Origin of the sequence: Fictibacillus phosphorivorans (assembly GCF_007673525.1) — a bacterium.
Classification (GTDB): Bacteria; Bacillota; Bacilli; order Bacillales; family Fictibacillaceae; genus Fictibacillus; species Fictibacillus phosphorivorans_C.
Genome location: NZ_VDZU01000001.1, coordinates 1,209,538 through 1,267,208 on the forward strand (window position 1 = coordinate 1,209,538; position 57,671 = coordinate 1,267,208).

The window sequence follows — 57,671 nt, forward strand, 5'->3', positions numbered from 1 at the left end:
ATGTTCGTGCAACACACATCAATGAGGAAATGAAGATTGCAGCGGTACATGCGATCGCAAATCTGGTGAACCCAGTAGAATTGACGGCGGATTATGTAATTCCAGCACCATTCGATCCGCGTGTAGCACCTGCTGTTGCTGCAGCTGTAGCTACTGCGGCTATGGAAACGGGAGTAGCAAGACTTCGTATGAATCCTGAAGACATCGCTGAAAAGACTAAGAAACTAGCTATTATCGGAAAAGATGAATGAAACCGGTAGAGGAGAGAGGAATGTCTGTCCAGCCTACCGAAAAAGTATATATAGAAATTCTTAAACAAATTAAAGCGATTATCGTTGAGGACGGTCTTCAAGCGGGTGACAAGCTCCCATCTGAAAGGGAGCTGAGTGACCGCCTGAAGGTTGGAAGGTCATCTGTTCGCGAAGCACTGCGATCTCTAGAACTTTTAGGTCTGATCGAGACAAGAAGAGGCGAAGGGACCTTTATTCGTGAAGCAACCGGACACCGGCTCGTTGAAGTGCTAGCTTCGTTCATCTTGAATGATAATAAAGCTAGACACGATCTTCAGGAAACAAGACATATTGTTATTAAAGACTGTGTGGAGCTTGCTGTACGCAGAGCTGAATCTGCCACTATCTCTAAACTGACAAATCTTATTGAACAGATGGATACGAACGAACAAGAGCAAGTTCATAGAGCTTGCAAACAATTCGAAAAAATTGTGATCCAAGCATGCGGCAATCATCTTCTTTATCGTTTATATGTAGAACTAACGGGTTATGGGTCTTCATTGCAACGAGCAAACTCGTACTGGTCACGAGCATTTTGTGAGGAAGTCCTGACACTTCTTCAATCAAAAGATGCTGTGAAGCTGACGAGTTTGTTATCAAAACAAAACGATGCTCTAAACGCAATCGAATAGGTGGTGTTATTCATTTATGATTAAAGGATTGTTTGTAAAAAAGAAAAAATATGCCACGATACCAACTGGTAAAGTTAAACAAGACGTTCCAGAAGGAATTATGAGTAAATGTCCAGAATGCAAGCACATCATGGTAACAAAAGAGTTAAGAAAAAACTTACTTGTATGTCAAGGCTGTCAATATCATTATCCAATGTCATCACAAGAACGAATAGCGGCTCTGATTGATGAAGGAACCTTTACAGAATATGATGCAGACATGATTTCTGGAAATCCTTTAGAGTTTCCAGATTATGTTGAGAAACTTGAAGGTGACCGAAAGAAAACAAAAATTAATGAAGCCGTTGTTACAGGTGCCGGTCAGATTGATGGCCGTGATGTAACATTAGCGGTTATGGATTCTCGCTTTAGAATGGGTAGCATGGGTTCTGTTGTAGGTGAGAAGATCACACGTGCGATCGAGCACGCGATCGATCAAGAAACACCGTTTATCATCTTTACAGCATCTGGCGGAGCTAGAATGCAAGAAGGCGTATTGAGTTTGATGCAGATGGCTAAAACGAGTGTAGCTCTTAAACGTTTGAGTGACAAAGGGTTGTTGTTTATCTCTATCATGACACACCCGACAACTGGTGGCGTTTCCGCAAGTTTCGCATCTGTAGGTGATTACAATTTTGCTGAACCTAAGGCTTTGATCGGGTTTGCTGGCAGAAGAATCATAGAACAAACGATTCGCCAGGAATTGCCGGATGATTTTCAGACAGCAGAGTTTTTATTAAAACACGGGCAGTTAGATAGAGTCATCCATAGAAGTGAAATGAAGAAAACATTGAGTACGTTAGTAAAGATTCATACAGAAGGGAGGGTGTAAAGCATGGCAGCAGAACTAGAATTTGAAAGACCGATACACGAACTGGAGAAAAAAATCGCAGAGCTTAAGTCATTTATGGATGAGAAAGATATTGATTTAACAGACGAGATCAAGAGGCTAGAAGAAAAATTGTCTAACCTTGAAAACAGTACGTATTCAGAGATGAAGCCATGGGATCGTGTTCAAATTGCCAGACATGCTGAACGCCCAACTACCCTTGATTATATTAACTATCTTTTTACGGATTTCATTGAATTACACGGAGACCGTCTCTTTGGGGACGATGAAGCGATCGTTGGAGGAGTAGCTTTTTATAAGGAACTTCCTATTACGATCATCGGACACCAAAGAGGAAAGGATACGAAAGAAAATCTTCGTCGTAACTTCGGTATGCCTCATCCAGAAGGCTATCGCAAGGCACTGCGTTTAATGAAACAAGCCGAGAAGTTTAATAGACCTATTATCTGTTTTATTGATACAAAGGGAGCATATCCAGGAAAAGCAGCTGAGGAAAGAGGACAGAGTGAAGCGATCGCTCGTAATTTAGTTGAGATGGCTGGGTTAACTGTTCCTGTTATTTGTGTTGTGATCGGAGAAGGCGGAAGCGGTGGAGCATTAGCGTTAGGTGTAGGAAATTACGTACACATGCTCGAGAACTCAACTTATTCTGTTATCTCTCCAGAAGGAGCAGCTGCCATTCTTTGGAAAGACGCTTCAATGGCAAAGAAAGCAGCAGAATCTATGAGAATCACTGCTCCAGACTTAAAAGAGTTAGGAATTATTGATGAGATTATTGAAGAAGTTAAGGGCGGAGCACATAAAGACGCTAAGCATCAAGCAGAATTGATCGACCAGGTTTTGGAAGATTCTTTACATTCTTTGCTGTCAATGTCACAAGAAGAGCTCATAAATCAACGCTATGAAAAATATAAAAAAATCGGACAATTTGGGTTTGTAAACGATTCCATTGTTGTTAAATAGGGAATGTGCCTTTCTGCTTAGGGAAAGGCGCATTTTTTTGCCTATTGTTGTCTATTGTGTTCAACATTTGAACATGATATTTTAATAAGACGAGAGAACTAGAGAGGTGAAATGTTTCATGAAGCGGATAGGAGTTCTAACAAGTGGTGGCGATTCACCAGGCATGAACGCTGCGATTCGGGCGGTTGTTCGAAAAGGAATCTACCATGACTTAGAAGTTTATGGGATATACAATGGTTATGCAGGACTAATTTCGGGGAATATTAAGAAACTAGAATTAGGATCTGTTGGAGATATTATACACCGTGGAGGCACGATGCTTCATTCAGCACGTTGTTTAGAGTTCAAAACACCAGAAGGACAACAAAAAGGTATCGAGCAGTTGAAAAAATTCGGTATTGAAGGATTAGTCGTTATTGGTGGAGACGGATCTTTCCAAGGTGCTAAGAAATTGTCTGAACAAGGTTACCCAACGATTGGTGTACCTGGTACGATCGACAATGACATTCCGGGTACAGATTTTACAATCGGTTTTGATACAGCTTTAAATACGATTATCGATGCGATTGATAAGATTCGTGACACGGCTACTTCACATGAGCGTACTTATATCATTGAGGTAATGGGACGTGACGCTGGTGACTTGGCTCTATGGGCTGGTCTTGCAGATGGTGCTGAGACGATCCTCATTCCAGAAGAAGATCATAAAATGGATCAAGTCGTACAAAAGCTGCAACGAGGACATGAGCGCGGTAAGAAACACAGTATCATAATTGTCGCTGAAGGTTGTGGAAGCGGCGTTGATGTTGCTAAAGAGATCGAAAGGCTTACAGACTTCGAGACAAGGGTTACGGTTCTGGGTCACATCCAACGTGGTGGTTCCCCTACAGCTTTTGACCGTGTACTAGCAAGCCGTCTAGGTGCGCAAGCGGTTGAACTTTTATTAGAAGGTAAAGCTGGGCGTACAGTAGGTATCGAAAATAACAAACTTGTTGATTATGACATTACAGAAGTATTATCTAGAAAACATTCAATAGATAAACAAATGTATAAATTATCACAAGAATTATCCATATAATCTGCTAATGCATCGTACGGCTGCAGTTTGACTGCAGATGCCTTACGATGCCTTTCTGCGAAAAAAGAAAACCAGGAGGCCATTTACATGATGCGCAAAACAAAAATCGTTTGTACGATAGGACCGGCGAGCGAAAGTATTGATAAGTTAAAAGAATTAATGAATGCTGGGATGAACGTTTCCCGCCTAAATTTCTCACACGGTGACTTTGATGAGCACGGTCAACGAATCATCAACATTCGTGAAGCTTCTAAAGAGCTTGGAAAAACAGTTGCGATCCTTTTAGATACGAAGGGACCTGAGATCCGCACTCAAACGCTTGAAGGCGGAGTTGCTGAACTTGTTGCTGGAAACGAATTGATCGTTTCTATGGAAGAAGTAGTTGGTAACGACAAAAAGATCTCTGTAACTTATCCAGGTCTTGTTGAAGACGTACATGTTGGATCAAGAATCCTTCTTGATGATGGACTGATCGAACTTGAGGTAACAGCGATCGGCGAAAAAGAACTGACTACAAAGATCTTAAACTCCGGTACATTAAAGAACAAAAAAGGTGTAAACGTACCTAACGTAAGCGTAAAACTTCCAGGTATTACAGACAAAGATGCAAAAGATATCGAGTTTGGCATTGAACAAGGTGTTGATTTTATTGCTGCGTCATTCGTACGTCGTGCAACAGATGTTCTTGAAATTCGTGAGATCTTAGATCGACACAATGCAAACCATATTCAAATCATACCTAAGATTGAGAACCAAGAAGGTGTAGACAATATCGATGAGATCCTTGCTGTTTCTGACGGTCTGATGGTAGCGCGTGGTGACCTTGGTGTTGAGATCCCGGCTGAAGAAGTACCTCTTGTTCAAAAAATGTTAATCAAGAAGTGTAACGAGCTTGGAAAACCAGTTATTACGGCAACTCAAATGTTAGATTCTATGCAACGTAACCCGCGCCCAACGCGTGCTGAAGCGAGTGACGTAGCAAACGCGATCTTTGACGGAACTGATGCGATCATGCTATCAGGTGAAACAGCTGCTGGTACTTATCCAGTTGAAGCGGTTCTTACCATGCATAAGATTGCAAGCCGTGCAGAAAGCTCGTTGAACTATAAAACATTATTATCTTCAAGAAGCAAAGAGAGCAAAACGACAATTACAGATGCGATCTCTCAATCTGTTTCCTTTACAGCTCTTAACCTAGATGCAGATGCAGTTATTACTGCTACTGAAAAAGGTCAAACAGCTCGCATGATTTCAAAATATCGTCCAAAAGCTCCTATTATCGCAGTAACAAGCAACGAAGATGTTTGCCGTAAGCTTGCACTTGTTTGGGGAGTAACACCAGTTAAAGGTGAAAAAGCTGGAACAACAGATGAAATGTTCCAAATTGCAATTGATTCAGCGCTTAAAGCAGAAGCTGTTCAACACGGAAACCTTGTTGTGATCACGGCAGGTGTACCAGTAGGTGAATCTGGATCTACAAACCTAATGAAGGTCCACATCATTGGTGATGTGCTTGCTAAAGCTCAAGGAATCGGACAATCATCTGCTTCAGGAAAAGTAGTTGTAGCTAAAACAGCTCAAGAAGCGATGGATAAGATGACTGAAGGTGCAATTCTAGTAACGGTAGGAACTGACCGTGACATGATTGGTGCGTTCGAAAAAGCATCTGCTGTTATTACAGAAGAAGGCGGATTAACAAGCCATGCTGCTGTATGTGGAGTATCACTAAGTATTCCGGTTATCGTTGGCTTACAAAATGCAACTGAAATCTTTAAAGATGGACAAGAGATTACGATTGATGCTTCTGTTGGATACATCTATGACGGAAGAAAGAACGTTATCTAATGATACGAAAAGAGAAGGGTGAAACCTTCTCTTTTTTGATTCGTAAAAAAGGAATAGGCTTGATTCCTTATTACATGTTTAATGAAAGCGGTGGTTTATTTGTTTCGTAAGCTTTTACCGATCTTTATTCTTATTCCTGCCATCGAAGTAGGACTCTTTATACTGGCTGGACAATATATAGGAATTCCAGCGACGATTGCTGGGATATTTATAACGGGTATACTAGGCGCTTATTTAGCAAAAAGAGAAGGTGTACAAACCCTTCAACGTGTGAAGGTGCAACTTGAGAGCGGACAGATGCCAGGAGAGGCAGTTCTTGATGGGGCATGTATCCTAGTCGGTGGAGCATTACTCTTAGCACCTGGATTTCTAACCGACATTCTAGGGTTCTTCTTACTTATCCCTCCACTAAGAAAGCCTGTGAAGTTGTGGATGAAAGCAAAACTCTTCCAAAAGATGCAATCAGGACAGTTTTACTTCATAAAAAGAAGGTAGAGTTACTAGTTACTGACAGAGTCAACATTGTAAATCATATGAGGCTGTTTTCTAAACGATTTTTGCTTTCAAGTCTGTTTGTTTACTCTTCTTTGACCGTTGATTGGAGTGAAAGGTGCGAGACTCCTGCGGGACAGGTGGGCAGGTGAGACACTTAAAGGCGCAAAGCGGCAAGTGGCTCACCGCCTGCCCCGCGGAAAGCGAGCAGCCTGTAATGGAAATCGACTACTTTCAAAAGCAACAATGAACATGAAAACAATCAAACAAAAAGAACGATGCTCACTTAGAGCATCCGTTCTTTTATTTGTGTATAGGCTTCATAACAAATTGATAGAGCTCATGAAAGAACTTTGCTTCATACAGCGCACGAATTACAACTAGGATAACAGGCCCGATGATAAGGCCGATAAACCCTAGAAGCTGGAATCCAGCAAATAAAGAAACTAGTGTCGCGAGAGGATCAAGTCCGATCGTTTGTGATAGAAGCTTTGGTTCCATGATCTGTCGCTGAATAACGACAACACCATACAAGATGGATAGTCCGATCGTTAGCGTGTAATTTCCTGTTAAGAAGCAGTAAGCGATCCACGGCAGAAAAACAGCACCTGTCCCAAGGTATGGTAGCAGATCGATCGCTCCGATCAGTACAGATATGGTTACAGCATAGTCAATACGCATCAACAAGAGACCTACTAATACGATACAAGCTGTTATAGAGATTAAGGTTAACTGAGCTTTTAAAAAGCCAAATAAAGCTTTTCGGAGTTCTACATATACGGTTGTGACAGTATGGATTAACTTTTCAGGGAAGAGCGCGTTAAGGAATCCTGTTAGACGATACCAATCCTTACTAATAAAGAAAGCAGCGAGAAGTGAAAAAATAAAAACCGTTAAAAAAGTTGGAAGACTTACGATCATTAGAGAGACACTATTAATCACGGCCTGTGTCATACTGGAAGCATTTGTGGTAATACCTGTTCCGATCTTCTCGATATTATCCATTACCGTTTCTTGCTGATCCGTTCCCAATTTGCTATAGATGGAGAGTAAATCTTGATATAAAGGAAGAACGTTCGTTTTAAAAGACCGTTCAAAATAAAAGACCAGCTCTTGAATATATGCGGGCAATTCATGTGCAATATAGGCAAAACCAGTCATCATCTCTTGAATCAGCAAGGTTAGTAACAAGACAATGACACCTAAAAGGCCTAATATAGAAAGAATGACGGCTAGAGCTCTATTCACTTTGAATCGATCCACGATAAAGTCTACAAAAGGATTGATCATCAGTGCTATGATTGCGCCTGCAATGAATGGATAAAGAATAGCGGAAACATAATAGCCAGAAAAAATAAGGGCAACAGCGAGGAATAGAATAAATCCTATACGCAACAAGCGATGTGTTAGTTCAGCATACAAATTTTTCACCTGCCTTTTCAGTACATATCATCTTTGAGAAAGGAATGAAACTATGGGACCTTTACTTTTTTTATTGGGGTTATTGATTATTGGCTTACTTGCAAAAAATCAATCATTAATCGTCGCAGTGGCATTTTTGTTAGTGTTAAAATTTACCGGTATGGGTGACAAATGGTTTCCTGCTATTCAGCAAAAAGGAATAAATTGGGGTGTGACGATCATAACGATTGCCGTATTAGTACCGATAGCATCCGGTGAGATAGGATTTAAACAGTTGTCTGATTCATTGCGTTCATATTATGCGTGGGTGGCTTTACTATCTGGAATTTTCGTTGCAGTGATCGCAAGTAAAGGACTTCATCTGCTTCAGAATGATCCTCATATTACGGCAGCTTTAGTCTTAGGAACGATCCTTGCTGTTGCTCTATTTCAAGGAGTGGCTGTTGGGCCATTGATCGGAGCAGGAATCGCTTATATGGCCATGAAATTAGTAGGATTGTTTTCAGGTTCATGACGGTTTCGGCACGAATTAAGTGATATCCGTTCACAAATATCAGATTATTGTTTATAATTGATATGTATGTCCCATTTCCTTTAAATAGTCTTTCATTTTTCAAGTCTCAGTTTCGAGATTAAAAAAGTTGGGAATGTAACCTTGAATCCAGCTTTTTTATTACAAGGAAAATGTAAGCTCTTTCTATTTTTTAAAAAGTGAAACAATTAAAGGAGAAGAGAGAATAACAGAAAAAAAGGAGAGATAGCCATGACAGCTACAAGAGGATTAGAAGGAATTGTTGCAACGACATCTTCTGTCAGCTCTATCATTGACGATGTATTAACCTATAGAGGATATAGCATTGATGACTTAGCTGAACATGCAACTTTTGAGGAAGTTGTATACTTGCTTTGGAATGGTAAACTGCCTTCCCAATCTGAACTAGAATCTTTTAAATCAGAACTTGCTGAGGCTAGTGAGCTGCCTGCAGAATTGTTGGAACAAATGAAATCGCTTCCTTTGAAGAATACACATCCTATGACTGTATTGCGTACAATCGTGTCGACATTAGCGATGTACGATCCAGAAGCAGAGGATATGTCTACAGATGGAAACTACAAAAAAGCCATCCGTCTTCAAGCTCAGATGTCATCACTCGTAACGGCATTTGCACGCATTAGGGAAGGAAAAGATCCGATTGCTCCTAAAAAAGAACTTAGCTATGCAGCTAACTTCCTATATATGCTTACAGGTAAAGAGCCTGATGAAATTTCTGAAACAGCTTTTAACAAAGCATTAGTTTTACATGCTGACCATGAGCTGAATGCATCCACGTTCACTGCACGTGTTTGTGTGGCTACTCTTTCTGATATCTATTCAGGAATTACAGCTGCGATCGGTGCTTTAAAAGGACCACTTCATGGTGGAGCAAACGAACAAGTTATGAAGATGCTTTCTGAGATCGGTGAAGAAGCAAACGTAGAATCTTACTTGGACAACGCGATTGAGAACAAACAAAAGATTATGGGCTTCGGTCACCGTGTTTATAAGAACGGAGATCCACGCGCAAAACATTTGCGTGAAATGTCTAAACAGCTAACATCTATCACAGGTGAAGAAAAATGGTATACGATGAGCGTTAAGATTGATGATACGCTGAAGCAGAAGAAAGGTTTGCTGCCAAACGTAGACTTCTATTCTGCAAGTGTTTATCACAGCTTAGGTATCGATCATGACCTATTCACGCCGATCTTTGCGATCAGCCGTGTTTCTGGCTGGATTGCACATATCTTAGAACAATACGAAAACAACCGTCTAATTCGCCCTCGTGCTGAATATATCGGACCTGACATGCAGCAATATGTTGCTTTAGAACAAAGATAATATAAAAAGGATAGGTTATATCACAAAAAGAGAAGGGATTCTTCTTCTCTTTTCCCTATGTTTTTTAGTAGACTAGTATAGTACATGCAATACAAGAATTAGGAGGAATTTAGAAATGTCTAACGGAGAACGTATTACAGTCGACAATGGTGTATTAAACGTACCAAATCAACCGGTGATCCCTTTTATCGAAGGTGACGGAACGGGTCCTGATATTTGGGCTGCTGCTTCACGTGTATTAGAAGCTGCTGTTGAAAAAGCATATAACGGTGAGAAAAAAATCGTTTGGAAAGAAGTATTAGCAGGAGAAAAAGCGTTTAACCAAACAGGTGAATGGCTTCCTGCAGAAACTCTTGATGTGATTCGCGATTACATAATTGCGATTAAAGGACCTTTAACAACGCCAGTAGGCGGAGGAATCCGTTCTTTAAACGTTGCTTTAAGACAAGAGTTGGATCTATTTACTTGTCTTCGTCCAGTTCAATACTTCAAAGGTGTGCCTTCACCAGTAAAACGCCCTGAAGATACAAACATGGTTATTTTCCGTGAGAATACAGAAGATATCTATGCTGGTATCGAGTATGCAAGTGGATCTGATGAAGTTAAAAAGTTGATTCAATTCCTACAAGATGAAATGGGAGCTAACAAAATTCGTTTCCCTGAAACTTCAGGTATCGGTATTAAGCCGGTTTCTTCAGAAGGTACACAGCGTCTAGTTCGTGCAGCGATTCAGTATGCAATCAACGAAGGACGTAAGAGTGTAACGCTTGTTCATAAAGGAAACATCATGAAATATACAGAAGGTGCTTTCAAGAACTGGGGTTATGAGTTAGCTGAAGCTGAGTTTGGTGATAAAGTATTCACGTGGGCTCAGTATGACCGCATTGTTGAAGAAAGCGGAAAAGATGCTGCAAACAAAGCACAAGCAGATGCTGAAGCTGCAGGTAAGATCATTGTTAAAGATTCTATCGCTGATATCTTCTTACAACAGATCTTAACTCGTCCAGCTGAGTTTGATGTAGTTGCTACGATGAACTTAAATGGAGATTACATCTCTGACGCTCTTGCTGCACAAGTTGGTGGTATCGGTATCGCACCAGGTGCTAACATCAACTACGAAACAGGACATGCAATCTTTGAAGCAACTCATGGTACTGCTCCAAAGTATGCTGGTCTTGATAAAGTAAACCCATCATCTGTTATTCTTTCAGGTGTGTTGATGCTTGAACATCTAGGATGGGGAGAAGCTGCTAAATTAGTACTTTCTTCTATGGAAAACACAATCGCGAGTAAGGTTGTTACTTACGACTTTGCACGCTTAATGGACGGCGCTACAGAAGTTAAATGTTCTGAGTTTGCTGACGAACTAATCAAAAACATGTAATCTAACTGACCCCTTTTTATAAGGGGTTTTCTCAACATCATTTATGCTTATTAAAACTGTTCCTGGAGGGAAAGACATGGCTAACAAACGAAAAAAGATTTCGGTTATTGGTGGAGGATTTACAGGAGCAACAACGGCTTTTATCTTAGGACAAAAAGAAGTTGGGGATGTAGTTTTAGTTGATATTCCTCAAATGGAGAACCCTACAAAAGGTAAAGCGCTCGACATGATGGAAGCAAGTCCTGTTCAAGGATTTGACGCGTCTATTACCGGTACTAGCGACTATGCAGATACAGCTGAATCTGATGTAGTGGTTATAACAGCAGGAATTGCTCGTAAGCCTGGAATGAGCCGTGATGACCTCGTGAACACCAACGCTGGAATCATGAAGAGCGTAACGAAAGAGATCGTTAAACATTCTCCTGATTGCACGATTATCGTATTAACTAATCCAGTCGATGCGATGACTTACACGGTATTAAAGGAATCTGGTTTCCCTAAAAGCCGTGTAATTGGACAATCTGGAATCTTAGATACAGCACGCTTCCGTACCTTTGTTGCTATGGAGCTTAACGTATCAGTAAAAGATGTTACTGGTTTTGTTCTTGGTGGCCATGGAGATGATATGGTTCCACTCGTACGCTACTCTTATGCAGGGGGAATTCCGTTAGAAAAATTAATCTCTAAAGAGCGTTTAGATGCAATTGTTGAGCGCACGCGTAAAGGTGGGGGAGAAATCGTTAATCTATTAGGTAACGGATCTGCCTATTATGCACCAGCTGCTTCCTTGGTTGAGATGGTAGAAGCGATCGTTAAAGACCAACGAAGAGTGCTTCCTTCAATCGCCTTCCTAGAAGGTGAGTATGGATATGATGGTATCTGTCTCGGCGTTCCAACGATTCTTGGCGGTGGCGGTCTAGAAGAAATCATTGAACTTGAGCTGACAGCAGAGGAGAAAGCAGCGCTTGATCAATCGGCTGAATCTGTTAAATCAGTTATGAAAGTATTAGCATAAGTGTGTGAAGAGTGTGTGAGAGATTCGGGCAAATTCCCGAATCTTTTCTCCTGTTAATAATGAAAGCGTTATCATCAAGAGGGGGGTCATTAAATGCTGATCGGAAAAAAACGAAAACTTGGAAGAAAAATAGATGAGATTCAAGCTGGTGAAAAATTAGAGATGCAAGAAACGATCGAAGATAAAGATCTTCTTTTGTATTTAGGCTTAACGAATGACAATAACCCATTATTCATTCAACACGATTATGCAACATTGACACCATACAAAAAGCCAGTCGTCCCTCAAGTAATGTTAATGGGAATGGTGACATCTGCTGTATCAAAATATTTACCGGGTCCTGGTAGTTCTATCGTGGAATCCAGTTTTACATTCATTAAACCTGTTTATCATTATTCGAAATTAACCTTTTTATTTGAAATCACTGAAGTAAATCGAGACAAGCATATTGTGCATATGAACGTTAGAGCGGAAAATGAGGAAGGGACCGAAGTGTTAAAGAGCATTTTGCAAGTTTGTCCTCCATATGCTCCAAAATCAATTACTTCTAATACGATGGAAAATTTTTAAACCTTTCATTTGAAAGGTTTATTTTTTTTTGTCCATACAAAACTGATAAGTTTGCTGTGTCCTCTAGAAATATACAACTATGATGAAAATGTACATAGGAGGCATTTTATTCGAGGTACACTATTAGATCCGTAGATAAGAACCTTATATCCGTAAAACTACCGATCAATTATGGATATAAAATTTTCTATCAGATTTTTCATCATAAACTACGATTTATTTCTATCATCACTCCATATTTAAGCGAAAAAACATTAATTAATCTTATCAATGTAAAGGGAATGTAAAGGATATGTAAATCCACTATGAAAATTTTGCGTTTTTTGTACACACTATAAAAAAAATAGTATGATGAATTTGTACAAGTCGTAAAAAGGTGGGAATATGATGAGCCAAAAGTTACTCGTAGTAGAAGATGAAATTTCAATCTCAACATTGTTGCAATTTAACTTAGAACAAGCAGGATTTCAAGTAGTTACGGCAATGGATGGCAAGAGTGGATTAGAAAAAGCGGAAAGCGAAGAACCTAATCTAATCATATTAGACCTTATGCTGCCAGAAATGGATGGAATAGAAGTATGTAAAGAACTCCGTCTAAGAAAATTAAATATTCCTATTCTCATGTTAACGGCTAAGGATGATGAGTTTGATAAGGTGTTAGGCCTCGAGTTAGGTGCGGACGATTATATGACGAAACCTTTCAGTCCAAGAGAAGTAGTTGCAAGGGTGAAGGCAATTCTCCGCAGGTCAACATCAGTCAATACAGAATCAGAAAAGAAAAAAGAAGAAGTAGAACACCTTAAAATTGGTGAAGTTGATATTTATCCGGAAAACTATGAAGCATATTTTAAGGAGAAAGCATTAGAACTTACACCAAAAGAATTTGAACTGCTCGTCTATCTTGCTAGACACAAGAGCCGTGTACTGTCGAGGGAACAGCTGCTTTCGGCAGTTTGGAACTATGATTTTGTAGGTGATACACGAATTGTGGATGTGCATATCAGTCATCTAAGAGAGAAAATCGAGAATAATACACGCAAGCCGATTTATATTAAAACAATAAGGGGATTAGGTTATAAGCTAGAGGAGCCTCAATAATGCATGATTTTAAAAACCGGGTACTTACCTTTTTCCTGCTCGGTATTTTATTGGTTTTTATTCTATTAGCTCTCATAATGGGAAACATTGTTCACCATAGTGTGAAAGATAAAAGGATGGCTTTTTATAAAGGTGAATTAAGTTTGATCGAACAAGTCCTTAAGACTGAAGAATCAAAACTAGTCATCATGAACCTATTGAGAACGGCATCTAAAGATCTAGATGGTGAAATTTATGTCCTCGATTCAGATTGGAACGTAAAATATACATCGGATACAAATAGTCCGAGAAACATGTCTATGTTCAAAAAGGAGAACGTGACGGATAGTGAGAAACTTGCTCAAAAGAATGAAAGCGGCAAATTATACTATACGTTAAAAAAGAAGGACGAGACGGGCTATATTCAGGTCGTCATACCTGAAGATGCAGCAGAATCTGAAGAGAGATCGATTTGGATCATGATGTCGATCGGTTTCCTAATCTGCTTTATCATCATTTTATACGTGTCTCTTAAAGTGATCCATAAGATTGTCAGACCTGTTGAAGAAGCGACTCAGACTGCAAAAGAGCTTGCAAAAGGTAATTTTAAAGCGAGAACCTATGAGTATTTTGGAGAAGATATCGGAGAGCTAAACTACTCATTAAACGTTTTAGCACGAAACTTAGAGAAAATGACAAAATCCCAAGAATCTCAGCATGATCGCTTAATAACATTGATTGAGAATATGGGAAGCGGACTTATTCTTATTGATAAAAATGGCTATATCAACTTAGTAAACAAAACGTTTAAAGAACTATTTAAGGAACATACAGATTATTGGACAGGTCATCTCTTCTATGAAGTATTTCCTTACACATCCATCAAGGATATTGTGAAAGAAACGTATTTAACTGAAAAAAAAGTGAGAAGAAATACGGTGATCCCTATTCACATCGATACGAAACATTTTGATGTCTATAGTGCGCCTGTCATGAACGCAAGAGGTAAGCTTAAAGGAATCGTGCTTGTTTTTCACGATATTACAGAGCTAAAGAAACTCGAGCAAGTAAGAAAAGATTTCGTAGCTAATGTCTCTCATGAACTTAAAACGCCGATCACTTCTTTAAAAGGTTTTGCTGAGACCTTATTAGACGGTGCAGGTGAAAATGAAGAGTATCGAAATAAGTTTTTAACGATCATGTTAAATGAAAGTGATAGGCTACAGGCGCTTATTCAAGACTTGTTAGATCTTTCGAAAAGTGAACAAGGTTTTCACCTAGAAACTCAATCAACTGATCTTGGTGCTTTAGTAAACGATACCTTTGAGATTCTTCAGCCGAAAGCTGAGAAGAAAGGTATTGTTCTATCAGTGGATGTTTCAGGTGAAACTGTTATGGATGGAGATTCACCTCGATTGAAACAAATCATCATCAACCTTGTTTCGAACAGCTTAACGTACACGCCTGCTGGTGGCCGTGTAAATGTAATAGTGGAAGAATTAAAAGACCATGTGAAGTTGCTGATCAAAGATACAGGAATCGGCATCAAAGAAAGTGAGATTCCTCGAATTTTCGAACGTTTTTATCGTGTGGATAAAGCGAGAAGCAGGAATTCAGGAGGTACTGGATTAGGGCTTGCGATCGTTAAGCATCTTGTAGAAGCTCATCATGGAACCATTGAAGTTCAGAGTAAGCCAGGAGAAGGCTCTCAGTTTACGATTCTGTTTCCGAAGAAATTTGAGTTGTAAGATTTACAATTCTTTTACACACTTGTTTTCTTTAGTTAACAGTTCAATCTTATGATTAAAGTATCCTTTTTCAGTACCCCCTTAGCGAGAGTCCTTTACGGATTCTCGCCTTTTTTATGGCCAAGGGCTCTTCTGTTCCTACTTTTTTGTTTCTGGTTGTCATCGTGATACAATAGATGATAGAAGAAATGTCCTCAGGAGGTTACGGACTTGGCAAAAACAAATAAATTAGTACTTATTGATGGAAATAGTATTGCATACAGAGCTTTTTTTGCTCTGCCTCTTTTAAACAACGATAAAGGTGTTTATACAAACGCTGTCTACGGGTTCACACAGATGCTCCTAAAGATTTTAGAAGATGAGAAGCCCACACATATCCTCGTTGCTTTTGATGCCGGGAAAACGACATTCCGACATAAGACATTTGGTGAATATAAAGGTGGCCGTCAGAAAACCCCGCCAGAATTATCAGAGCAGTTTCCGTTTATCAGACAGTTGTTAGATGCATTTAAAATCAAAAGATATGAGCTTGAAAATTATGAAGCAGATGACATTATTGGAACCCTTGCATCTTATGCTGCCGATGGAAACTGGGATGTAAAAGTGTTTACGGGTGATAAAGATTTACTTCAACTGGTTACGCCTGATGTTGAAGTCGTGCTGACCAGAAAAGGAATCACTGAGGTTGAGGCTTATACCGTAGAACAAGTAAACGAGCGCTATGGAATTACACCTCATCAAATCATAGATATGAAGGGCCTTATGGGAGACCCTTCCGACAATATTCCAGGAGTACCTGGAGTTGGTGAAAAGACTGCAATCAAATTGATCAAACAATATGGGACGATTGAAAAAGTTCTTGATTCAATTGATGAGATCTCAGGTGCTAAGCTTAAAGAGCGATTAACAGAGAATAAAGAGCAAGCCATTATGAGTAAAGAGCTTGCTACGATAACGAAAGAAGCTCCTATTGAAGTCGGTCTGGAAGAAACGAATTACGATGGTTATGAAACGTCTTCTGTATTTCCTCTTTTCAAAGAGTTAGGATTTAATTCATTGCTCGAACGATTAGGCGGAGATGAAGAAATTCTTCAGGATGAGGAAAAAGAAGAACTTAACTTTAAAACGGTAACAAAAATTGAAGCTGACATGTTAACAAGTCCTTCATCCCTAATCGTAGAAACGTTAACTGAAGATTATCATAAAGCAAAGATACATGGTTTTGCTGTAAGTAATGATGCAGGAACATTTTATATTCCTTCAAGTGTTGCAGATCAGTCAGAAGAATTTCATGAATGGTTGCAAGATCAGAACCAAAAGAAGAGAATGTTTGATGCTAAGAGAGCACACGTAGCCTTACACGGGCAAGGGATCGTCTTGAATGGTATTGATTTCGATATTCAGCTTGCTTCATATCTGCTGAATCCTTCTGAATCCTTAGATGAAGTAGCTGATGTTGCGAAGCAGTATGGCAAGTCTAATGTTGATGTGAATGAAGCTGTATATGGTAAAGGTGCTAAGAAGAAACTGCCAGAAGATGAAGCTGTCCTCGCTGAGCATCTATGTAGAAAAGCGCATACTGTCTTTCAATTGAGTGATCTTCTGGATGAGAAGTTAAAAGAAAATGAACAGAGTGATCTATTCTATCAGTTAGAGATGCCGTTAGCTCTCGTATTAGCCAAGATGGAAGAGTTCGGCGTAAAGGTGAAATCAGATACTCTTCAAAAGATGGGTGCTGACTTAGATATACAGTTAACAGCATTAGAAAAAGATATACACGAACTTGCTGGAGTATCATTTAATATAAACTCACCTAAACAATTAGGTGAAATATTATTTGAGAAGCTGAACTTGCCGCCTGTTAAGAAAACAAAGACGGGTTACTCGACTTCTGTTGATGTATTAGAAAAGTTAGAAGGCAAACATGAGATCATTAATAAGATCCTTATCTATCGTCAGCTAGGCAAGTTACGGTCTACTTATATTGAAGGTCTGCTAAAAGTAGTAAAAGAAGATACGGGTAAGATTCATACCCGCTTCAATCAGGTTCTAGCGCAAACGGGAAGACTCAGTTCTATCGATCCAAACCTTCAAAACATTCCTATCCGTTTAGAAGCAGGAAGAAAGATCAGACATGCCTTTGTTGCATCACAGCCTGGATGGAAAATTCTTGCGGCGGACTATTCACAGATCGAGCTTCGTGTATTGGCTCATATCTCTCAAGATGAAAACTTGATGGAAGCATTTAAGACAGAGATGGATGTTCATACGAAAACGGCCATGGACGTTTTTCATGTTGAAGAAAGCGAAGTTACGTCAGAGATGAGAAGACACGCTAAAGCCGTTAACTTTGGAATCGTTTACGGAATCAGTGATTATGGCTTATCGCAAAGCCTCGGAATCACGAGGAAAGAAGCTGGAGAATTTATTGCTTCCTATTTGGATAGTTTCCCTGGTGTTCAGCAGTACATGAAGGACAGTGTTTCAGAAGCAAAACATAATGGTTTTGTTTCAACTCTACTTCATAGACGACGTTATCTGCCTGAGATTAATAGCCGAAACTTTAACCTTCGCAGTTTTGCAGAGAGAACAGCAATGAATACACCTATTCAAGGAACTGCTGCAGATATTATTAAAAAAGCGATGGTCGATATGGATCAGCGGTTAACAGATGAGAAACTTGAAGCAAAAATGCTGCTTACTGTACATGATGAACTAATTTTTGAAGTACCAGAAAATGAGCTGCAAAAACTTGAAGAGATCGTTTGCGAAGTGATGGAATCAGCAGTAGAACTTGATGTACCATTAAAAGTAGATGTGAACTGGGGAGATTCCTGGTTTGAAGCAAAATAATAAAGAAACAGCATCCTATAGATCCAGGGTGCTGTTTTTCTAATAAGGTTGGTGATAATATGCCTGAGTTACCTGAAGTCGAAAATGTCAAAAACACTCTGAATAAGTTTCTTCCTGGGAAGAAGATTACAGATGTGAAAATACACTGGGAAAATATTATTAAACATCCTGGGACGGACGAATTTATCTTGAAGTTAAAAGGTCAAAGTTTTCAAAATGTGTATCGAAGAGGGAAATTTTTAATCTTTCATCTTGATGAAGATGTTTTAGTATCTCATCTAAGAATGGAAGGGAAGTATGGATTGAGTCAAAGAGATGAGCCTGCTGATAAGCATACGCACGTTATTTTTCAGTTCTCTGATGGAACTGAACTCAGATATCGAGATGTGAGAAAGTTTGGGACGATGCATCTGTATCCAAAAGGAACAGAGGAAACAAATGCGCCATTAAAAACTTTAGGTATAGAACCATTATCAGATTCCTTAACAGCAGCACTTATGAAGAAGCTGTTTGCTAATCGAAAGCGCAACATAAAATCGGTATTGCTAGATCAGACACTTATTGCTGGTTTAGGAAACATCTACGTAGATGAAGTATTATTTCAAGCAGGCATTCATCCGGAGACACCAGCAAATAAATTAACACAGCACCGATTAAAAAAAATGAAAACCGCGATTACTGAAATTCTTTCGGAATCTGTGAAGCACGGAGGAAGCTCGATTCGATCTTACACGAACGCGGTGGGTGAGACAGGTGGCTTTCAGCTGAAACTGTTTGTATATGGAAGAAAAAGTGAAGAGTGCCGCGTATGTGGTACTGAGATTGAACGATTAGTTGTAGCGGGTAGAGGAACTCATATTTGTAAGACTTGTCAAAAATAAACCATTTCTGTGCTCCTTTCATATACTACGTTTACCGTTAACTGAAAGGAGTACAGGAACAATGGTGGCTTACTCATTTGTTTTGTTGGCACTAGCCGTCAGCCTGGACAGTTTTGGAGCCGGATTAACGTATGGAATGAAATCCATTAAAATTCCTTTTCGCTCCATTATCATTATCGCAATATGTTCAGCTGTTACCTTTTTACTTTCGATGTTGCTTGGATTTACGTTAGAACAATTTATTTCACCTAAGACAGGTGAGATATTGGGAGGCGTGATTCTTCTTGGAATCGGAATCTACTCTCTATGGCAGGTTTTCTTACCAGAGAAAGAGAACGTTGAGTACTTGGAAAAAGAACCTAAGAACATTGTGCTTTTTGAAATCAAATCGTTAGGAATTGTCATACACATTCTAAAGAAACCAGTTATGGCTGATATTGATAAGTCTGGATCTATTACGGGCTTAGAAGCCGTACTGCTTGGAATAGCATTATCGCTGGATGCTTTTGGAGCAGGAATAGGAGCCGCACTCATTGATTTGTCACCTTCGCTAACAACCATTACAATTGCGTTGATGAGTGCTTTATTCTTATGGGGTGGTATGATACTGGGATTATATCTTTTTAACAAAACAAACTGGATGAAGGGATTATCTATTCTACCAGGAGTTCTGTTGATCGTAATGGGATTATTAAAAATGTAACACTGGAGGATAACTAGTGATTATTGGATTAACGGGAGGCATTGCTACAGGGAAATCAACAGTCAGCAACATCATTAAGAGTCAAGGAATTCCTGTAGTTGATGCCGATATTATATCTAGAGAAGTTGTTATGCCAGATAAAGAAGCGTATAGGAAGATCGTTGCCAGCTTTGGTGAAGAGATACTAAATGATGACAAGACAATAAATAGATCAGGATTAGGAGAAATCATCTTTAACGATTCAGAAAAAAGAACGATGTTGAACGAGATTGTTCATCCTGCTGTAAGAAAAGAAATGAGACGGCAAGCAGATGCTTATCAACGTTCGGGTGAGTCATTAGTGGTCATGGATATACCACTCTTATTTGAGAGTAACCTGACACATATGGTTGATCGAACGTGGTTAGTCTATGCTGCACCAGAACTGCAACTTCAAAGATTGATCAACCGTGACCATTTTTCAGAGAAGCAAGCGCTGTCTAGAATACATTCACAGATGCCGATTACAGAGAAAAAGGAACTGGCGGATGTTGTCATCATGAATAATGGCTCTCTTGCAGAATTAGAAAATGATGTTCTATTATTACTTAAGCAAACAAAAAAACAGACCTGATAACTAATTCAGGTCTGTTTTTATCTATATAAGCCCTTTTTCAGCCTAATTTAAATAAAAGTATGTTCTTTTCAACCACGAATATGATATACTAATTACAGATAGATACAAGTTAGAGTATAACACATTGGAAGGAGCAGCTTCATGAAAGCAAAAATTGCAATTAATGGCTTGGGGAGAATCGGAAGAATGGTCTTTCGCAAAATGATGGAGAACGATGAATTTGAGGTTGTAGCTGTTAATGCCAGCTATCCAGCCGAAACTCTTGCTCATATGGTTAAATACGATTCTATACATGGAACGTATCCTGGAGAAGTTGTTGCTGGTGAAGATGCCCTTTTTGTTAATGGAAAAAAAGTTCAATTAGTTAACTCTCGCGATCCTCGTGAGCTACCTTGGGGCACGTTAGACGTTGATATTGTTATAGAAGCAACAGGTAAATTTGTTTCACAAGAATCTGCTGGTCTTCATATTGAAGCAGGTGCAAAGAAAGTAATTATTACTGCACCAGGGAAAGACGAAGATATTACAATTGTTATGGGAGTAAATGATAGCGATTACATTTCTTCAAAACACCATATAATTTCTAATGCATCGTGTACAACGAATTGTTTGGCACCTGTGATTAAAGTTCTTGATGATCAGTTCGGGGTACAATCGGGCATGATGACGACTGTACATGCGTATACGAATGATCAGAAGAATATTGATAATCCTCATAAGGACTTAAGACGTGCACGTGCATGCGGAACATCGATCATTCCAACTTCTACAGGTGCTGCAAAAGCAATATCAAAAGTCTTGCCTCACTTAGAAGGTAAACTGAATGGTATGGCACTCAGAGTTCCAACACCTAATGTATCTTTAGTTGATGTTGTTGTAGAATTGAAGACTCCTGTATCGAAAGACCAAGTTAATCACGCATTCCAATCAGCTTCTGAAGGTTCAATGCGTGGAATTTTAGGGTACAGTGATCTGCCGTTAGTATCGATCGATTATAATGGAAATGAAAACTCATCAATCGTAGACGGCTTATCAACGATGGTGATGGATGGAAACAAAGTTAAGGTCCTTGCTTGGTACGACAATGAATGGGGTTATTCATGCCGAGTAGTAGATCTAGCGAAACATGTAAGTGTTGCTTTAAATATTCCAGTACAAGAAAAAAATGTTTCTGTATCATAAAAACATTAGTAAAAATAGATAAATGAGTAAGGGCTGGATTACACATCAGCTCTTTTTTGCGTTTCAACGCACCAGTATATTTCGATTGATCTTTATACTTAAAAAACAATAAAAAATTGATTCGAAAAAATTTGCCTATAGTTATTGCAAATAAATTTTAAAAGAAGTATACTATGATTCGTGAACTTCAAATAAAGCAAACAAAGGCATTGAATGCTACTTAAAGGGTTAGGACCTCTTTGGACTAACTTGCCCCCGTGGTAGATGTTCGATACCGCATGCTTGAAGGCATGATTATTTTTAAAAGGGGGACTATGCTAATGGATACAATGGGAAGACACGTAATTGCTGAGTTATGGGGTTGTGATTCTGAAAAACTAAATGACATGAAATTTATTGAAGAGACATTCGTTGACGCTGCATTGAAAGCAGGTGCAGAAATTCGTGAGGTTGCTTTTCATAAATTTGCTCCACATGGTGTAAGTGGAGTTGTTATTATCTCTGAATCTCATCTAACTATTCACAGTTTTCCTGAGCATGGTTATGCAAGTATTGATGTATATACGTGTGGAGATCGAATTGATCCTAACGTTGCTGCTGATTACATTTCAGAGGCACTTGGCGCTAAAAAGCGCGAAAACTTGGAAGTTCCTCGTGGAATGGGTCCAATTTCTGTTGCCAAATCAAAAGTTACTGCTCAATAATTTAAAACAGAATGTACGTGAGGTGTGAGAAATCACACCTCTTTTTTATTTCACTCATTATAGGGAATAATAGGATACAAATTATATTGCTTTGGAGGACTACTATGTTTAGAAAACTTCAAAATCTAATGGAAAATCATGCGGAAACGAGTGAACAGCATGTGGACGAAAGACTTAGAACCCATTATTTTAAAGCTAATAAACCAGAAGTTATGAAAGTGATCAAACAGATCCTAGATGAAGACACCAATTTTCATGAACTTGGTTTTTCAGAAGAAAGGGGAGAAGTTACGTTTGAAGTCAGACAGCCTAAGAGTGCGTTTGTTGTTATTAGTGTAGTAACAGTTAGAGCGAATCGAACTGCTGTAGATCTGAACGTTTCAACAGAATCTGCTCTTCCTTTTAATTTTGGTAACAATCAAAGGCTAATTGTTAATATTTATGAGATCTTAAAAGAAAAACTAACGTTTGTAGGGACGTCAATGGCTGAAAAATTGTAGGAATAGCTTGTCACATTCCTCCCTTTTCTTTAAGATAGATAGAGAATAGAAAATTTTTTGGGGATGATTACAATGAGGTGTCCTACTTGCCAGCACAACGGAACAAAAGTGCTTGATTCAAGACCCGTACATAGCGGAAGATCCATTCGCCGCAGAAGGGAATGTGAATCTTGCAGCTATAGATTTACTACATTTGAAACGGTAGAACAAACACCGCTTATCATTGTTAAGAAGGGCGGAGAACGAGAAGAGTTCAGCCGTGAAAAGATCCTTAGAGGGCTTATTAAAGCTTGCGAAAAAAGGCCAGTCCCCTTGGAAACGCTTGAAAATATAGTAGATAGCATTGAAAAGGAATTGAGGAATTCAGGTGCATCAGAAGTTTCAAGTACAGCCGTTGGTGAACAGGTGATGGAACATCTGTCTAAAACGGATGAGGTTGCTTATGTAAGATTTGCCTCTGTATACCGTCAATTTAAAGATATCAATGTTTTTATACAGGAATTGAAAGAACTGATTAACAAGGAGGAGCGTTAAAGCGTATCTTAGACTGCTTAACGCTCTTTTTATACAAATCTTAATCCGTATTCTATTGTGTTAGATAACGGCTAAATAATATGAACAAATGACTCTGGCTGACGATACTTACATCCGTCGGCCAGCTTACTTTAAAGACTTTATTAACAAAGGGTGAAAACGATGACGGTACATTTTCAAGAAGTTGTGCCCGTTGATACGTATTCCGTCCAGTGCAAGGGTATGTTGCATGAAATAGATCATAAAGTTCTTACCATGCTGTATCAGCCGTTGGTTGGCGCATTTGCACATAGTTTATATATGACATTATGGTGCGAAGTAAATATGGATCGACAGACACAAAAACATCAGCACCTTATGAACGTAACTCAGTTCTCGCTAAAAGATATTTTGGCGGGAAGAAAGAAGCTAGAAGCGATTGGTCTCTTGAAGACTTTTAAGAAAGACGGTGATAGTTCAAGGGAGTACGTTTATGAGCTTCAACTCCCACTTTCGCCAAATGCTTTTTTTACAGATGGCTTTTTAAGCATTTATCTTTTTAATCGTTTAGGAAAAGCGAAATTTACTGAAGTTAGAGAGTCCTTTTATATCGCTCAAACCGATGTGTCGGATTATAAAGAGGTTACAGCATCGTTCAGTGATGTGTTTACTTCTTTACACCCGTCTGAAATGTCATCGAAGAGTTATGCAGAGATTAACGAAAACGTTCTTCCAGAAGATGTCTCTTTACATGAAAAAGGCATTCATGGGAAAGTTGTATTGAGTGAATCCACCTTTGATTTTGAAGCGATGGTGAATCAGATCTCATCTTTTATCGTGCCTAAAGAGGTGATCACCCCAAAATTAAAGGAAGCTATCTATAAGCTAGCATATATCTATCAGTTACAACCGATGGATATGAGTAAACAGATTCAAAACGTATACTACTCGACTGGAGAAATTTCTGCAGAGAGTTTAAGGAAAGAAATTCAGAAATGGTATCGATTTGAGCATGAAGAAGGACTACCGGTTCTAGCGTTAAAAACGCAGCCTGTTCCACTAAAGGCTCTTCATGGCATGCAGCCTCAATCAAAAGAAGAAGAACTTATCAAATACTTTGAAGAAGTATCACCTTATCGTTTATTAGAAGATTATTCAGGTACAACTCCTTCAGAAGTAGATTTGAAGCTCGTTGCCTATTGTATGATCGATCAGAATCTAACACCAGGCGTTACGAATGTTCTTTTAGATTACGTTTTATCTGAAAATGATATGAAGCTTGCAAAAGGATTGATCGAACGGATCGCTTCACATTGGGCTCGCAAAAGAGCACAAACGGTCATAGAGGCAATGACTTTAGCACGCGATGAAAAACGAAAATATAAAGAATGGCAAGAGAAGAAGGTAAATTCGGGCTCTTATAATAAGGGTAATAAGAAGAGTAATGTTACTGTTCCTGATTGGCTGAAACAGGATAAAGTATCTGCTGATCAGACTGGTGATGCAAACACAGATACTACAGAGGATGAGAACCGTAAATGGCTTGAGAGTTTGTTAAATAGTTCGAAATAAAGGGGGGAAATAACATGGAATCCATAAAGGAATCTGTTAAAAATATGCCGGGGTTTGATAAGTTTCAGGAAAGATTTGAGCAAATGAAGCAACAAGTACTTACAGACCCTGGAGTCATGCGTTTTCTACGAGAGAACCCTGACATATCAGATGTCCATGCGGAAAAATTATTGTCCAGTTTTTACACCTTTAAGAACGAACAGCATGCTTGCCGCAATTGTCCAGGTTTAGAGAATTGTCCTAACCTTATGCAAGGGTATCGTTCTGAACTAACGAAAGTGAGACAAACAGTAGAACTAAGATACAAACCTTGTGAACTAAAAGTCATCGATGAACAAAAGAAATCCATGACTTCATTGATTAAGAGTTACTTTATACCGAAAGAAATCCTTGAAGCGAGATTTGATCGTTTGTACAAACATAGTATTGATGAAACAAGACGTAACGCGATCTCGAAGGCTTATGAATTTGTTCAGATGGCTGGTTCTGGTCATCAAGCAAAAGGAATCTACTTCTATGGAAAATTTGGTGTTGGTAAAACATATCTGTTAGGTGCTATCGCGAATGGTTTAGCTGAGAAAGGCGTCCACTCATTAATTATTCACACACCAGAGTTTCTTCGCGAAATGAAATCTTCCCTTTCTGACGGGACATTTGACTCTAAGATGGAACTGTTAAAGACCGTTCCGGTTCTCATGCTTGATGATCTTGGTGCTGAAAACATGACGAACTGGGTCAGAGACGAGATTATTGGCGTTATTCTTCAATATCGAATGATGGAAAAACTGCCTACTCTCTACACGTCCAACTGTGATTATGATATGCTGCAGCAACATTTATCGTATTCCCAAAAAGGCGGACTCGATGAACTGAAAGCTCTCAGAATCATGGAGCGGATCAAACACTTAAGTACTCCGATTTTTATGGGTGGAAATAAAAACTTCAGAGAAGATTATTAATACAGTTTCTGCTCTTTTAAAGGGCAGGAGCTTTTTTCTTGAAAACACAAAGCTGTCTCTTCTACTAAAATATGATAGGATAAGAACAGACAAGATCTTAAGACATTGTATTCGGAGGTTACCGATGAGTATAGAATCTATTTTACAAAAAGCTTTAGATGGCGAACGTTTATCGGTAGAAGATGCCGTTAAACTTTATGAAAGTGATGAAGTAGAACGCATGGGAGAAGTTGCGGATATTATTATGAAAAGGTGGCATCCTGAACCGATTACCACTTTCGTAATTGGCCGTAACGTAAACTATACAAATTTTTGTGATACATATTGCAGATTCTGCGCGTTCTATAGAGCGCCAGGAAGCAGCGAAGGTTATGTGTTGGATGATGAAGTGATCTTCCAAAAGATACAAGAGACAGTTGATGTAGGTGGTACAGAAATTCTTATGCAAGGTGGAACAAATCCTAACTTGCCATTCAGCTACTATACGGACTTGTTAAGAGAGATCAAAAAGCGCTTTGACATCACAATGCATTCCTTTTCTCCTGCAGAAGTTTGGAAGATGGTTGAAGTGTCTGGTCTATCTCTAGAGGAAGTGCTCCGAGAACTGAAAGAAGCCGGGCTTGATTCTCTTCCTGGAGGCGGAGCAGAAATTTTAGATGACCGCACCCGTAAGAAAATCAGCAGACTAAAAGGCTCGTGGACAGAGTGGATCGACTGCATGAAAACAGCTAAAAAAGTTGGACTGCATTCTACTGCTACGATGGTTATTGGATTTGGAGAAACATTCGAAGAACGCGCTCTTCATCTACAACGTGTTCGTGATGCACAAGACGAGACAGATTGTTTCTTAGCTTTCATCTCTTGGACGTTCCAGCCGGATAACACGAACATGAAGGCTGAAAAGACAACTCCGAGAGAATATCTGAAGAATGTTGCGATCTCTCGAATCTTCTTAGATAACATACCTAACTTCCAATCTTCTTGGGTTACGATGGGGCCAGAGGTTGGTAAAAAATCTCTTCACTATGGCTGCAACGATTTTGGAAGCACGATGATGGAAGAGAACGTTGTTTCAGCAGCTGGAACGACTCACAAAGTAAACACGAACTTAACGCTGCGACTGATTCGTGAAGCAGGTAAGATACCAGCACAAAGAAATACAAAATACGAAACACTTCGTGTATTTGAGGACGAAGAAAAAGCTGAAAAAGATTTTGTGATGCAAAACTAACAGCGGAGCACTCGGCATATTTATGTCGAGTGCTTTTTTCATTCGAATTGGATGGATGATCTCAGCTTTAAAGATTGTCCTTTAGGCACATACAGAATATTAAGGATACAAATGACTCCAAGACGGGGTCTTTTGTTTTATATCCAAAATAGTATGGAGTGACTTTCGTATTAAAAATAATTATTGTAATTTTCCTTATATTTAAAATTTTGTGTATAATATAAGAATATTTAGAATAAAGGGGGAAATGTAAGAATGGAAATGAAACGGAAATTTAAAATGGGATTAATAGGTTTATCAGCTGCGTTCTTAGTTGCTTGCTCTTCGGGGTCTGGTGATAAGTTGACGGTGGGAACCGATGCAGCATACGCCCCCTTCGAATCCTTAGATGGAGATAAAATTGTAGGATTCGACGTTGATCTGCTAGATGCGGTGATGAAAGAAGCAGGATTGGAGTATGAATTAGAAAATAAAGGATGGGACCCGTTATTTATCGCTCTTCAGAATGAAGAAGTAGATGCAGGAATCTCTGCTATTACGATAAATGACGATCGTAAGAAAAGTTATGATTTTTCTTCACCATACTTTGAATCGATCAACATGATTTTAGCAAAAGAAGGAACATCGATTAAGAGTGCAAAGGACTTAGAGGGAATGAAGGTAAGTGTGCAGAACGGAACGACCGGACAAGCAGCACTCGAAAAAATGTTTGGTAAAAGTGAAAACATAAAGAAATATGAAAACAATGTATTAGCGATACAAGCTCTATTAAATGGTGAAGTAGAAGCTGTAGTTGCGGATAACGCTGTAGTACAAGAATATGAAAAGAATAATCCTGATAAAAAACTCGTAACCATCAGCGATAAAGAAAATTTTGAGAGCGAATTTTATGGAATTATCTTCCCTAAAGATGGTGAACATCAAGAAGAGATTAACAAAGCGATGAAGAAAATTATCGATGATGGAAAATATGCTGAGATCTATAAAAAATGGTTTGGTGAAGAACCAAATGTAGATGTGCTGAAACAATAACATTCTCAGGAGGTCTTCATGGAATACTCTTTACAGATTATCAGTGATTACATGCCCTTGTTTTTAAAAGGAACATGGGTAACCGTACAGTTATCATTTTTGGCGATTCTATTCGGTACGATATTAGGTTTATTCATCGGACTCGGCAAAATGGTGAAGAATCCATTTATTAATCTTCCTTGCATGTGGTATATCAGTTTCTTTCGAGGCACACCGTTGCTGGTTCAGATCCTTTTGATCCATTCAGCGCTCATGCCACTATTCATGAAGCCGCCGAACGTTTTCATTTCAAGTGTTCTGGCTCTTTCGCTTAATGCTGCTGCTTATATCGCAGAGATTTTTAGAGCAGGAATTCAATCGATCGATAAAGGGCAGATGGAAGCGGCGCGCTCGCTCGGTATGAATCATATACAGGCTATGAAACATGTCATTCTGCCGCAAGCGTCCAGAAGAATGATCCCGCCTCTAGGTAACGAGTTTATTGTGCTGATTAAAGATTCATCACTCGTTTCCATTATTGCTACCCCTGAATTAATGTATTATGCGAGAGCGATGATGGGTCAATACTACCGACCGTGGGAGCCTTACATGACAGCCGCTTTAATGTACTTAATCTTAACGCTTGGGATGGCGTTTATCTTATCGAGAATTGAGCGTAAATTTGTTTATTGAAACAACCCTATCTCCAGGGTTGTTTTTTCTTTTCTAAGTAACATGTTTTAGGACCTCGTCCCATATAGTGTATTATTGAGGATTTTATATGGGGGGGACTTATTTGGTCGCGATTGCTTTTTCACACCCATCAGATGGTATAGCTGTTTTGAAGAAAATGATTCGAATAGCAGCTGAGCATAAAATAAACCCTTCCTTTGCCAAATTATCTGAAGCTTCTTCTAAAATTCTTGAATTGCACATACAGGAGAGAAAAACGGTCATATTGGATGTGTTAACAGAATTTACTCGAAACAAAGTAGAGGATATTTGTTTGAAGGAAATGATTGAACAAGCATTTTGTTACAGCGATTCAGCAGAGCAAAAAGAGATCTTATCTATCACTAAAAGCATCATTCTTGGAGAGATCGAAGGAATACCTGATGTTAAACACCTGCCAAGCTTAAATGATCTGATCCGAAGGCAATGGGATTCGATTATTGACGCAAAAACAGATTTCTTAGAATTTGAATCCTTTATAAAGTTTAGGTTGAAAGAGTATTTAGCAACTTTACTGAAGATTGTTGAATGTGCGATTGATGAGTACAAGTTAGAACTTGAGTACCAAATGTTCGTAGAGCAGTTAAGGACATGCATAACGAAACAGAGATCGTTTACTTCAGCGGATATCGTCATTGTTTTCGAACAAGAGCAAATACTCCTTTTTGATGAAGATCAAAAACAGTTAACACACACTGAACTGATGATGTTCCATGAAAAGGCGCTGCGGCTAACGAATGTAACGAATCTAGACGAAAGACTTTTAGGTCCATTAGTTGGAATCTCACCAAATTCCGCTAGGATTTATGCTTATGATATTGATCATCCATTGCTTCAAACGATAAAAAACATCTTTCAAGAAAAAGTTACGATCACACCAATTGATAGGATGTCCTACAGAGAACATTGGTCTTACCGTAAAAAAAAGTCATAAACTTACAGAGTCCTCTTGCTTTTTGAAAAACGACTGCATATAATAGATGTATAATTTTATCATTCAATCTGTATTGATAAGGACAAGAAGCATGTTTTTACGGTTCATAGAGAGGGAAGTCTTGGCTGAAAGCTTCCTAACACGGAAAAATGCTTTACCACCTTGGAACTTCAGCGGTGAACATTTTTAGTAATCGCTGACGGTCGCAGTCCGTTACACTGTCCGAGTGCCGATTGGCTTGTTTAAAGTTGTCGGAACAAGGGTGGAACCACGAGATGATCACTCGTCCCTTCTATAGGGACGGGTGTTTTTTGTTTTCAATCAGATAAGAACCTAGTAAAAAAGGAGATGTTTTATATGTCGTCAATTTCAATCAAGTTCCCTGACGGTTCAGTCAAGGAATTTCCTAAAGGTGTTACTTCTGAACAAGTAGCAGAGAGTATCAGCCCGAGTTTAAAGAAAAAAGCAGTTGCAGGGAAAGTAAACGGACAATTATATGATTTTTCACGTCCTATTGAAGAAGATGCATCAATCGAGATCGTGATGCAGGATTCTAAAGAGGGTCTTGAAATGACAAGACACTCAAATGCCCATTTACTTGCTCAAGCACTTAAGCGTCTTTACCCAGACGTGAAACTTGGGATTGGACCAGTTATCGATAACGGGTTCTATTATGATGTAGACATGTCTCATAACTTAACACCAGAAGACCTGCCTGCGATCGAGAAAGAAATGAAGAAGATCGTAAACGAAAACCTTCCGATCGTACGCAAAGAAGTTAGTCGAGAAGAAGCCCTTGAGATATACGAAAAATTAAACGATCACTTAAAGCTTGAGTTGATCCGAGACCTTCCTGAAGGTGAAAAGATCACGATCTATGAGCAAGGTGAATTCTTTGACCTTTGCCGTGGGCCACACGTTCCTTCAACAGGGAAGATCAAAGCTTATAAATTGATGAGTATCTCTGGTGCATATTGGCGTGGAGACAGCGACAACCAAATGCTTCAACGTATTTATGGTTCAGCGTTCTTAAGCCAAAAAGACCTTGATGAGTATCTTCACTTTATTGAGGAAGCTCAAAAACGTGATCATCGTAAACTCGGAAAAGAATTAGAGTTATTCATGTTCTCAGAAGAAGCACCAGGAATGCCTTTCTATCTTCCTAACGGTCAGACAATCCGTACAGAGCTTGAGAACTTCTCTCGCGAACTTCAACGTCAAGTGGATTATGACGAAGTACGTACTCCGTTTATGATGAATCAGCGTCTTTGGGAACAATCGGGTCACTGGGATCATTATCATGAAAACATGTATTTCTCTGAAGTAGATGATACAAAATTTGCGATGAAGCCGATGAACTGCCCAGGCCACATGTTGATCTTTAAGAACAAACTACATTCATATAGAGATCTTCCGGTACGTATGGCCGAGTTCGGTCAAGTACATCGTCACGAATATAGCGGTGCACTAAACGGTATGATTCGTGTTCGTACGTTCTGCCAAGATGATGCGCATATCTTTGTGACACCACAGCAGATCGAAAGTGAGATTAAAAATGTATTTAAGTTAGTTGATAAAATCTACAGCACGTTTGGTTTCGAATATTCTGTAGAACTTTCAACTCGTCCAGAAGATTCTATGGGTGATGACCGTTTATGGGAACAAGCTGAGGGTGCATTGAAAAACGTTCTAGAAGATCTAGGGATGAACTATCATCTGAACGAGGGAGATGGAGCGTTCTACGGTCCGAAGATCGATTTCCATATTAAAGATGCTCTTAAAAGAAGCCATCAGTGTGCAACGATTCAGCTGGACTTCCAGATGCCAGAAAAGTTCGATCTAACGTATGTAGATGAAAACAACCAAAAGGTTCGTCCAGTCGTTATTCACCGTGCTATCTATGGTTCGATCGACCGTTTCTTAGGAATTTTGGTTGAGCACTTTGCTGGAGCGTTCCCAACTTGGTTAGCGCCTGTACAAGTGAAACTAATACCAGTATCAGATGTTCATAATGAATACGCGTATAAGCTTCAAGAAGATTTGAAGCAGCATGCAGTACGTGTTGAGATCGATACTAGAAACGAAAAGATCGGCTACAAGATCCGTGAAGCACAGATGAAGAAGATTCCTTACATGCTTGTTCTAGGTGATAAAGAGATCGAAGACAATGCTGTTAACGTTCGTAAATATGGTGAGCAAAAGTCAGAGACTGTTTCTTATGAAAATTTCCGCGATAAGATTTTAGCTCAAATTAATGAAAAGAGATAAGGTTATTGAGAGAGCGGCCAATGTTGAATTGGCCGTCTTTTTTAAAGGAAATTGAAAAGTGGACAGTAAAATGCTCAATGTGGACAGTAAATTACTGAAAGTGGACAGTATTTACTCAAGAGTGGATAGTAAAACTACAAAACAAAAAAGCAAATAAAAAAACTCTTGCATTCCTTTCGTAAACGAAGTAAAATTAATTTCGTTGCTGTTATTACATTCGTTGTTTGACACGCATATCTCCAATGTGTTATAGTATGTAAGGTTAATAAAATAAGCAAAAGCATCAAACAAGCAGAAGCACCCGCTTCTCACCTGACTCGACGTCCTGAGTGACTGTTGATGGGTAGATGGATATTCAGGCATGTCAAAGTGTACATAGCCGGTTTACTATGTGTGGGTGATCGTTGCGCCGACGCTTTTTTTATTTGCAGAAATAACAAGTCGAGTGTTTTAAAACACTCACTGAAAAAATTTGGAGGTGACTTACTATTAGTAAGGACATGTCTGTCAATGAAGGTATTCGTGCTCGTGAGGTTCGCTTAATCGGTCCTGATGGAAGCCAGCTTGGCATTAAATCTAGACAAGAAGCTTTGGATCTCGCTACAAACGCAAATCTTGACCTTGTACTCGTTGCTGCAACTGCTAAACCGCCAGTATGTCGTATCATGGACTACGGTAAGTTTAAATACGAGCAACAACGTAAAGATCGTGAAGCACGAAAAAATCAAAAGGTCATTACGACTAAAGAGATTCGTCTAAGTCCAACGATTGAGGAAAACGACTTTAATACAAAGCTTAGAAATGCACGTAAGTTCCTTGAAAAAGGTGACAAAGTAAAAGCAAGTATTCGTTTCCGTGGACGTGCAATCACTCATTCTCAAATCGGAAAAACGGTATTGGAAAAGTTAGCGAAAGAATGTGAAGATCTTTCTACGGTTGAAACGAAGCCGAAGATGGAAGGTCGTAGCATGTTCCTTATCCTTGCACCTAAAGCCGAAAAATAATTTTTACCAGGGAGGATAACCATTATGCCTAAAATGAAAACTCATAAAGGTGCTGCGAAGCGCTTTAGAAAAACTGGATCAGGTAAATTAAAGCGTGCTCGCGCTTATACTAGTCACTTGTTTGCTAACAAGTCAACTAAAGCTAAGCGTAAGCTTCGTAAAGCGAAACTTGTTCACAGCGGTGACTACAAGCGTATCCGCACATTGTTAACTTACAAAAAACGTTAATCGTCATTAATCGATTTAATAATAGGAGGTTTTTAATATGCCAAGAGTAAAAGGTGGCTATGTAACACGTCGTCGTCGTAAGAAAGTTCTTAAACTAGCTAAAGGCTATTTCGGTTCCAAACATAAATTATTTAAAGTAGCACAACAACAAGTATTCAAATCACTTATGTACGCTTACCGTGACCGTCGTCAAAAGAAGCGTGACTTCCGTAAGCTTTGGATCACTCGTATCAACGCTGCTGCTCGTACAAACGGTCTTTCTTACAGCCGTTTAATGCACGGTCTTAAACTTGCAGGTATCGACATCAACCGTAAGATGCTTTCTGAAATTGCTATCACAGACGAAAAAGCTTTCGCTGAATTAGCTTCAAAAGCAAAAGACAGCCTAAAAGCTTAAGTAGAAAAAAAGAAAAGATCATTTCCTCATTTGATGGAGATGATCTTTTTTCATTCTGAAGGGAAACAACAAGGTGTTAATCATATATCTAATCATTTTAAACGTAGCCGCTTATTATGTTATGAAAAGAGACAAGTTATCTGCTAAAAAAGGCGAATGGCGTACACCTGAAGCGAGGCTTTGGCTGATCGCTGTTATTGGTGGAGCACCGGGTATGTGGCTTGCTATGAAAAAGTTACGTCATAAGACTAAGCATCCCTCGTTTCGTTACGGGCTGCCTCTTTTAAGTATGTTTATAACGGTTTTAGCAGGCTGGTTTATATAGAAACTATTCTTGTTGAAGATATCGTTTGTCTTTTAAGAACAACCTCCAGAAAATATAGAAACCTGGTGCCAAGATGGCGAGACCAACGATATACATAATCATTAATGAATAAAATGTTTCTGGTGCAGTAAACGCCTCATAGATCGTTAAATCAGGATATACGATATAAGGCAGATGAGCTAATCCATAACCTACGCTTGCAAGACCATATTGTAAAACAGTTGCTAATAGTGTAAGACGCGGCCGTCCAATTCCTGGGCGGTTTTGTTTTGGCCACCATAGAGAAAAGTATGCAATAAGAAAGGCGACCAATGATAGAATAAACCAGATTTTTTGATCCATTAGATTATCAATAAGCCAGCGCGATTCTGGTGTTATAAATAGTAATGTGAAAAGAGCGGATATTAGCGTCAGTGGTCCTAACAGAATCGCATTGCTCCGATATAACCTATATGCATCCTCTTTTTTAGAGACTCTTGCGTAATCTGCTAAAAACAGTGATGAAAGATACAACTCAGATGTAAGGCCGAATAGCACGTACAAATAGAGTGTTGGACTTGTGAGCAGCTTTGAGAGCAATAAGCTCTGTGTATCTCCATCAACAGCGATAAATCCACCTTGTGAGATAGGAAGCACGGCAATTAGCAGGGATGGAATAAGCAGGCCAGAGATGCCTGAGATAATAAACATCGTTCGGCGATATCCTTGAACGGAATAGGAGAACACCATAAATGCACTCCGGATAGCAAGTAAGAAGAGAATCAAAGAAACTGGAACGAGCATGACCGTTCCGAGAGTATATGCTCCTTTAGGAAAGAAGCCCACGAACGCAACCACTAAAAGAACTAAGAAAGTGTTTGTAATTTCCCAAGTGGGGGACAAGAAACGATTTGCGATTCTTCCAGCCATCGTCTTATGATTGTTATAGATCATCGCCCAGAATCCAGCCCCAAAATCGATCGAACCGAATATGCTATAGATAAATATAAAGGTCCACATCATCAGAATCGCTAAAACTTCTTCGCTCATCCTTCATTCCTCCTTTCTAACTCTGAAGTTTTTCCATATCTTTTGAAACAGGGTTTCGTTTGAAATAAGCTGTTAAAATTAAAACGGTTAACACGCTGAGTAGCGCATATAAGCCTAAGAATAACAGGAAGAGCACGCCAAGGTCTTCATTCTTAGTCGCAGCTTCGGCCGTCGTCTGAACGCGATAGATAGTCCATGGTTGTCTTCCACTACAGCTAAATACCCAGCCGAACTCAATGCCGAGCATAGAAAGTGGTCCGGATAAAACAAGAGACCATAACAGCCACTTTGGAAAAGGTTTTCCTTTTCTTTTTACGAAGAACCACCAATAGGCTAAAGCAACTGCTGCAAGCCCTAATAAAAGTGTTCCAATCCCTACCATTAAGTTAAAGAGCGTGTGTACATAAAAAGGTGGCCATGTTTCTCGAGGAAACTCGTATAGTCCTTTTACCTCAGTATCGAACTTTCCAGCAGCAAGCCAACTAAGTGCCCAAGGGATTTCGATTCCGTATTTCACTTCCTCGGTCTTTGGATCTGTATAACCTCCTATAGCAAGTGGTGCATACCTTTGAGTCTCAAACAGCCCTTCTGCTGCTGCTAGTTTTTCAGGAGAATGTTGGTGCAGAATCTGTGCTGAATGATGCCCAGAAACTGCAGAGACAAAGCTCATCAAAAGAGCGACGGTAAGAGACATGAACAACCCTTTTAAGTGATAAGCTCGTTCGCGTTCAGGTCTCTTCTTTAAAAGTTTAAACGCTGCTACAGAAGCAACGGCAAAAGCGCCGGTCATATAAGCCGTGATGGCAACGTGAAAGGAAGAGGATAGAAAGCTAGGATTGAAGAAAGCATCCCAAGGGGAGACATCATAGATCGTCCCATCTGGTTTGATCTTAAATCCATCCGGTGTATTCATCCACGTATTAACGGCTGAAATTAAGATGGCGGACGCAACAGCTCCTAGTGCTACAAAGAATACAGAGATCAAACGGAAGTATCTCGGTAACCTGTCAGCCGCATATACGTAAATAGACATGAACAAGGCTTCTAAAAAGAAAGCAAAAATTTCAATCTGAAAGGGAAGGGAGATAACCTTTCCTACGATTTCCATAAATCCTGGCCACAACAAAGATAATTGTACGCCGACGATCGTCCCTGATGGAATAGCCACCCCTAACAAAACAGCAAACGCCTTTGTCCAGCGCTTAGCCATGATGGCGTAATCATTGTCACCTTTCACTTGATGTATGATTTCGGCGATAACGATCATCAAAGGAAGACCTACACCAAGTGTTGCAAATATTATATGAAAACCTAGTGATGTACCAAAGAACGCTCTCGCAAGTACAACTGTATCCATGATCGGACTCCTCCTAAGAAACTAAGAACTATGTAAGCAAACAATCTATATTTAAGGTGTCAAAAAGAAGTAGTGTTTATGCATACGAACATTCTGTCATACAGAGCTCGTCTTCTGTCATATGCTGACTTAAAGGGGGGATGAGTGCGTGTTAGACAATAGTAGTGTGTTCATCGAGGTGCTCAAGTTCAGTGGAATCTTTGCCCCTTTATTGTTCATTCTTCTCCAAGCGTTTCGACAGTTCTTTTTTCTTCCGGTTGGCTTGATCTGTCTTACAGGCGGCATCTTGTTTGGAGCAGTTGCAGGCGCGTTCTATTCAGTCATCGGAATTACGCTTTCGAGTGTTCTTTTCTACTGGGGAATGAAAAGTATGCCGAAACTGATGAAAAAAGTAAAAAAGCTGCAAAAAAAGTGGATTGGAAAACGTATGCCGTTCTCGGTAGGTCAGATTGCAATTTTAAAAATGATTCCCTTTATGCATTTTCATCTTTTGAGTCTATGCTTGATCGAGATTTCATCAAATTTTAAAGAGTATACAAAGGCTAGTATCATATCGAACGTTCCGATCGCTATTCTTTATTCTTCATTCGGTTCGGTGTTGCTTTCTCTATCGCTCGTTACTTCTGCAGCTATTATTATCGTCTTGTCTGTATTGTTTTACTTATTGAGAAGAAAAGAATGGGTGATCAAATGGAGTGAGTTCTTTGAGGAAGAGATAGAAGAACAGCAAAAACAACGCATGCCTGCATAGTGGAAACTGAAGTAAAATAAAAAAAGTAAGGTAAAAAACATGGGTTTCATATGTAATTTCATGCGAAGCGCATGTTTTTTTTTGTTAAAAAAGAAAAATCTGTGAAATTCAACCGGTTTGCATATCGCCTTCATAAGTTAAGTAGAAGATGTTAATTCTTTAAATTTGATGGATAATCCGGCTAGATTCCAAAATAATCCAGCGAGTTTATGCGATAATCCGGCGAGTTTTTGCAATATAGCGGCGAGTTTACAATTTTCGACATGAATTTTACTTTTGCATTAGAAATTCATCCTCGAATGTAGGACTAGTTAACGTTATAATAGCTTAGGAATGAAAGGCAGGGATGAACGTGAAAATTGAAGAACTCTTTTCCATGCAGAACGAATTAAATATGCGCATAGTAAAAGAACATAATCTTGATAACTCATCATTATTTGAACAGAGAAGATTAGCATTTCTTGTTGAGCTTGGTGAACTAGCGAATGAAACAAGATGCTTTAAATATTGGAGTAAACGTCCTGCTTCTGAAAAAGAAGTAATTTTAGAAGAATATGTAGACGGACTACATTTTGTCTTATCGATAGGATTAGATTTGGGCTTTAAAGAGGTTGAAATAACCAATGAGGTTGATCTTGGCGAGAAGATGGACAAGATAGATATCAATACTTTATTTTTAACTCTATATCAATCGGGGTCTAAATCTTTATTAATCGAAGAATTCCAATCGTTTTTTGACACATTTTTAGGGCTCGGTGTGAAACTCGGCTTTTCTTTTGAAGAGATCGAAGAAGCTTACCTTTCAAAAAATAGAGTAAATCATGAACGTCAAGATACGGGCTATTAATAAAACAATTAACTTTAAACAAAAATAAAAAACCCGGGGAACCGGGTTTTACTTCAAGCCGTCTGAAAGTGTGTTTAAAATTTCTTCTTTCTTTTGCTGATCAGAGTTTTTCCAGATCACTTCAAAAAGAACACCAAGACCAGGAAGCATTTTTTCTTCTCCACTCTCGATGGCATCTACGATCGTATCTTGTAACTGTTCTTTATTGTTGCCAGTAACGTTATGCAATACAGCTTTTCTTAAGTCTAGATTCATGGATATGCACCTCTATTAATTTTTTCTTTTTTTATTGTGTACGTTCTGAGCATGTTTTATGAGAAAAAAGTAAAATATTTATGATTTAAAGGAGAACAATTGAATATGAAGCACATTGAATCAGAGTCCAACGCTTCCTTGAAGCAATGGAAAAAACTTCATACAAAAAAAGAACGTGAAAAATCAGGAACATTCTTACTTGAAGGTCCTCATCTTATAGAAGAAGCAATCACGTCTGGAGCAAAACTTCAACATGTAATCGTGGAAGAAAATTTTGAGATCAATGAAGTGTGGTTAAAGGAAAAATTCACGCTTTGGTCTGTTCCGGCTAAATTGATGAAACAGCTATCTGAAACCGAGAAACCACAAGGTATCATAGCCGTTTGTGAGATGATGGAGCAATCTGAAGAACTTATCAAAAAAGGTGGACGATATCTCTTAATCGATGGCGTTCAAGACCCAGGAAATCTTGGAACGATCATTCGAACAGCTGATAGTGCTGGCCTTGATGGTGTATTTTTAGGTGAGGGTACAGCGGATCTTTATAATGGTAAAACCGTTCGATCAACGCAAGGTTCTTTATTTCATCTGCCAATCGTTAAAGCGAACTTGTTAGAGATTATTGAGCGCTGTAAGGAGCATGATCTGCCGGTATTATCGACTTCACTTCAAAATTCTGTGGATATGCGAGAAACGCCTGAAGTAGATGGATTTGCTTTGATCATGGGCAATGAAGGCGCAGGTGTGCAGGAGATCCTTCAACAGGAATCAACATTGAATGTGAAAATTCCGATCTTCGGCAGTGCGGAGTCCCTGAACGTTTCAGTAGCAACAGGTATCCTTTTGTATGAATTACAGCGAAATAGAACGTAATTTGTGACATAGCGTTGCAATTATAGAATTTTTTCATATATAATGAAAAAGATGAATGGAATAGTATTAAAAACGAAGATGGAGAAAAGTAGGTAATGATTCCGCCAAAAAGGGAGGAAATGTCTTAGACTGTGAGCATTTCTTTGGTAGGTATTATTGAATTCACTCCTGAGTTGTCACCTGAACTGTTAAGTAGGGCTGACCGGTGAAGAGCCGTTATTAAAATGAAGTGAACAGTGTATTTTTCATTGTTAAATTGGGTGGTACCGCGAACTCCTCGTCCCTTATTGGATGAGGAGTTTTTTATATTTTTTTAGGAGGGGTTGCACGGTGAAAGACCGTTTAGAAGCTCTAAAAGTTGAAGCGATCGGCCAGATTAAAGAAGCCCAAGATCTAAAAGATCTGCAAGCTGTTAAGGTAGCTTATTTAGGTAAGAAAGGACCCATTACGGAAGTATTAAAAGGAATGGGGAAATTGTCTGCTGAAGAAAGACCTGTAATTGGCGCTTATGCCAACGAAGTTCGTGACAGCATCCAACAAGAACTAGATAAAAAACAAAGCGAACTGGAGAATGCAGCGATCGCAGAAAAACTTTCAAAAGAAACGATCGATGTGTCATTACCAGGAAGACCTGTAAAGAAAGGAAATCCTCATCCGTTAACAGCTGTTGTTACTGAGATTGAAGATCTTTTCTTGAGCATGGGCTTCACGATCGCTGAAGGACCAGAAGTAGAAACGGACTATTATAATTTTGAAGCGTTAAACTTGCCAAAGGGACACCCTGCTCGAGATATGCAGGACTCATTCTTCATTACAGAAGATATCCTTCTTCGTACACAAACATCACCTGTTCAAGCGCGTACGATGGAAAAGCATGAAGGAGAAGGACCTGTGAAGATCATTTCTCCTGGTAAGGTTTACCGAAGAGATAACGATGATGCTACACATTCACATCAGTTCATGCAGATCGAAGGACTCGTTGTCGACCAAAACGTTCGTTTAAGTGACTTAAAAGGTGTGCTTGAAACGTTCGCCAAAAAAATGTTCGGTGAAGATCGTAAAATTCGTCTTCGTCCAAGTTTCTTCCCTTTTACAGAGCCATCTGTCGAAATGGATATCTCTTGCTTTAAATGTAGCGGAAAAGGCTGTTCGATCTGTAAGCAAACAGGTTGGATTGAGATTTTAGGAGCAGGTATGGTTCATCCGAACGTGCTTGAGATGGCAGGGTTCGATTCAAAGAAATATACAGGTTTTGCATTTGGTATGGGACCTGAGCGTATCGCGATGCTCAAATATGGGATTGATGATATTCGTCATTTCTATGCGAACGATATCCGGTTTTTAAAACAATTCAAAAATGCATAACTTGAGGAGGGGAATTATATGCTAATCTCTTATAACTGGCTAAAAGAATATGTAAACGTAGAAATCTCACCGTCTGAACTCGCAGATAAAATTACAAAAAGCGGTATTGAAGTCGAGATGGTCGAGTCACTAAATAAAGGAATCAGTGGAGTAGTTGTTGGATATGTGGAAGAATGCATCCAGCATCCTAACGCTGACAAGCTTAGAGTTTGTAAAGTAGATGTAGGTCAAGGTGAAGTCTCACAGATCGTGTGCGGTGCACCAAACGTAGCTCAAGGCCAAAAAGTGGCTGTTGCTGTACCTGGAGCGGTTCTTCCAGGTAACTTTAAAATAAAAAAAGCAAAACTTCGCGGTGAAGAATCTCACGGAATGATTTGTTCACTTACAGAGTTAGGTGTAGATACTAAATTAGTACCAAAAGAATATGCAACAGGAATCTTTGTGATGCCAAGTGACGCAGAGCCTGGAAGTGATGCATTAGAATACTTAAATTTGAATGACCATGTATTAGAACTTGGACTTACACCAAACCGAGCTGATTGTCTGAACGTGATCGGTGTAGCGAATGAAGTAGCTGCGATCTTAGAACAAGAAGTGAAACTTCCAAACACATCGATCAAAACGTCTGAAGAGAAAGCAGGAGAATTTATCTCTGTTCAGATCGAATCACTTGAAGATAACCCATATTACGGAGCGATGATCATCCGTGATGTTAAAATTGGTCCTTCTCCGCTTTGGATGCAGAATCGCCTTATGGCATCGGGCATCCGTCCGATCAATAACATCGTTGATATCACAAACTATGTACTTCTTGAGTATGGTCAGCCTTTACATGCCTTTGACTATAACCGATTAGGCTCAAAAGAGATCGTAATCCGCCGTGCAACAGAAGGTGAACACATTCAAACGCTTGACGATCAAGATCGTAAACTTAAAGAAACTCACTTAGTGATCACAAATGGAAAAGATCCGATTGCAGTAGCTGGTGTTATGGGCGGGGCTACAAGTGAAGTCCAATCTGACACAACAAACGTATTATTAGAGGCAGCATATTTTGCTTCAGGTCGTGTAAGAGCAGCTTCTAAAGACCTTGGTTTACGAAGTGAAGCGAGTTCGAGATATGAAAAAGGCATCGATCGTAACCGAGTATATGCTGCAGCAATGAGAGCTGCTAGCCTTATGGCGGAACTTGCTGGAGGCAAAGTTGCTGAAGGAATCGTTGAGGCTGGTAAGCGAGAAGTTAACACTTACAGCGTCAAGATGGATGTATCTAGAATGAATAATCTTTTAGGAACAGAGATCACATCTGAACAGACTGGATCTATCTTTAAGCGTTTAGGTTTTAGTTATAAAGAATCTGACGGACAGTTCGAAGTAAACGTTCCTTCCCGCAGACCAGACATAACGATCGAAGCGGATTTGATTGAAGAAGTAGGACGTATCTATGGATATGACCGTATCCCAACTACGTACCTTTTATCTGAAGCGCGTCCTGGTGGCCTAACGAAGAATCAGGCACAACGCCGTAATATCAGAACGTATCTAGAAGGTGCTGGGCTATATCAAGCTGTTACTTACGCATTGACTACTCCTCTAAAGTCTACTCATTTTTCGTTCAGCAAGGAGAAGGTTTATCCGATCTCAGTTGCGCATCCGATGAGTGAAGAGCGCAGTACGTTAAGAATGAGTTTATTGCCGCAACTTTTAGAAGTGCTTCAATACAACAGAAATCGCTCAATGGAAGACCTCGCTATCTATGAGATGGGATCTGTCTTCATCAATCGCCAAGAAGTATTAACAGATCTTCCTGAAGAGTATGTGTTCGTTTCAGGCGCTGTTACAGGTGTGTTTAACGAGCATCTTTGGCAAGGAGAGAGAAAGACTGTTGATTTTTATGTGTTAAAAGGGATCTTAGAAGGTCTCATGGGTGAATTGAACCTTTCTGAGCGTATCACCTATGAAGCTGGAGAAATTGAGAACATGCATCCAGGAAGAACAGCGATCGTGAAACTTGATGGCATTTCTGTAGGATTTGTAGGTCAGCTTCACCCAGCTCTTCAAAAAGAGTTGGATGTAAAAGATACGTATGTGTTCGAGTTGAACGCAACTAGTCTTTTAGAGAAGGAAACAGATCAGATGGTCTATCAAACATTGCCGCGTTATCCTTCGATTACACGAGATATCGCTCTTGTTGTTGATCAAGAACTTCCAGCAGGAGACCTGACAACTGTAATTCAAGCTGCAGGTGGAGAGCTGTTAAAAGAAGTAAATCTTTTTGATCTGTATGAAGGAGAAAAGATGGAAGAAGGCAAGAAATCACTTGCATTCTCACTGAAATATTTTGATCCAGAACGAACGTTAACAGATGAGGAAGTTGTAACGGCGCATAACCGCGTATTAAAGAGCTTAGAAGAACGCTTTGGCGCTCAGCTAAGAAAATAATTGTTGAAGAAGCTGGTTCATCAAGAGATGGCCAGTTTTTTTGTCTTTATTATTAGGCTGTTTTTGCATATTTTGCAGTTCTTGAAAATGGTGTCAATGCGAACTGGACACTTTTATGTGAAAAGGGATCATTTTTATGTGATGGACTTCATTTTTTATGTGATGATAACTTTTTAGTAACCAATGGCGGATGCTCGCTCTGCAAAAAAGAGGATGCTTCCTTATGGATTCATCCTCTCCGCCCCTTAAATCTTCTTTTTACGTAATAAATTCAGCGCTTTTTGAGTATTTGCAAAATGCTTTTTGGTTGCTGTATCAAAAACAGACTGTCCGAACTTCTCAACAAGTTCTGCCGCTTTAACATCGACATGGGGGCCGGCACCTTTTGGGATTACAGTATTGAAGCGAGCCCCTAGTTTATCCATTTCTTTTAAAAAGCTATATCTCGCCAAGATGGAAGCAGCAGCAACAGCTAGATGTATCGATTCACCTTTTGTAGCAAAATAAAGCCCTTCTTTTAAGAGGTTCTTCTCTCTTGTTAAATAGTTAAAGTACACACCAGGTTCACAGAACTGATCGACTAATATACCTTCGATCTCTTCACCTTCAATTTTAGCTTTTACATTTTGCAATGCACGGTTATGAAGGATAGCCTTAATCTTACCTTGCGTCATACCTTTTTGCTGAAGTTCGTTATACTTCTCATTATTCAGTACAAGGAGTGAGTATGGAACGGTATGAATAAGTTCTTTTGCAATTTGAATGATCTGTTTGTCATTTAAGTGCTTGGAGTCTTTCACACCTAGTTCTTTTACGAGTTCAAGCTTAGCTCTAGAAACGTATGCGGCAGCAACGGTCATCGGTCCAAAATAATCTCCTGTTCCAACTTCATCACTTCCGATCATTGATAATTCTGCTGCGTTCTGTGGTGGGGCATATTGGTGAGGTGGTTTAACCGTCTTGCTTTTTGCTTTTGGAACGGAAACTTCACCTGAGTATTTTTGAGAAGCAGCTTCAGCTCCCTTTCCTTGAAACAAGACTTTGCCCGACTGATATGCTGTAACGGTGCAATCTGAGAGTTTTGCTGAAAAAACTGCGCCAGGTGGGGTTTTAGCTGATAGCACGGATGTGAGTTCCTTTTTCATCTCAAGTATTTCTGAACGGGTCATCTTTTTAACAACGTGAGACATGGTATTAATCCTCCTAATAATGAAGAGATTTCCAAATATATCAAAAAAACGCTACAATAGAACAGAAATATTTTCAACTGTGAACGATATTTGATAAGATAAAGATTAGAGTATTCATTAAATGAATGATCCTTTGTATGTTAAGGAGGTTATTTTGTGGCGGAAGAGAAAAAGAAAAACCGTACCACGGTCGAAATCTATGGACAACGATATGTAATTGCAGGGACCGAATCCTCCAGCCACATTCATTTAGTAGCTGACAAAGTAGACTTAAAAATGAGAGAGATTCAATCTCATAACCGGTTTCTCGACACGAAACAACTAGCTGTTCTTACAGCAGTAAATACAATGAACGAATATTTAAAGATTAAAGAAGAGCTGAAAAAATTGCAACAGCGAATTGGAAAAGAGGAAAGTTAGTATGTTAGATTTGATTTTAATTATCGTATTAGCAGGTGGATTTTTAATTGGACTAAAAAGAGGCTTCATCATGCAGCTCGTTCATTTGGTCGGATTTATAGCAGCCTATATCGTTGCTTATCTGTATTACGATGAACTTGCGCCAAAGCTAGAATTGTGGATTCCATACCCTTCTTCAAATGATAGCTCTGTATCCTTTTTGATGAACAGCATATCACTTGAACAAGCTTATTATAATGCGATAGCCTTTGCTATCCTGTTCTTCGCCACCAAGATCATCCTGCAGATCTTAGGGTCTATGCTCGATTTTCTTGCAAACTTACCGATTCTTCATACGTTCAACAGATGGCTCGGTGGTTTATTAGGTTTTGTAGAAGTTTATTTGATCGTGTTTATTTTATTGTATATCGCAACATTAGTTCCGATTGAAGCCTTTCAAGCTCATTATGAAAATTCATGGATCGCACAGGGAATGGTCAAAAACACCCCCGTATTTTCTGAGTCCGTAAAGGAAATGTGGATGAAACATATGGCATAACTTCTCCCAGCGCGGAGAAGTTTTTTTCTTTGCAGTTTATACTCAGTTGTTCTTGAAAGTGGTCGATGAAGCAAGAGTGTAAAGTGCTATAGGGATAATAACACAAATTATTAAAGCCATTATCATACTAGCATGACAATGAAATAGAGGTGAGCTCATTATGGTAAATAAAAAAGAGGTAGTACGCGCACTGGAACAGATAGCTTTGTACCTTGAGATCTTAGGTGAGAATTCGTTTAAAGTTTCCGCTTATCGTAAAGCAGCGAACGCTCTTGAGAGTGATGAGCGAACGATGGATGAGATCGGGGATGTATCGAAACTAAAAGGAATAGGCAAAGGAACAGCTTCTGTAATAATTGAAATGATAGAAAAGGGCGAATCAGAACTTTTAGTTGAACTTCAGGAAAAAGTACCGTCTGAACTGATAACACTGCTGCAGGTACCTAATCTTGGAGGTAAAAAAATCGCTAAACTTTATTCTGAGTTAGGTGTAACGAATATTGAATCTCTAAAAGAAGCATGTGAAAATGGTAAAGTAAGAGAATTGGCAGGGTTTGGCGCTAAAACAGAAGAAAAGATTTTAGCATCGTTAAAAGATCTTGGGAAAAGACCAGAGAGGCTTCCTATAGCATACATGCTACCCATTGCAGAAAAAATAGAATCTCAGTTAAAAAGAATGAACAATATTGAGAGATACTCTAGAGCAGGAAGTTTAAGACGATACCGTGAAACGATCAAAGACTTAGATTTTATTATTTCAAGTGAACATCCAAGTGAAGTAAAAGAGCAACTCTTAAAACTGGATGGAGTTATCGACGTGATAGCAAGTGGAGATACGAAGGTTTCTGTCGTACTCGATGAGAAACTCTCTGTATCCGTTGATTTTCGTATCGTACAACCTCATCAGTTTGCTACTACACTGCATCATTTTACAGGCTCTATGGAACATAACGTTAAAATGCGTCAGCTTGCAAAGGCAAGAGGCGAAAAGATCAGTGAATATGGTGTAGAAAATATAGAAACTGGTGAAATTCTTACATTTGACACGGAAGAGGATTTCTATGCCCATTTCTCTTTAAGCTGGATTCCACCTGAAGCGAGAGAGTCTGGAGAAGAAATAGAGCTATTTAAAGATGGTCATGACCTTATTCAGTTATCCGATATAAAAGGAGATCTTCATCTGCATTCTACTTGGAGCGATGGGGCGTTCTCGATCGAGGAAATGGCTGAGGAAGCACGAAGCAAGGGATATGAATATATGGCGATTACAGATCACTCTCAATATTTACGAGTAGCAAATGGTCTAACACCTGAGAGAGTGCGTATGCAGCGACAAGAGATCAATAAGTTAAATAAGCGGTATACCGATTTTAAGATACTAGCTGGAATCGAGATGGATATTTTACCAGATGGTACACTTGATTATGATGATGAATTGTTAGATGAGATGGATTTTGTCATTGCGAGCATCCATTCTGCGTTCTCTCAAGATCAAAGCAAGATCATGGATCGTTTGAAGACGGCGTTAAAACACAAAAAAGTGAATCTGATCGCCCACCCAACAGGGCGCCTGATCGGACGTAGAGAAGGATATGACGTGGATGTTGAAACCCTGCTGCAGCTTGCTTATGAAACAGGTACTGCAGTTGAGTTGAATGCGAATCCGAATCGTCTAGATCTTGCTCCACACTGGTTAAGGAAAGCTCAGGAACTTGGGGTCAAGGTAGCGATTAATACAGATGCACATTATAAAGACACGATGAAACATATGGAGATTGGAGCAGCGGTTGCCCGAAAAGGTTTTGTTCGAAAAAGCAATGTGTTAAACACAATGACATTAACCGAACTTGAAACCTATTTAAACCGTGAAAAATAGCTCTAGGTCCTGGGAATCAGGAGGAAGAATATATGCAAGAAAAAATGCTGCGTGTTTTAGAACTAAGAAAAGTGATCGATCGTCTAAAAAAGCATGCGAGTTGCTCACTTGGACTAAATAAGATAAATTCCTTAATGCCGTTTACAGCACTCGAAGATGTAAATGAGGCTCAAGATGCTACAGATGAAGGTGTAAAAGTTCTCCGATTAAAAGGACAAGTTCCATTTGGCGGGATCTTTGATGTTTCATCAAATGTTAAGCGATCAAAGATTGGCAGTCTGCTAAACGAAGAAGATTTGATGGATATCGCTTCGACTCTCTATGGTGGAAGACGCTTCAAGCGATTTATCGAGGGCTTAGTAGAGGATGGAATCGAACTGCGCATCCTTAAGAATGCAGCAGAAAACATCATTCCTCTTCATGAGCTAGAACAAGAGATTAAAAGCTGTATCGATGACAACGGACATATGATGGATAGCGCTAGTCCAGAACTTCGTGCGATTCGTCAGCAGCTGCGTACGTTTGAGGAGCGCGTAAGAGAAAAGCTGGAATCAATCGTCAGATCATCGAGCTATCAAAAAATGTTGTCTGACTCGATCATTACGATTCGTAACGACCGATTCGTTATTCCAGTAAAACAAGAGTACAGAGGTAATTTTGGCGGAATGGTCCATGATCAATCAGCGAGTGGAGCGACTCTGTTTATTGAACCTCAATCTGTTATGACGGTTAACAATCAAGTGAAAGAAGCAAAAGCGAAAGAAGCGCGCGAAGTAGAAAAGATTTTAAGAGAACTAACTGCTGAAGTTGCTGAACATGCTGATGATATTCTGTTGAACGTAGATGTTTTAGCAGAGATGGATTTTATTCTAGCAAAAGCTAGATTCGCCAATGAGCTAAAATGTACACGTCCAATTATGAATGACAAAGGTTTTATTTCACTGAATAGCGGCCGACATCCTCTGCTCGATCAAGAAACAGTTGTTCCAACGAGTGTGATGTTAGGTGGCGAGTATCAATCACTCGTCATAACAGGTCCAAATACAGGTGGTAAAACGGTTACCTTAAAAACGATCGGGCTGCTTACACTTATGGCGCAATGTGGCCTTCAGATTCCGGCTGGAGAAGAATCAGAAATGGCAGTCTTTAAGACTATCTATGCTGACATTGGCGATGAGCAGTCAATTGAACAATCATTGAGTACATTCTCTTCACATATGGTTAACATCGTAGACATCTTAAACAAGATTGACTTCGAATCACTCGTTCTCTTTGATGAACTTGGAGCAGGGACAGATCCTCAAGAAGGTGCAGCCCTCGCTATTTCAATTCTAGACTTCGTTTTTGCGCGGGGAGCACGTGTCGTAGCGACAACCCATTATAGTGAGTTAAAAGCATATGCATACAACCGACCTGGTGTTATGAACGCTTCTGTAGAATTTGATGTGCAGACGTTAAGACCTACATATCGTTTATTAGTGGGAGTGCCAGGCCGAAGTAACGCGTTTGAGATCTCTAAAAGACTCGGGCTCCGCCAAGATATCATTGATTCAGCTCGTTCTCAGATCAGTGAAGATGAGAACAAGATTGATAATATGATAAAGTCTTTAGAAGATAATCGTAAAAAAGCAGAAAAAGAGATGGAAGAAGCAGAGAACAGACGAAAAGAAGCAGAGTCTATTAAGGGTGATCTAGAAAGAGAACTCGAACTGTTTCAAAATGAAAAAGATCGATTGTATGAAAAAGCAAAGCAGGAAGCAGAAAAGGCGATTGAAAAAGCACGTGAAACAGCAGAAGAGATTATTCATGAGATTCGTGAACTTCAAAAATCTGGCGGACAGATCAAAGAACATAAACTGATTGAAGCGAAAAAAAGATTAGAAGAAGCTGTTCCAAAATCAAAAGCCAAAAACAAGAAGGTAAAAGCGGTATCAACAAAACAAGAATATGTTCCAGGTGACGAGGTAAGAGTACTTACTGTCGGTCAAAAAGGACATATCGTTGAAAAAGTAAGCAACAACGAATACCAAGTTCAGATTGGAATCTTAAAGATGAATGTATCTGAAAAAGATTTAGAATGGGTGAAACAAAGTAAACCGAAACCTGAACCGCGTTCATTCGTAAAAGTATCAGGAAACTCTGATTCTTCTCGTCCTGAACTTGACCTAAGAGGGAAAAGGTATGAAGATGCGATGCTAGAGGTGGATCGATATCTGGATGAAGCACTCCTAGCAGGTTTTAACCAAGTGTATATCATCCATGGTAAAGGGACAGGTGCACTTAGAAAAGGTGTTCAAGAGCTGTTGAAAACGCATCGAAACGTTAAGTCCACTCGTATGGGTGCAGCTGGTGAAGGCGGAGGCGGAGTAACAGTCGCTGTATTGAAATAGTATAGTGAATTAAACCAAGCCGTTTACAAAGGGGTATTGTTGAATGGATTTTATGAGTAACGCTTTTATTAAAACAGCAGCTAACTATAGCGTTGTCGTGCTATGTCTAGTCGTTTTTTTGGCTGTGTTTGAACTGGTTACGCGTTATAAAAACTGGGTCGAGATCAAGAAAGGGAACTTTTCAGTTGCTATGGCTACTGGCGGGAAAATTTTTGGTATCGCGAACATCTTTCGTTACTCGATCGCTCAAAATGATTCCATACTAATGATGATAACGTGGAGTGCCTATGGATTCATCCTACTCTTGATCGGTTATTTTATCTTCGAATTCTTAACCCCAAAGTTTCAGATCGATAAAGAGATCGAGAACGATAACCGAGCAGTTGGTTTCATATCGATGATCATCTCAATTGGTTTATCATTTGTAATCGGTGAAGGAATCGAATAGCTGAAGGGAAAAGATATGGAAACGTTATTTAAAGTGTTGTTTGTATTAAGCGGAGTATTCATTGCGGCAGGACTTATCTACTTATTTTTCTTTGCTTAAATCTCAAAACCAGTTCTCAAATGGAGAGCTGGTTTTTTAATTACTCATTAATTTTTTATGTTACTGTTTGTCTGCCTTTCACTTAATGTTTTCCATTTTTCTTCTTTTGCAAGTTGATTGAAGCGTAAGGTTGCCGACTCCTACGGGACGAGCGGTCAGGTGGAGACTCCTAATGGCGCAACGCGGCAGGAGGCTCACCGTTCGTCCCGTGGAAAGCGTGCAACCTGAAGCGGAAATCAACTACTTTCAAAGATTTGTTAATTTGCCTATGCTTAAATACAGTTTTTAGAACCGTATTATTGAATTATTTATAATTTTTAAAAAAGTATATAAAATTGTATACGTTTTCAATATAATAGGAATAAAGATATAGAAATTTTGAAGGAAGGCGTGAATTAAAGGAGGAGATGCAAGTGGAAAGACGGTGGCTCAACAGTTACCCTAGTGAGATTCCGGGACATCTTGATTACGACAGCAAACCTTTATTCGCGTATTTAGAATCAGCAGCAGAAGAAAAAACAGATAAAACTGCTGTGCACTTTTTAGGAAAGACTTTAACATTCGGTGAGCTTCATGAATGCAGTTTACGCTTCGCACATGCTTTAACATCACTTGGTGTAAAAAAAGGTGATCGTGTTGCCATCATGCTGCCTAACTGCCCGCAAGCAGTCATCGCCTATTACGGCACGCTCTTTATAGGTGGGATTGTTGTGCAGACGAATCCTCTTTACACGGAGAGAGAATTACGACATCAGTTATCAGACAGCGGGGCAAAAGTCATTGTAGGATTAGATCTTTTGTTTGGAAGAATCTCAGCCGTTCGTGGAGATACGAACATTGAACACATCATCATGACCTCTGTGAAGGATTATCTGCCGTTTCCTAAGAATTTAATCTATCCTTTTATTCAAAAAAGGCAGAATCCAACAGTCGTCGTTGATATTACGTACAATCATGAAGTTCATTCGTTTCGAGATCTGCAGAAACGCTCTCAACCAGTAAAGCCACAAGTAGAGGTGAACCCCGATGAGGATCTTGCCCTGCTGCAGTATACTGGGGGTACAACTGGACCAGCAAAAGGTGTGATGCTGACACACAAAAATCTAGTCACGAATGCGTTACAGTGCAATACATGGATGTATAAAAACAGAGAAGGAAAAGAGAAAATTCTCGGTGCTCTACCTTTCTTCCATGTATACGGGATGACGTGTGTAATGAATCTTGGCATCATAACGAGAGCAGAGATGATTATTCTCCCAAGGTTTGATCCAGCGCAAGTTTTGAAGACGATTCATAAGGAACGACCAACGCTATTTCCAGGCGCTCCGACAATGTATATCGCACTTCTGAATCATCCAGATCTAAAGAAATACGATCTTTCATCCATTCAGGCATGTATAAGCGGTTCGGCTGCTTTGCCTCTTGAAGTGCAACAAAAATTTCAGGCAGTCATTTCAGGTTCGTTGGTAGAAGGGTATGGGCTTACAGAGGCTTCACCTGTTACTCATGCTAACCTCATTTATGGTGATCAGGTAAGAGGCAGTATAGGATTACCTTGGCCGAACACTGAAGCAGCAATCATCTCGGCTGAGACTGGCGAATGGGCAGAGCCGGGTGAGATCGGAGAATTAGCTGTAAGAGGACCTCAGGTTATGAAAGGGTATTGGAACCAACCCGAAGAGACCGCATCTGTATTTAGGGAAGATTGGTTGATTACGGGGGATATGGGTTATATGGATGAAAAAGGTTACTTTTATATCGTGGATCGCAAAAAAGACTTGATCATCGCAGGTGGATTTAATATTTACCCTCGTGAGGTAGAAGAAGTTTTGTATGAACACGAAAAAGTAAAAGAAGCTGTAGTAGTCGGTGTGCCTGATGCATACAGAGGAGAGACGGTCAAAGCTTTTGTTGTTTTAAAGGAAGGAGCAGAGTGTACGGAAGAAGAGTTAAATAAATTCTGCCGGGAACATCTTGCGTCCTTTAAAGTACCTAGGCTTTATGAATTCAGACAAGAGCTTCCTAAGACGATGGTAGGCAAGATCTTAAGAAGAGTTCTTTTGGAAGAAGAACGTGAGAAGGCAAAACAAAGCTCGTAAAAAGCTGCCACCTGGTGGCTTTTTCTATGTGAAAATATCACTTTCCAAAAATGAAAAAACGTTAACTTCAAGTTAAACTTGTAAAATGTATAGAAAAAATGACATAATGAAATTGACAGAAAAGAAAGATTTGTTTTACAATTATGAATGAACAATCATTCATTTTTGAAAAGATGATTGTGTTATACAAAAAGAGGCGATAGAAATGAAACGTAAAGGTCCAAAATACGAAAAAATAATTGATGCAGCTGTAAATGTGATTGCAGAACATGGCTACCATCAATCCCAAGTTTCAAAGATAGCGAAAGAAGCAGGTGTCGCTGACGGCACCATCTATCTATATTTTAAAAATAAAGAAGATCTGCTTGTTTCTGTTTTTAATGAGAAGATGGGGACCTTTATCGAAAAAACAGAAAACGAGCTAAAAAGTAACGATTCAGCGATTGAGAAGCTTAGAATTCTTGTTGAGATGCACTTTAAGCAACTGACTGCTGATTTTGAACTATCAATCGTAACTCAGCTAGAACTTAGGCAGACAAACAGACAACTTCGTGCAAAAATCGGTGAAGTATTAAAGAGGTACTTAGATTTAATCGATTCTATATTGAAGGATGGAATGCATGAAGGGGTTTTTGTTAAGAACATGGATTACAGATTAGCTCGTCAGATGATCTTTGGAACAATTGACGAAACAGCAACAAACTGGGTGATGAACGATCATCGATATGATCTTCCTGCTCTTGCTGGTCCCGTACATCAGATGCTTGTAAACGGTCTGTCCGTTCGGTCTGTAAATCCGGATGATTGATTTTCAAAAAAGGAGGGAATGCGAAGTTGGAATTCTTACAAATTGAAAAACAAAATAAAGTGGCTACGATCAAACTTAATCGTGCGCCAGCCAATGCATTATCAACGGGAGTTATCGCGGAAATCGACAAAGCACTTGATCAGATCGAAAATGATAACTCTGTTAAAGCAATTGTTATTTTAGGAGAAGGACGTTTCTTTTCTGCAGGAGCTGATATCAAAGAGTTTACAGAAGTTACTGATGAAAAGGGTTTTGCAGAGCTTGGAAAAAAGGGACAAGATGTTTTTAACCGAATCGAACAGTTCTCAAAACCAGTGATTGCTGCGATTCATGGGGCAGCGCTTGGTGGCGGTCTTGAACTTGCGATGAGTTGCCACATAAGACTTGTGGCAGATGATGCAAAACTTGGTCTTCCCGAGCTCACACTAGGACTGGTTCCGGGATTTGCAGGAACGCAAAGACTGCCACAGCTTGTAGGTGTACCTAAAGCTTGCGAGATGCTCCTTTCAAGTAAGCCGATTTCAGGAAAAGATGCTGTCACATATGGTTTAGCAAACAGCTCTTATCCAACAGAAGAACTTTTTGAAAAGGCTTACAAAATGGCTGAAGAATTTTCTATGAAGAGTGCTGTTTCTATTAAGTACACATTAGAATTGTTGAATTATGCGAGACATGGACTCTATGAAAAAGGTGCAGAGAAAGAGCAAGAATTGTTTGGAAAAGCTTTTAAAAGTTTTGATGGACAAGAAGGAATCTCAGCATTTATTGAAAAAAGAAAGCCTGAATTTCAGGACCGATAACTAGGAGGGTAACGATGAACATTTTTGTTATTTTAAAACGTACTTTTGATACAGAGGAAAAAATTTCGGTTTCAAACAATAAGATCTCTGAAGATAGTGCAGAATTCATTATTAATCCATATGACGAATATGCGATTGAAGAAGCAATCACATTAAAAGATGCCCACGGTGGGACGGTTACGGTTGTCACGGTTGGAGACGAAGATTCTGAAAAAGAACTTCGCACAGCACTGGCTATGGGAGCAGATCAAGCGGTTCTTATCTCAAACGAAGATTTGGACAGCCAAGATCAATTTACGACTTCGTCAGTTTTGGCAGCCTACTTTAAAGATAAAGAATACGACATTATTCTAGGCGGGAACGTTGCGATTGATAACGGTACTGGTCAAGTTGGACCGCGTCTTGCAGAATTATTAGATATTCCACACGTAACAACGATCACAAAGATTGAAATAAACGGTACGACTGTAAACATCGAACGCGATGTTGAAGGAGATCTTGAGAAGATCGAAACATCTCTTCCATTATTGGTAACAGCACAACAAGGATTGAACGAGCCTCGTTACCCTTCTTTACCAGGTATCATGAAAGCTAAGAAAAAGCCTCTTGAAACGCTAGAGTTAGATGATCTTGATATTGATGAAGATGAAGTTGAAGCGAAAACAAAAACAGTAGAAGTGTATCTTCCACCTAAAAAGGAAGCTGGAAAAATCCTATCAGGTGAAACACCAGAGCAAGTAAAAGAACTTGTATCTCTGTTAAGAAACGAAGCGAAGGTAATATAAGGAGGAGTCACCATGGCAAAAAAAGTTTTAGTACTTGCAGAATCCCGTGACGGTGCATTACGTAATGTTTCATTCGAAGCAATTGCAGCAGCAAAAGAAATTTCTGGCGGTGGAGAAGTTTTCGCAGTATTATGCGGTGACTCTGTGCAGTCATTAGCAACTGAGTTAATTCACTATGGAGCTGATCGTGTAATTACAGCGGAAAATGAAAAACTAGCGAACTATACACCAGATGGTTATTTCCAAACATTAAAGCAGATCATCGATGATGAAAGCCCTGAAGCTATCGTGTTCGGACACACTTCTTTAGGTAAAGACCTTTCTCCAAGACTTGCAGCTCGATTAGAATCTGGACTGATTTCAGATGTTACTGGACTGGAACAAGCGGGTGAGAACACGGTATTTACTCGCCCTGTATATTCTGGAAAAGCCTTTGAAAAGAAATTAATCTCAGATGGTCTAGTATTCGTTACGATTCGTCCGAATAACATTGCACCATTAGAGAAGGATGAATCTCGCTCCGGTGATGTAACATCTGTTTCCGTTGATATAAAAGACTTAAGAACGATTGTTAAAGAAGTTGTCCGCAAAGCATCTACTGGCGTAGATCTAGCAGAAGCAAAGATCATCGTTGCTGGAGGTCGAGGCGTTAAATCTGAAGATGGTTTCAAACCTCTTCAAGAACTTGCAGATGTACTTGGTGCAGCTGTAGGAGCTTCACGTGGTGCTTGTGATGCGGATTATTGTGATTATTCATTACAGATCGGTCAAACAGGTAAAGTTGTAACCCCTGATCTATATATCGCTTGCGGGATCTCTGGAGCTATTCAGCATCTAGCTGGGATGTCCAACTCTAAAGTGATCGTTGCGATCAACAAAGATCCAGAAGCTAGCATCTTTTCAGTAGCAGATTACGGAATCGTTGGTGACCTTTTTGAAGTCGTTCCATTATTAACAGAAGAGTTTAAGAAAGTGTTAGTATAATAGAATGTAACGAATGAAAACGTCCGTTTTTCTGGACGTTTTTTTCAATTATGTAACGAGGAAGGTGTATGATGACAACAATTGCATTCATCCGTCACGGTGAAACCGATTGGAATACTGAAAAAAGAGCTCAAGGCTGCAAGGATATACCGCTTAATGACAACGGAAAGTATCAAGCAGAACGTTTAGCAAAAAGATTTGCAGATGAGAAATGGGATGCTATATATGCCAGTCCACTACTTAGAGCATTTCATACAGCTGAGGCTATCAGTGGTATAACAGGCTTAAACGTGATAGCCGATGAAAGGCTCCGTGAAATCTCATTTGGAGAAACAGAAGGTACCACTGAAATCGAACGAGTCGAACGCTGGGGAGAAAATTGGATGGATCTCGACTTAGGCAGAGAACCAAATGAAGATGCGGATCTTCGATGGAAAGCAGCTTTACAAGACATTATACAAAAGCATAAGGATGAAAAGGTTTTGATCATTACTCATGGTGCCTTGCTTGTAAGGATCTTTAAAGAGCTACTACAAGACGATACGGATCGCTGGTACGGTCTAAATAATACGTCCTTTTCGGTCTTTAATCTAAAAGCAGAAAACGATTGGACTTGTGAATTATTTAACTGTCAGAAACATCTTGAAACGAGTGCAACAATATAACGTTTGTCGAATTAAAAACTTGGGTACCATAAACGTGAGCAAACTATTAGCAACTGTAACATATGTGGGATATACTTTGTTTACACTTTGTTATTTAAAAGGAGGGCCAAATAAATGGCTATTGTTAATGCATCAGATCAAACATTTAATACAGAAACGAACGAAGGTTTAGTACTTGCTGACTTTTGGGCACCATGGTGCGGACCTTGTAAAATGATCGCTCCTGTTCTTGAAGAAGTAGATCAAGAAATGGAAGAAGTAAAAGTAGTTAAGCTTGATGTTGATGAAAACCAAGAAACAGCTGGTAAATTCGGAGTTATGAGTATTCCAACTCTACTTGTTTTCAAAGACGGTCAAGTGGTAGATCAAGTTGTCGGTTTCCAACCGAAAGAAGCTTTAGTTGAACTATTAAACAAACATAAATAAGGTTTATCCAAAAAAAGCCCGTTGCTCGGGCTTTTTTTTATGCATTTTATAACTGCTCAATATTTTCTAGGAAATATTGTCGATAAATGAAAATATGTGGTATTGAAATCATGATAGTATAATGATCAGGTTGATACATGATATGATAATAGAAAAGACTGCTGAGAGTGAAGGGGGGAAGAAATTGACCTCTATTTCTGTAAAACAAAAATTAATGTTGCTACCAGATCAACCGGGCTGCTATCTCATGAAGAATGAGTTCGGAAAAGTGATTTATGTTGGAAAAGCAAAAGTGTTAAAGAACCGTGTAAAGTCTTATTTTTCTGGAACACATGATGGCAAAACACAAAGACTTGTAAGTGAGATCAGAGATTTTGAATACATCGTAACTTCTACCGAGATGGAAGCACTGGTCCTAGAGATGAATTTAATAAAGAAGCACGACCCTCGTTATAACGTGATGCTAAAAGATGATAAGAGCTATCCATACTTAAAGATTACTGCTGAAAAACAGCCACGACTCCTATATATACGGAAGATAAAAAAAGACGGCGGAAAATATTTTGGTCCGTTCGTGAATGCTTATGCTGCCCAAGAAACGAAGAAACTTTTAGATCGTATATTTCCGCTACGAAAGTGTGACACGATGCCTAAGCGGGTGTGTTTGTATTATCATATCGGCCAATGTTTAGGTCCATGCGTATATGATGTAACCGAACAAGAAAACAAGCAGATGGTTGATGGCATTATAAAATTTCTTAATGGCGGTTACCAGGACGTTAAAAATGAGTTATCAGAAAAGATGCTAGAAGCCTCTGAAGCATTGAACTTTGAACGCGCTAAAGAGCTTCGAGATCAGATACAGCATATTGAAGCTGTTATGGAAAAGCAAAAGATGATGACGGCAGACTTGGTCGATCGAGACGTGTTTGGCTACCATTTTGATAAAGGTTGGATGTGTGTACAAGTCTTCTTTATCAGACAAGGTAAAGTGATCGCCAGGGATATTTCTGTCTTTCCGTTTTATGGAGAGGCGAATGAAGATCTATTAACCTTTATTGGTCAGTTCTATCTGCAAAAGAATCATCTTCTGCCTAAAGAGATACTGCTTCCTCAAGAAGTTGATGCTAATCTTGTATCGGAACTTCTACAAGTAAAAGTATTGCAACCAAAAAAAGGACAAAAGAAAGAGCTAGTAGAGTTAGCAACTAAAAACGCATCTTTAGCTCTTCACGAAAAATTTGCCCTGATTGAGCAAGATGAAGCGAGAACGATCAAAGCCGTTGAGAACCTTGGCGAAAGAATCGGAATTGCTGCTCCTTATCGT

The 57,671-nt window shown here is 39.3% G+C and carries 56 protein-coding genes and 2 other annotated features (2 of these 58 only partly in view); of the genes, 51 read left to right on the forward strand and 5 right to left on the reverse strand.

The genetic code is table 11. The features are described 5' to 3' along the window. From FS458_RS05790 to FS458_RS05820, 7 genes are all read left to right on the forward strand, one after another. Nucleotides 1-251 carry the 3' end of an NAD(P)-dependent malic enzyme gene (locus FS458_RS05790; protein WP_144698644.1) on the forward strand. 991 nt of this gene lie to the left of the window's left edge, so 251 of the gene's 1,242 nt are visible here — the last part of the coding sequence; the start codon falls outside the window, past its left edge; its stop codon occupies nucleotides 249-251. A 20-nt stretch (nucleotides 252-271) separates the two neighbouring features. Further along, nucleotides 272-922 (forward strand): FadR/GntR family transcriptional regulator, encoded by a 651-nt coding sequence (locus FS458_RS05795; protein WP_186320463.1) that lies wholly within the window; start codon nucleotides 272-274, stop codon nucleotides 920-922. Nucleotides 923-938: 16 nt separating this feature from the next. After that, nucleotides 939-1,793, forward strand: a complete 855-nt coding sequence (gene accD / locus FS458_RS05800; RefSeq protein WP_144698648.1) for an acetyl-CoA carboxylase, carboxyltransferase subunit beta — start codon at nucleotides 939-941, stop codon at nucleotides 1,791-1,793. 3 nt (nucleotides 1,794-1,796) lie between these two features. Then, on the forward strand, nucleotides 1,797-2,774 hold the full coding sequence (gene accA, locus FS458_RS05805) for an acetyl-CoA carboxylase carboxyl transferase subunit alpha (RefSeq protein ID WP_144698650.1): 978 nt from the start codon (nucleotides 1,797-1,799) through the stop codon (nucleotides 2,772-2,774). Between the two features lie 118 nt (nucleotides 2,775-2,892). Continuing rightward, nucleotides 2,893-3,852 (forward strand): 6-phosphofructokinase, encoded by a 960-nt coding sequence (gene pfkA, locus FS458_RS05810; protein ID WP_144698653.1) that lies wholly within the window; start codon nucleotides 2,893-2,895, stop codon nucleotides 3,850-3,852. A gap of 90 nt (nucleotides 3,853-3,942) precedes the next feature. Continuing rightward, a complete protein-coding gene (gene pyk / locus FS458_RS05815; RefSeq protein WP_137790652.1) occupies nucleotides 3,943-5,697 on the forward strand; it encodes a pyruvate kinase in 1,755 nt (584 codons plus the stop codon). A gap of 90 nt (nucleotides 5,698-5,787) precedes the next feature. Further along, nucleotides 5,788-6,192, forward strand: a complete 405-nt coding sequence (locus tag FS458_RS05820; protein WP_313957533.1) for an FxsA family protein — start codon at nucleotides 5,788-5,790, stop codon at nucleotides 6,190-6,192. A 300-nt stretch (nucleotides 6,193-6,492) separates the two neighbouring features. On the opposite strand, the gene ytvI is transcribed toward FS458_RS05820, so the two are convergent. Continuing rightward, nucleotides 6,493-7,611 (reverse strand): sporulation integral membrane protein YtvI, encoded by a 1,119-nt coding sequence (ytvI, locus tag FS458_RS05825; protein ID WP_231607507.1) that lies wholly within the window; start codon nucleotides 7,609-7,611, stop codon nucleotides 6,493-6,495. 52 nt (nucleotides 7,612-7,663) lie between these two features. Here ytvI and FS458_RS05830 point away from each other — a divergent pair, with 52 nt between their 5' ends. The 26 genes from FS458_RS05830 (at nucleotide 7,664) to FS458_RS05955 (ending at nucleotide 33,897) form a co-directional block, all read left to right on the forward strand. Further along, entirely contained in the window at nucleotides 7,664-8,125 is a 462-nt protein-coding gene (locus FS458_RS05830) for a DUF441 domain-containing protein (protein WP_144698659.1), read from the forward strand. A 249-nt stretch (nucleotides 8,126-8,374) separates the two neighbouring features. Further along, nucleotides 8,375-9,490 (forward strand): citrate synthase, encoded by a 1,116-nt coding sequence (gene citZ, locus FS458_RS05835; RefSeq protein ID WP_144698661.1) that lies wholly within the window; start codon nucleotides 8,375-8,377, stop codon nucleotides 9,488-9,490. 115 nt (nucleotides 9,491-9,605) lie between these two features. Next, a complete protein-coding gene (icd, locus tag FS458_RS05840; protein ID WP_066396762.1) occupies nucleotides 9,606-10,874 on the forward strand; it encodes an NADP-dependent isocitrate dehydrogenase in 1,269 nt (422 codons plus the stop codon). Between the two features lie 76 nt (nucleotides 10,875-10,950). Next, nucleotides 10,951-11,889: a malate dehydrogenase gene (gene mdh / locus FS458_RS05845; RefSeq protein WP_066396759.1), complete on the forward strand. Its 939-nt coding sequence runs from the start codon at nucleotides 10,951-10,953 to the stop codon at nucleotides 11,887-11,889. A gap of 93 nt (nucleotides 11,890-11,982) precedes the next feature. Next, nucleotides 11,983-12,459, forward strand: coding sequence for a MaoC family dehydratase (locus tag FS458_RS05850; RefSeq protein ID WP_144698663.1), 477 nt, complete (start codon nucleotides 11,983-11,985; stop codon nucleotides 12,457-12,459). Nucleotides 12,460-12,846: 387 nt separating this feature from the next. Continuing rightward, the gene (locus FS458_RS05855; protein ID WP_144698665.1) at nucleotides 12,847-13,557 is read left to right on the forward strand and encodes a response regulator transcription factor; all 711 of its coding nucleotides are present in this window, start codon (nucleotides 12,847-12,849) and stop codon (nucleotides 13,555-13,557) included. Continuing rightward, nucleotides 13,557-15,284 carry a two-component system histidine kinase PnpS gene (gene pnpS / locus FS458_RS05860; RefSeq protein WP_144698667.1) on the forward strand — a complete coding sequence of 576 codons (1,728 nt, stop codon included), beginning with the start codon at nucleotides 13,557-13,559 and terminating at the stop codon, nucleotides 15,282-15,284. The genes FS458_RS05855 and pnpS overlap by 1 nt, the downstream gene beginning before the upstream one ends. A 210-nt stretch (nucleotides 15,285-15,494) precedes the next feature. After that, entirely contained in the window at nucleotides 15,495-18,137 is a 2,643-nt protein-coding gene (polA, locus tag FS458_RS05865; RefSeq protein ID WP_144698669.1) for a DNA polymerase I, read from the forward strand. Nucleotides 18,138-18,196: 59 nt separating this feature from the next. Continuing rightward, complete coding sequence (mutM, locus tag FS458_RS05870; protein ID WP_144698671.1) at nucleotides 18,197-19,018, forward strand: DNA-formamidopyrimidine glycosylase; 822 nt, start codon at nucleotides 18,197-18,199, stop codon at nucleotides 19,016-19,018. A 61-nt stretch (nucleotides 19,019-19,079) separates the two neighbouring features. Continuing rightward, complete coding sequence (ytaF, locus tag FS458_RS05875) at nucleotides 19,080-19,721, forward strand: sporulation membrane protein YtaF (protein WP_144698673.1); 642 nt, start codon at nucleotides 19,080-19,082, stop codon at nucleotides 19,719-19,721. A 16-nt stretch (nucleotides 19,722-19,737) separates the two neighbouring features. Continuing rightward, entirely contained in the window at nucleotides 19,738-20,334 is a 597-nt protein-coding gene (gene coaE, locus FS458_RS05880; protein ID WP_144698675.1) for a dephospho-CoA kinase, read from the forward strand. A gap of 144 nt (nucleotides 20,335-20,478) precedes the next feature. After that, entirely contained in the window at nucleotides 20,479-21,519 is a 1,041-nt protein-coding gene (locus FS458_RS05885; protein WP_144698677.1) for a glyceraldehyde-3-phosphate dehydrogenase, read from the forward strand. A gap of 320 nt (nucleotides 21,520-21,839) precedes the next feature. Continuing rightward, on the forward strand, nucleotides 21,840-22,223 hold the full coding sequence (gene speD, locus FS458_RS05890; protein WP_066396744.1) for an adenosylmethionine decarboxylase: 384 nt from the start codon (nucleotides 21,840-21,842) through the stop codon (nucleotides 22,221-22,223). A 104-nt stretch (nucleotides 22,224-22,327) separates the two neighbouring features. Continuing rightward, on the forward strand, nucleotides 22,328-22,723 hold the full coding sequence (locus FS458_RS05895; protein ID WP_066396743.1) for a hypothetical protein: 396 nt from the start codon (nucleotides 22,328-22,330) through the stop codon (nucleotides 22,721-22,723). A 72-nt stretch (nucleotides 22,724-22,795) separates the two neighbouring features. Continuing rightward, the gene (nrdR, locus tag FS458_RS05900) at nucleotides 22,796-23,257 is read left to right on the forward strand and encodes a transcriptional regulator NrdR (protein ID WP_066396742.1); all 462 of its coding nucleotides are present in this window, start codon (nucleotides 22,796-22,798) and stop codon (nucleotides 23,255-23,257) included. 162 nt (nucleotides 23,258-23,419) lie between these two features. Continuing rightward, nucleotides 23,420-24,808 carry a replication initiation and membrane attachment family protein gene (locus FS458_RS05905; protein WP_144698679.1) on the forward strand — a complete coding sequence of 463 codons (1,389 nt, stop codon included), beginning with the start codon at nucleotides 23,420-23,422 and terminating at the stop codon, nucleotides 24,806-24,808. Between the two features lie 14 nt (nucleotides 24,809-24,822). Beyond that, nucleotides 24,823-25,767 (forward strand): primosomal protein DnaI, encoded by a 945-nt coding sequence (dnaI, locus tag FS458_RS05910; RefSeq protein WP_066396737.1) that lies wholly within the window; start codon nucleotides 24,823-24,825, stop codon nucleotides 25,765-25,767. Nucleotides 25,768-25,891: 124 nt separating this feature from the next. After that, nucleotides 25,892-26,998 carry a cyclic dehypoxanthinyl futalosine synthase gene (gene mqnC / locus FS458_RS05915; protein WP_144698682.1) on the forward strand — a complete coding sequence of 369 codons (1,107 nt, stop codon included), beginning with the start codon at nucleotides 25,892-25,894 and terminating at the stop codon, nucleotides 26,996-26,998. Between the two features lie 261 nt (nucleotides 26,999-27,259). Beyond that, the gene (locus FS458_RS05920; RefSeq protein WP_144703327.1) at nucleotides 27,260-28,030 is read left to right on the forward strand and encodes a basic amino acid ABC transporter substrate-binding protein; all 771 of its coding nucleotides are present in this window, start codon (nucleotides 27,260-27,262) and stop codon (nucleotides 28,028-28,030) included. 18 nt (nucleotides 28,031-28,048) lie between these two features. Beyond that, the gene (locus FS458_RS05925; RefSeq protein WP_144698683.1) at nucleotides 28,049-28,702 is read left to right on the forward strand and encodes an amino acid ABC transporter permease; all 654 of its coding nucleotides are present in this window, start codon (nucleotides 28,049-28,051) and stop codon (nucleotides 28,700-28,702) included. A 103-nt stretch (nucleotides 28,703-28,805) separates the two neighbouring features. Then, a complete protein-coding gene (gene ytxC / locus FS458_RS05930) occupies nucleotides 28,806-29,675 on the forward strand; it encodes a sporulation protein YtxC (RefSeq protein ID WP_186320464.1) in 870 nt (289 codons plus the stop codon). Between the two features lie 64 nt (nucleotides 29,676-29,739). Beyond that, nucleotides 29,740-29,969: a binding site (T-box leader), on the forward strand. Nucleotides 29,970-30,032: 63 nt separating this feature from the next. Next, the gene (thrS, locus tag FS458_RS05935) at nucleotides 30,033-31,943 is read left to right on the forward strand and encodes a threonine--tRNA ligase (protein ID WP_144698687.1); all 1,911 of its coding nucleotides are present in this window, start codon (nucleotides 30,033-30,035) and stop codon (nucleotides 31,941-31,943) included. 500 nt (nucleotides 31,944-32,443) lie between these two features. After that, nucleotides 32,444-32,947: a translation initiation factor IF-3 gene (gene infC, locus FS458_RS05940; RefSeq protein WP_066396718.1), complete on the forward strand. Its 504-nt coding sequence runs from the start codon at nucleotides 32,444-32,446 to the stop codon at nucleotides 32,945-32,947. A 24-nt stretch (nucleotides 32,948-32,971) separates the two neighbouring features. After that, nucleotides 32,972-33,175 carry a 50S ribosomal protein L35 gene (gene rpmI, locus FS458_RS05945; protein WP_066243622.1) on the forward strand — a complete coding sequence of 68 codons (204 nt, stop codon included), beginning with the start codon at nucleotides 32,972-32,974 and terminating at the stop codon, nucleotides 33,173-33,175. A 37-nt stretch (nucleotides 33,176-33,212) separates the two neighbouring features. Next, nucleotides 33,213-33,572 carry a 50S ribosomal protein L20 gene (rplT, locus tag FS458_RS05950; RefSeq protein ID WP_066291543.1) on the forward strand — a complete coding sequence of 120 codons (360 nt, stop codon included), beginning with the start codon at nucleotides 33,213-33,215 and terminating at the stop codon, nucleotides 33,570-33,572. A 73-nt stretch (nucleotides 33,573-33,645) separates the two neighbouring features. Continuing rightward, entirely contained in the window at nucleotides 33,646-33,897 is a 252-nt protein-coding gene (locus FS458_RS05955) for a DUF1294 domain-containing protein (RefSeq protein ID WP_260858479.1), read from the forward strand. A gap of 3 nt (nucleotides 33,898-33,900) precedes the next feature. Here the strand turns inward: FS458_RS05955 and FS458_RS05960 are convergent, their stop codons facing one another. Next, entirely contained in the window at nucleotides 33,901-34,926 is a 1,026-nt protein-coding gene (locus tag FS458_RS05960; protein WP_144698689.1) for a cytochrome d ubiquinol oxidase subunit II, read from the reverse strand. A gap of 16 nt (nucleotides 34,927-34,942) precedes the next feature. Further along, complete coding sequence (locus tag FS458_RS05965; protein ID WP_144698691.1) at nucleotides 34,943-36,283, reverse strand: cytochrome ubiquinol oxidase subunit I; 1,341 nt, start codon at nucleotides 36,281-36,283, stop codon at nucleotides 34,943-34,945. A 148-nt stretch (nucleotides 36,284-36,431) separates the two neighbouring features. On the opposite strand from FS458_RS05965, the gene FS458_RS05970 reads away from it, so the two are divergent. Together FS458_RS05970 and FS458_RS05975 are read left to right on the forward strand one after the other, a co-directional pair. After that, nucleotides 36,432-37,034, forward strand: a complete 603-nt coding sequence (locus FS458_RS05970; RefSeq protein ID WP_144698693.1) for a TVP38/TMEM64 family protein — start codon at nucleotides 36,432-36,434, stop codon at nucleotides 37,032-37,034. Nucleotides 37,035-37,380: 346 nt separating this feature from the next. Continuing rightward, the gene (locus tag FS458_RS05975; RefSeq protein WP_197222673.1) at nucleotides 37,381-37,881 is read left to right on the forward strand and encodes a dUTP diphosphatase; all 501 of its coding nucleotides are present in this window, start codon (nucleotides 37,381-37,383) and stop codon (nucleotides 37,879-37,881) included. Nucleotides 37,882-37,929: 48 nt separating this feature from the next. On the opposite strand, the gene sspI is transcribed toward FS458_RS05975, so the two are convergent. Beyond that, nucleotides 37,930-38,136, reverse strand: coding sequence for a small acid-soluble spore protein SspI (gene sspI / locus FS458_RS05980; RefSeq protein ID WP_066396708.1), 207 nt, complete (start codon nucleotides 38,134-38,136; stop codon nucleotides 37,930-37,932). Nucleotides 38,137-38,241: 105 nt separating this feature from the next. On the opposite strand from sspI, the gene FS458_RS05985 reads away from it, so the two are divergent. The 3 genes from FS458_RS05985 (at nucleotide 38,242) to pheT (ending at nucleotide 42,816) form a co-directional block, all read left to right on the forward strand. After that, nucleotides 38,242-39,009 carry a TrmH family RNA methyltransferase gene (locus tag FS458_RS05985; RefSeq protein ID WP_144698697.1) on the forward strand — a complete coding sequence of 256 codons (768 nt, stop codon included), beginning with the start codon at nucleotides 38,242-38,244 and terminating at the stop codon, nucleotides 39,007-39,009. A 66-nt stretch (nucleotides 39,010-39,075) separates the two neighbouring features. Beyond that, nucleotides 39,076-39,297, forward strand: a binding site (T-box leader). A 42-nt stretch (nucleotides 39,298-39,339) separates the two neighbouring features. After that, entirely contained in the window at nucleotides 39,340-40,374 is a 1,035-nt protein-coding gene (pheS, locus tag FS458_RS05990) for a phenylalanine--tRNA ligase subunit alpha (RefSeq protein WP_144698699.1), read from the forward strand. An 18-nt stretch (nucleotides 40,375-40,392) separates the two neighbouring features. Further along, a complete protein-coding gene (gene pheT / locus FS458_RS05995) occupies nucleotides 40,393-42,816 on the forward strand; it encodes a phenylalanine--tRNA ligase subunit beta (RefSeq protein WP_144698701.1) in 2,424 nt (807 codons plus the stop codon). Between the two features lie 245 nt (nucleotides 42,817-43,061). On the opposite strand, the gene rnhC is transcribed toward pheT, so the two are convergent. Beyond that, nucleotides 43,062-44,006, reverse strand: a complete 945-nt coding sequence (rnhC, locus tag FS458_RS06000; protein ID WP_144698703.1) for a ribonuclease HIII — start codon at nucleotides 44,004-44,006, stop codon at nucleotides 43,062-43,064. A gap of 156 nt (nucleotides 44,007-44,162) precedes the next feature. Here rnhC and zapA point away from each other — a divergent pair, with 156 nt between their 5' ends. The 13 genes from zapA to uvrC all read left to right on the forward strand — a co-directional run. Continuing rightward, nucleotides 44,163-44,426, forward strand: a complete 264-nt coding sequence (gene zapA / locus FS458_RS06005; protein ID WP_144698705.1) for a cell division protein ZapA — start codon at nucleotides 44,163-44,165, stop codon at nucleotides 44,424-44,426. Nucleotide 44,427: 1 nt separating this feature from the next. Further along, nucleotides 44,428-44,964 (forward strand): CvpA family protein, encoded by a 537-nt coding sequence (locus tag FS458_RS06010; protein WP_144698707.1) that lies wholly within the window; start codon nucleotides 44,428-44,430, stop codon nucleotides 44,962-44,964. Nucleotides 44,965-45,121: 157 nt separating this feature from the next. Then, nucleotides 45,122-46,840, forward strand: coding sequence for a DNA polymerase/3'-5' exonuclease PolX (polX, locus tag FS458_RS06015; RefSeq protein WP_144698709.1), 1,719 nt, complete (start codon nucleotides 45,122-45,124; stop codon nucleotides 46,838-46,840). Between the two features lie 32 nt (nucleotides 46,841-46,872). Next, on the forward strand, nucleotides 46,873-49,230 hold the full coding sequence (locus tag FS458_RS06020; RefSeq protein ID WP_144698711.1) for an endonuclease MutS2: 2,358 nt from the start codon (nucleotides 46,873-46,875) through the stop codon (nucleotides 49,228-49,230). A gap of 43 nt (nucleotides 49,231-49,273) precedes the next feature. Next, nucleotides 49,274-49,678, forward strand: coding sequence for a DUF350 domain-containing protein (locus FS458_RS06025; protein WP_144698713.1), 405 nt, complete (start codon nucleotides 49,274-49,276; stop codon nucleotides 49,676-49,678). Between the two features lie 506 nt (nucleotides 49,679-50,184). Next, nucleotides 50,185-51,876, forward strand: a complete 1,692-nt coding sequence (locus tag FS458_RS06030) for a long-chain-fatty-acid--CoA ligase (RefSeq protein ID WP_186320465.1) — start codon at nucleotides 50,185-50,187, stop codon at nucleotides 51,874-51,876. A gap of 205 nt (nucleotides 51,877-52,081) precedes the next feature. Further along, on the forward strand, nucleotides 52,082-52,684 hold the full coding sequence (locus FS458_RS06035; protein WP_144698717.1) for a TetR/AcrR family transcriptional regulator: 603 nt from the start codon (nucleotides 52,082-52,084) through the stop codon (nucleotides 52,682-52,684). A 26-nt stretch (nucleotides 52,685-52,710) separates the two neighbouring features. Continuing rightward, nucleotides 52,711-53,484, forward strand: coding sequence for an enoyl-CoA hydratase (locus FS458_RS06040; RefSeq protein ID WP_144698719.1), 774 nt, complete (start codon nucleotides 52,711-52,713; stop codon nucleotides 53,482-53,484). Between the two features lie 14 nt (nucleotides 53,485-53,498). Continuing rightward, complete coding sequence (locus FS458_RS06045; RefSeq protein ID WP_144698721.1) at nucleotides 53,499-54,269, forward strand: electron transfer flavoprotein subunit beta/FixA family protein; 771 nt, start codon at nucleotides 53,499-53,501, stop codon at nucleotides 54,267-54,269. Nucleotides 54,270-54,281: 12 nt separating this feature from the next. Further along, on the forward strand, nucleotides 54,282-55,253 hold the full coding sequence (locus FS458_RS06050; protein ID WP_144698723.1) for an electron transfer flavoprotein subunit alpha/FixB family protein: 972 nt from the start codon (nucleotides 54,282-54,284) through the stop codon (nucleotides 55,251-55,253). A gap of 68 nt (nucleotides 55,254-55,321) precedes the next feature. Further along, the gene (locus FS458_RS06055) at nucleotides 55,322-55,918 is read left to right on the forward strand and encodes a histidine phosphatase family protein (protein ID WP_231607505.1); all 597 of its coding nucleotides are present in this window, start codon (nucleotides 55,322-55,324) and stop codon (nucleotides 55,916-55,918) included. Nucleotides 55,919-56,032: 114 nt separating this feature from the next. Continuing rightward, a complete protein-coding gene (trxA, locus tag FS458_RS06060; RefSeq protein WP_137788705.1) occupies nucleotides 56,033-56,344 on the forward strand; it encodes a thioredoxin in 312 nt (103 codons plus the stop codon). Between the two features lie 142 nt (nucleotides 56,345-56,486). After that, on the forward strand, nucleotides 56,487-57,671 hold the 5' portion of the coding sequence (uvrC, locus tag FS458_RS06065; protein ID WP_144698725.1) for an excinuclease ABC subunit UvrC. Its footprint extends 639 nt past the window's final position; the window shows 1,185 of its 1,824 coding nt (coding positions 1-1,185); its start codon is at nucleotides 56,487-56,489; its stop codon lies off the right edge, out of view.

Bases quoted from the DNA above. Each gene is read 5' to 3' on its own strand.
- FS458_RS05795 (WP_186320463.1), top strand. From the start codon at position 272: ATGTCTGTCCAGCCTACCGAAAAAGTATATATAGAAATTCTTAAACAA.
- accD (WP_144698648.1), top strand. From the start codon at position 939: ATGATTAAAGGATTGTTTGTAAAAAAGAAAAAATATGCCACGATACCA.
- accA (WP_144698650.1), top strand. From the start codon at position 1,797: ATGGCAGCAGAACTAGAATTTGAAAGACCGATACACGAACTGGAGAAA.
- pfkA (WP_144698653.1), top strand. From the start codon at position 2,893: ATGAAGCGGATAGGAGTTCTAACAAGTGGTGGCGATTCACCAGGCATG.
- pyk (WP_137790652.1), top strand. From the start codon at position 3,943: ATGCGCAAAACAAAAATCGTTTGTACGATAGGACCGGCGAGCGAAAGT.
- FS458_RS05830 (WP_144698659.1), top strand. From the start codon at position 7,664: ATGGGACCTTTACTTTTTTTATTGGGGTTATTGATTATTGGCTTACTT.
- citZ (WP_144698661.1), top strand. From the start codon at position 8,375: ATGACAGCTACAAGAGGATTAGAAGGAATTGTTGCAACGACATCTTCT.
- icd (WP_066396762.1), top strand. From the start codon at position 9,606: ATGTCTAACGGAGAACGTATTACAGTCGACAATGGTGTATTAAACGTA.
- mdh (WP_066396759.1), top strand. From the start codon at position 10,951: ATGGCTAACAAACGAAAAAAGATTTCGGTTATTGGTGGAGGATTTACA.
- FS458_RS05850 (WP_144698663.1), top strand. From the start codon at position 11,983: ATGCTGATCGGAAAAAAACGAAAACTTGGAAGAAAAATAGATGAGATT.
- FS458_RS05855 (WP_144698665.1), top strand. From the start codon at position 12,847: ATGAGCCAAAAGTTACTCGTAGTAGAAGATGAAATTTCAATCTCAACA.
- pnpS (WP_144698667.1), top strand. From the start codon at position 13,557: ATGCATGATTTTAAAAACCGGGTACTTACCTTTTTCCTGCTCGGTATT.
- mutM (WP_144698671.1), top strand. From the start codon at position 18,197: ATGCCTGAGTTACCTGAAGTCGAAAATGTCAAAAACACTCTGAATAAG.
- ytaF (WP_144698673.1), top strand. From the start codon at position 19,080: ATGGTGGCTTACTCATTTGTTTTGTTGGCACTAGCCGTCAGCCTGGAC.
- FS458_RS05885 (WP_144698677.1), top strand. From the start codon at position 20,479: ATGAAAGCAAAAATTGCAATTAATGGCTTGGGGAGAATCGGAAGAATG.
- speD (WP_066396744.1), top strand. From the start codon at position 21,840: ATGGATACAATGGGAAGACACGTAATTGCTGAGTTATGGGGTTGTGAT.
- FS458_RS05895 (WP_066396743.1), top strand. From the start codon at position 22,328: ATGTTTAGAAAACTTCAAAATCTAATGGAAAATCATGCGGAAACGAGT.
- nrdR (WP_066396742.1), top strand. From the start codon at position 22,796: ATGAGGTGTCCTACTTGCCAGCACAACGGAACAAAAGTGCTTGATTCA.
- FS458_RS05905 (WP_144698679.1), top strand. From the start codon at position 23,420: ATGACGGTACATTTTCAAGAAGTTGTGCCCGTTGATACGTATTCCGTC.
- dnaI (WP_066396737.1), top strand. From the start codon at position 24,823: ATGGAATCCATAAAGGAATCTGTTAAAAATATGCCGGGGTTTGATAAG.
- mqnC (WP_144698682.1), top strand. From the start codon at position 25,892: ATGAGTATAGAATCTATTTTACAAAAAGCTTTAGATGGCGAACGTTTA.
- FS458_RS05920 (WP_144703327.1), top strand. From the start codon at position 27,260: ATGAAACGGAAATTTAAAATGGGATTAATAGGTTTATCAGCTGCGTTC.
- FS458_RS05925 (WP_144698683.1), top strand. From the start codon at position 28,049: ATGGAATACTCTTTACAGATTATCAGTGATTACATGCCCTTGTTTTTA.
- thrS (WP_144698687.1), top strand. From the start codon at position 30,033: ATGTCGTCAATTTCAATCAAGTTCCCTGACGGTTCAGTCAAGGAATTT.
- infC (WP_066396718.1), top strand. From the start codon at position 32,444: ATGTCTGTCAATGAAGGTATTCGTGCTCGTGAGGTTCGCTTAATCGGT.
- rpmI (WP_066243622.1), top strand. From the start codon at position 32,972: ATGCCTAAAATGAAAACTCATAAAGGTGCTGCGAAGCGCTTTAGAAAA.
- rplT (WP_066291543.1), top strand. From the start codon at position 33,213: ATGCCAAGAGTAAAAGGTGGCTATGTAACACGTCGTCGTCGTAAGAAA.
- FS458_RS05960 (WP_144698689.1), bottom strand. From the start codon at position 34,926: ATGAGCGAAGAAGTTTTAGCGATTCTGATGATGTGGACCTTTATATTT.
- FS458_RS05965 (WP_144698691.1), bottom strand. From the start codon at position 36,283: ATGGATACAGTTGTACTTGCGAGAGCGTTCTTTGGTACATCACTAGGT.
- FS458_RS05975 (WP_197222673.1), top strand. From the start codon at position 37,381: ATGAACGTGAAAATTGAAGAACTCTTTTCCATGCAGAACGAATTAAAT.
- sspI (WP_066396708.1), bottom strand. From the start codon at position 38,136: ATGAATCTAGACTTAAGAAAAGCTGTATTGCATAACGTTACTGGCAAC.
- FS458_RS05985 (WP_144698697.1), top strand. From the start codon at position 38,242: ATGAAGCACATTGAATCAGAGTCCAACGCTTCCTTGAAGCAATGGAAA.
- pheT (WP_144698701.1), top strand. From the start codon at position 40,393: ATGCTAATCTCTTATAACTGGCTAAAAGAATATGTAAACGTAGAAATC.
- rnhC (WP_144698703.1), bottom strand. From the start codon at position 44,006: ATGTCTCACGTTGTTAAAAAGATGACCCGTTCAGAAATACTTGAGATG.
- FS458_RS06010 (WP_144698707.1), top strand. From the start codon at position 44,428: ATGTTAGATTTGATTTTAATTATCGTATTAGCAGGTGGATTTTTAATT.
- FS458_RS06020 (WP_144698711.1), top strand. From the start codon at position 46,873: ATGCAAGAAAAAATGCTGCGTGTTTTAGAACTAAGAAAAGTGATCGAT.
- FS458_RS06025 (WP_144698713.1), top strand. From the start codon at position 49,274: ATGGATTTTATGAGTAACGCTTTTATTAAAACAGCAGCTAACTATAGC.
- FS458_RS06030 (WP_186320465.1), top strand. From the start codon at position 50,185: ATGCAAGTGGAAAGACGGTGGCTCAACAGTTACCCTAGTGAGATTCCG.
- FS458_RS06035 (WP_144698717.1), top strand. From the start codon at position 52,082: ATGAAACGTAAAGGTCCAAAATACGAAAAAATAATTGATGCAGCTGTA.
- FS458_RS06045 (WP_144698721.1), top strand. From the start codon at position 53,499: ATGAACATTTTTGTTATTTTAAAACGTACTTTTGATACAGAGGAAAAA.
- FS458_RS06050 (WP_144698723.1), top strand. From the start codon at position 54,282: ATGGCAAAAAAAGTTTTAGTACTTGCAGAATCCCGTGACGGTGCATTA.
- FS458_RS06055 (WP_231607505.1), top strand. From the start codon at position 55,322: ATGATGACAACAATTGCATTCATCCGTCACGGTGAAACCGATTGGAAT.
- trxA (WP_137788705.1), top strand. From the start codon at position 56,033: ATGGCTATTGTTAATGCATCAGATCAAACATTTAATACAGAAACGAAC.